This is a genomic window from Streptomyces sp. PL-29 (assembly GCF_058344425.1).
Genome location: NZ_CP136996.1, coordinates 7,132,028 through 7,189,259, shown reverse-complemented (window position 1 = coordinate 7,189,259; position 57,232 = coordinate 7,132,028). Strand labels below are relative to the sequence as shown.

Sequence of the window (57,232 nt, the reverse complement as noted above, 5' to 3'; positions counted from 1 at the left end):
AACCCTCAATCACCGCCGGGGCCCCTGGGCAGAGCGCTCCGCGTCGTGCGGAGATATCCGCGCCGTGCGCCGCTGACCCTCGCCTATGTCTGCCTGCTGCTGGCCGGCCACGCCTGGATCGGCCGGGTGTCCGACGAACGGGCGGCGGCCGTGCTGGGGTACCTCAGCACCAACCTGGACAACCTGCGCGACCATCCGCTGGCGGCGCTGGCCGGCAGCGCGCTGTTCTTCGACGGGACGCTCACCGATGTGGCCTCGACGGACTTCGTGGGCACCCTGATCACTCTGGGGCTGGGGGTGTGCTGCTTCCTGGCCTGGGCGGAGTCGCGGTGGGGGAAGCGGCGTGCGGTGGCGGTGTTCCTCGGCGGGCATGTCGTGGCGACCCTGCTCACCGCTGCCGTCATCACCGTCGCGCTGCGGTACGGCTGGTATCCGGCGGCGGTGCGACAGTCCTTGGACTACGGGGTCAGTTACGGTGCGCAGACGGTGCTGGCGGTCGGCACGCTCGCCCTGCCCCGCTGGGGGCGCCTGCCCTGGGCGGCTTTCGTCCTCGCGTGGCCGCTCGGCGGTGCCGAGTGGTCCGGGCCGCTGCCGGACTTCACCACCGTCGGCCATCTCACGGCGGCGGTGATCGGCTTCGGGCTGCTGGCCGTCCCGGCCTTCCGGCGGCCGCGGGCCGGTGCTGCGGGACCGCCCCGCACCGTGGCGGACGGCGGGCCGCGGCCGGGTGCTCTCGCGCGGCCGGCGTCGCCGGCGGGCGGATCCGGGCAGCGTTCCTGACCGGCCGCTCCCCCTTTGCGGGTTCTCCCGGGGCGGGCTATTGGGGTGTGTCGGCAGGGGCGAAGTGCACGTCGTAGCAGTCCTGTTCGGGCAGGAGCGCGGCGAAGGTGTCCAGGCCGTGCCGGATGCGGCCCAGGGTGCGGAAGTAATCGAAGCGGTCGACGGCCGGGGTCAGCAGGACGAGCAGGTCCGCCGTGGCTGCGGGAGAAGCGCCGAACGCGTGGACGTGGCCGGGCGGTATGCAGAGGAGTCCGCCGGCGGCCACGGTCGTGGTGCGGTCGTCGAGGGTGAAGCGGGCGCTTCCTTCGAGCACGTAGAACACCTCGGTCGACCGTGCGTGGTGGTGGGCGGGGGCGCCGGTGGCGCCGCGGGGGAGGGTGAGGCGGTTGGCTCCCACCGCCGCGCCGGTGTCGGATGCGTCCGCGAGGAGGCGGAACCCCCCGCCGTGGGGGAAGTCGATCCGCTCGGCCTGCTCGGCGTGCACGATCAGGGGCTGTCGGGGGGCGTTCATCGGCGGTCTCTCCTGTGGTCTGCGGCGTGTCGCGGATGCGGTTCCATTCGATCCCGGGAAGCGGTTGTGATCCACCGGCTGTTGGAGAAGACAGAGATCACCGGTCGTGACGAATCGCTGCGGGAGGCGGACGGGTGGAACTGCGGCAGTTGAGGTATTTCGTGGCTGTTGCCGAGGAGGGCGGCTTCGGGCGGGCGGCGCAGCGGCTGGGGATCGTCCCGTCGGCCGTCAGCCAGCAGATCGGCCGGCTCGAACGCGGTTGGGGGGTGGTCCTGTTCGAGCGTACGACCCGGCGGGTGCGGCTCTCCTCGGCGGGCGAGCGGTTGCTCCCCGAGGCCCGTGCGGTTCTGGCGGCTGCCGAGCGCACGGTGCGGGTGGCCGCCGATGTCACCGCGGGTGCCGACGGTGTGTTGCGGCTGGGCGGTGTCCACGGCCCCCGGGACCGGCTGGGGCGTGTTCTGGCGCTCCTGTCCGCTGCCGCTCCCCGGCTTCAGGTGCGGCTGCGGAGGATGCCGGTCGGCGATCGGCTGGCCGCGGTACGTTCCGGGGAGCTCGACGCCGCCCTGGTGCGGGCGGTTCCGTCGGCGGCCGGCCTGGAGTTGCTGCCGCTGTGGAGCGACCCGCTGCATGTGGCCCTGCCCCAGGGCCATCCGCTGGCGGCCGAACGGGCTGTGGGGCTGGACCGTTTGGCGGGGCTCGCGCTGCGTCTGGCTCCGCGCGCGGAGAACCCGTACTTCCACGATCTGGTCGTCGACGCGTGCCGCAGGGCGGGGGGCGTGCCGCCGGCCGGGCCGCCCTTCGCCGGTCTGCAGGCCACGCTCGCGGCGATCGGCACGGCGCGCGAGGCGTCGTGGACCGTCTTCTACGAGGTCCAGGGGATGCCGTCGGTCCCGCGGGTGGTGGTGCGCCCGCTCGCCGGCCTGAGCGTGACGACGTCCCTGGCGGTCCGTCCCGGTCCGCCCGATCCGGCCCTGCGCCATCTCCTGGCGGCGCTGCACCGGGTGGAGGGCGCCGTCGGGCCGGCCGCGGGGGGTGTGCGCGGGTAGGCGGGGTGCGGGCGCTCTCGGGCACGTGCGCCGCCTTCGGCGCTGGCAGCCTGTGGCCTGTTGCCGGGCCGCCGTGGGCCGGCCGTGTGCCGGGCGACCGTGCGACCGCGTCCTGTCCCCCGCAAGGAGTCCGGGCGCCCGGTCGGGCGGGATGTCCGGCCTGAGGAGGAGGAGTTCTGTGTGTTCAGCGTAGTTTCGGGCGGGCGGATGATGCGGCGTGTCGCCTGTCTCCTCGTGGCACTCGCCCTGTCGGCCGGTGTGCTGGGCGCGGCCGCGCCCGCCGCCCATGCCGATCCGGACCGGCCGCTGACGGTCGTCGACTGGGACATCAGCGGTCTCGAGCACGGCGGCCAGGGGCACCACGACCGGTACTGGAACATGATCGACCAGGTGCACCGGATCAGCGGCCACGACTTCTACCAGGTGCTGGACGAGACCACGACGACGCCCGACCGGCTGATCCAGATCCGGGTGAGTCATGCCGGGCAGTACGTGGTGTCCCTCTACTACTGGGCCAACACCCTGTACCTGGCCGGGATCTACCAGCCCGGGCAGCCCGACGGCACCGGCAACCGGCACTACGTGTTCCCCGACGGCTATCCCGACGCGTTCGAGCGGGTCCTGGGGGTGCGGGCCCACCGCCTGCCCTGGAACGGGAGTTACGCCACCCTGCCCGGCGGTGGCGCCCGCGCGGAGCGGCGGCTCACCCCCCAGAACCTCCAGAACGCGCTGCTGACCCTGCGCAACACCCAGCAGCTCCTCACCACCGGGGCCGGCCGGCAGACCGTCGGTTCGTACCTGGTGGACGTCATCGGCGCGACCGCCGAGGCGGCGCGCTTCGGGTACGTCTTCGACGTGATCCGGCAGAACATCGCCCACCACGCGTCGACGCCGATCGGCCCGTTCGGTGCCGACCTCGAAACCAGCTGGGGCCAGTTGTCCGCCTGGGTGTACGCGCGGCTGCGCAACCCGGCCGGGAACGGTTTCACCATCGGTGCCCAGGGCTACAGCAGGTACTACCCGACGGTCGCCGCGCTCATCGCGAACCTGGGGTACATCCAGCTCAACGGGCACAAGCGGGGCGGCTGACACCGGCCGCCGCCCTGTGCGGCGGCGGCTCCGGGACGGGGGTGAAGGAGGCGCTCCAGTCCCGCGGTGACATCCCGTACCGCTGCCGGAAGACCCGGCTGAAGTGGTTGGGGCTGACGAAGCCCCAGCGGTGCGCGATGCGGGAGACGGTCTTCCCGCGTCCCGGTCGGGCCAGTTCCCGGGCGGCCTCTTCCAGGCGGCGCTCGCGGATCCAGGTGCCGACCGTCGTGGCGTCCTGTGCGAAGAGCCGGTGCAGGTAGCGGACGGACATGTGGTGTGCGGCGGCGATCGAGCGTGGGGAGAGGTCCGGGTCCGCCAGGTGCAGGCCGATGTGGGCGCGGACGCGTGCCATCAGGTCCGCGGTCTCCGCGGTGACGGGGCCTTGGCCGGTGGCGGGCCGGGCTGCCGGTCGGGTGCCGGCGGCGGCCCGTTCCGTGATGAGGGTGGCCAGCATGCCCGCGATGTGGCCGGCCATGCGGCCGCCGGTTTCGGCGCCCAGGTCCGGGGCCGCTTCGGCGAAGGCGGCCAGGGAGCGGGAGACGGCGGTGTCCAGGCCCGGGGCGGGCCGGACGGTGCTCCCCAGGACGGCCGTGAGGTCTGCCTGCGGGACGGCGAGCACGGCGCGCGGCAGCCGGAGCAGGTGCGTGCGGGAGGGCTCGGGAAACTCCACGGCGAGTTCGCCGCCCGAGGGCAGCAGGGCCATGTCGCCCGGTGCCAGGCGTATCCGCCTGCCGCCGCGGGAGAGCAGTGCGGTGCCCGAGGCTTGGACGGCCACGACGACGAACGGCCCGCCGCTTTCGCCGTGGGCGCCGTCGTGGTCCGTGCGGTGGGGTGTGGCTTCGAGGGTGCGTATCCGGAGGTATCCGCAGTCGCCGGTCGCGGTCTCGGCGGCGAACAGGCCCGGCTCCGCCGCCCTGTCCGCTGCCCGGGCGGGAGGGGCTTGGGGGCGCGGGGGTGTGGGGTGGGTGCGGGCCGGTTCGGTGCGGTGCGCTTGCATGCCCGGAGCGTGCCCGGGGAGGGCGGTGGTTCGAATCCTGGAAACCTCCCAGTCTTCGCCGCCCGTCCCCCGGTCCGGCGCGGCCGGTCGGGGGGATGCCCGGAGCCGGTATGTTCAGTTCATGATCATGAGAGGCCGGGGTGCGGAGAGCGCTCTGGTGCACCGGCTGCTGGACGGCGCGCGCTCGGGTATGAGCGGTGTACTCGTCGTGCGCGGCGATGCCGGGATCGGCAAGACGGCCCTGCTGGACCATGCGGTCGGGTCGGCTTCGGGCCTGCAGGTCACGCGGGTCGCGGGCGTCGAGGCCGAGCAGGAGCTCGGTTTCGCGGCCGTGCACCGCGTCCTGCTGCCGTTCCTCGGTGCCCGGAACCGGCTGCCCGGGCCCCAGCGCGCCGCGCTCGAGACGGCGTTCGCGATGGTGGACGGGACCGCGCCCGACCGGTTCCTGGTGGGGCTCGCCGTTCTCACCCTCCTCGCGGAGTCCGCCCGCGAAGGGCCGCTGCTGCTCGTGTGCGACGACGCCCAGTGGCTGGACCGGGAGTCGCTCGACGTCCTGGCGTTCGTGGGACGCAGGCTCCACGCCGACGGCATCGTCGCCCTCTTCGCGCTGCGCGACGACACGACGGCGGCGCCGCCGGCGCTGGACGGCCTTCCCGAACTCCGGCTCGGCCGGCTGCCGCAGGCCGATGCGCTGGCGCTGCTCATGGACCACGCCGGCGGCGGGATCGACCAGGTCGTGGCCGAGCGGATCATCGCCGAGGCGGCGGGCAATCCGCTCGCCCTGCGGGAACTGGCCCAGGGGCCTCATGTCGTGGAGGCGGGGTTCGCCGGGCCGCCGGCTCTCGGGCGGCGCCTGGAGGCCCGGTTCCTGCGGCGGGTTGAGGGCCTGCCGGTGCTGACCCGGACGGTGCTGTTGGCGGCGGCCGCCGACGCGACCGGCGATCGGGACGTGCTGCGGCGGGCGGTCCGGCACCTTTCGGGGGCCGGCAACGACGACCTGGCCGAGGCCTTCGACCAGGCCGAGCGGGAGGAGTTGTTGACGGCCCGGCCCGCTCCCGGTGCGTCCTCGTTCCGTCATCCGCTGATCCGCTCGGCCGTGTACGGGGGCGCGTCGCGGGCCGCGCGTCGTTCCGTGCACGCCGCGCTCGCCGCCGTGACCGACGCGTGCGCCGAACCCGAACGGCACGCCTGGCATGCGGCGGCCGCCGCGGACGGCCCCGATGAGCAGGTCGCCTCCGCGTTGCACGGCTGTGCCGAGCGGGCCGGGAACACCGGCGGCTACCTGGCCCGGGCCGCGTTCTTGCAGCGGGCCGCGGATCTCACCGACGATCCGGTCCGGCGGGCCACGTGGCTGCTTGAGGCCTGTGCGGCGGCCCTCATGGCCGGTGCCCCGCGGCGGGCCGAGGAGCTCCTCTCCCGGCTGCCGGCACCGGGACCGGCGGTGCCCGTGCTGGGCGCCCATGCCGGCCGGCTGGGCGGGCTGGCCCGCCTGATGCTGGGCGGAAAGGGGGCTGTCGGGCTCCTCCTGGATGCCGCCCTGGTGCTCTTCGAGCACGACCCGGCGGCCGGCCGTGACACGCTGCTGGAGGCCTTCGACGCCTCGATGGTCGCTGCCGGCCCCGATGGTGGTGGCAGCCCCGATGGTGGTGGCGACCCCGATGGTGGTGGCGACCCCGATGGTGGTGGCGGTGCCGATGGTGGTGGCGGTGCCCTGCGGGTGGCCCGTGCCGCGCTCGGTGTCGCCGGCCGCGGGGACGCGGCGCCCGGTGCGGACGCGTGCGTCGCCGACCTGCTCCTGGACGGTCACGCCCGGCTGGTCGCCGTCGGCTACCGCGCGGGCGTGCCGTCGCTGCGGGCGGCCCTCGCGGCGATGACCCGGCCCGGCGCGGAAGAGGGCGGAGCGGTCCGCTGGAGCCTGCTGGGGATGGTCGCCGCCGTCGAGTTGTGGGACATCGACGCCCTGGGGGAATGCGGGCGGCGGTACGCCGATGCCGCGCGCGGCCACGGGGCGCTGCGCATGCTCCAGATCAGCGCACACGCCAACGCGACCTCGGAGGTGTTCCGCGGCAACCTGGTCGGTGCGCAGGCGCACTTCGCGGAGTTCAAGGACATCGCGGACGCGACCGGGGCCGATCCGCGGTTGTCCCACCCCACCGATGTGATGCTGCACGCCTGGCGCGGGGACGAGGCGGCGACTCTGTCGGCGGTCGCGGCGCAGCGGGAGCTGTGTCCCGAGGCGCCCGGCGGGATCCAGGCGCAACTGGCCCGTGCGGCACTGGTCGTGCTCGGGCTGGGCGGGCGCCGCTACCCGCAGGCCCAGGCCGCGGCCCAGGCGGTTCTCGACGATCCGCCGCCGCACTGCGCCGGGCTCGGCCTTCCCGGCCTGGTCGAGGCCGCCGTCCGCAACGGCGATCCGGGCGTGGCCTCGCGGGCGTTGGAGCTGCTGGCCGAGCGGGCCACGGCCAGCGGCACCCCGTGGGCGCTGGGGCTGCTGGCCCGAAGCCGCGCCCTGGTCGCGCCGGGACCGGCGGCGGAGGAGCTGTTCCGGGAGGCGTCCGCGCATCTGGAGCCGACGCCGCTGCTGACTGAGAAGGCGCACACGGACCTCCTGCACGGGGAGTGGCTGCGTCGGCAGCGCCGCAGGCACGACGCCCGGGTGCTGCTGCGGCGCGCCCACGAGCGGTTCGCCTCGATGGGGGCGGCCGCCTTCGCCGAGCGGGCCCGTCTGGAGCTGCGGGCCACGGGCGAGCAGGCGCGCCGGCGGGACGCGGGGGCGGGGCGGCAGCTGACCCCGCAGGAGTCCCGGGTCGCGCGGTTGGCGGCTCGCGGTGCTACCAATCAGGAGATCGCGACGGACTTGTTCCTCAGCGCGAGCACGGTGGAGTACCACCTCGGCAAGGTCTTCCGGAAGCTCGGCGTCTCCTCGCGCCGGCAGCTGGCGGGGTCGCTGCCCCGGGGGTAGCGGCGGGCCCGCGGGGGTGGCCGGTGCCGGGGGGTGGCCGGTGCCGGGGGGTGGCCGGTGCCGGGGGGTGGCCGGTGCCGGGGGGTGGCTGTGTCGCCGGCCGGTGGCACAAGGGCTGGTCGGGGCGGGTGAATCGTCATCTAAGATTCAAGCTGGCCGCGGGGCCGGGGCTCGTCGCTGTGTGCGGCGACCGCGGAAGGGCCAGGCCGGCCGGTCGATGAGAGCGGCCCGCGTCAGGGGTTCCGGTGCGGTCCGGACGGGGACCGTCTGACGCTGATCACGAAGCTCCCGGGGAATCGCGTGCCGTCGGCGTGCGTCTCAGTGGTGTGAGATGCCCAGCCCGCACGCCCACGCACATGAGACCGCCGGGGAGAAGTGAGGTATGGCAGTGATCTGCGTCGGAGGCATGATCGGGATCGGCAAGACGAGTGTGGCCGAACTCCTCGCCAAGGAACTGGGCAGCGACGTCTTCTACGAGAGCGTCGAGGACAATCCGATCCTTCCGCTCTTCTACACGGCGAGCCCTGAGGAGATCCAGGCGAGGCGCTACCCCTTCCTGCTCCAGCTCTACTTCCTGCAGACCCGGTTCGCCTCGATCAAGGAGGCGTACAAGCAGGGCGACAACGTCCTGGACCGGTCCATCTACGAGGACTGGTACTTCGCCAAGGTCAACCACGACCTGGGCCGGATCAGCTCCCTGGAGATGCGGGTGTACGAGGGCCTGCTGGGCGAGATGATGCGCGAGATCGACGGCCTGCCGTACCGCAAGGCGCCCGACCTGATGGTCTACCTGAAGGCGGACTTCGAGACGGTGCTGCACCGGATCGGCCTGCGGGGCCGTGACTTCGAACAGGACGAGGGCCTCGTCGAGTACTACCGCACCCTGTGGTCGGGCTACGACGACTGGGTGAACCTGCACTACTCGGCCAGCGAAGTCCTCGTCGTCGACATGAACCGCACGGACGTCGTGCACAACCCCGACGACGCCGCCCGCGTGGTCCGGGAGGTCAAGGACGCCCTGGCCGCGGTCCGGCAGAACGCCGCGGCCGGTCTCTGACCCGCGGGCCGGTGGTCTCCCCCGTGCGGGGGAGACGGCCGCGACCTGCGGACGATGCCCGGACACCCGGCGGGTGGCGACGATCAGGACTCGTCCCGTCAGATTCAGATTCCGGAACCGGAGCTCACCATGCCGAAGTGGACCCTGCGCGCCATCGCCGTCCTCGCCGTCGCCGCCGCGATCGCCGCCCCCGCGGCGGTGGCCGCGCCCGAGCCGGCGCCCGCCGCAGCGGCGGCCCCCGTGGCCGCACGGGAGGCATCCGCGGCCGCGCCGGTGGGCTCCGCCGCCGCGCCGGAGACCGGGCTCGCCTCCGCCGGGCGCGAGACGACGCCGTCGGACCACGCCGTCTCCCTCTGAGCGACGCCCGGGGGGGCGGCGCCGTACCGGGGGCGGGGGTCCTCGTCGTCGTACCCGTGCGGTGTGCCCGTGCGGTGTGCCCGTGCGGTGTGCCCGTGCGGTGTACCCGGTGCCGAGCCGGGAGGGGGCGGGTGCGCTGTCGGCCCCCGGTAGGCGGCGGGTTTGTGTGCCCGCGTTCACCCCGTCGGGGCAATGGCCGGTGGTTCACGCGGCGGAAGGTGGTCTACTGCGGCTCGACCAGCGCAAACCGGCGTGAGCAGGAGGCAGTATGAGCGGCGTGGACCTGGATTTCGAACCGGCCGCGGAAGCGGGTGGGAGCGGCACGTTCCCGATGCGGGCGGGGGCCCTGCGCAGGAACGGCCATGTGCTCGTCGACGGCGTTGTCTGCAGGCTCACCGACGTCTCGATCTCGAAGCCCGGCCAGCACGGTCCGGCCGAGGTGCATCTCGCGGGGGTCGACGTGTTCACCGGTGAGAAGCACGAGGACGTGCACCCCTCCTCCCGCGACGTGGAGGTGCCGGTGGTGGTCTGCACCGAGTACGTGCTGGCCGGTGTCGACGGCGGTCGCCTCCGCTTGGTGGACGTGTCCACGGGAGAGGCCGGGGAAGACGTCGCGCTGCCGGAGGGAGCCCTCGGCCGGGCCGTCGAGGGCGACTTCACCGCCGGCAAGGACGTCCGGGTCACCGTGACCCGTGCGCTGGGCCGGGCAGCGGTCACTGGCCACCGCGCGCGGTAGGCCCGGCGGCCGTGACCCGCGCACGGCGCCGTCCGCCCGGCCTGGGACCTCCCGGCCGGACACACGCAAGACGCCCGGCCGGGAGGTCCCGGCCGGGCGTCTTCGATGTGCGTGGGCTGCCCGCTGGCGGCTTAGTACCAGTGGTGGGTCTGCCAGAAGTTCCAGGCGCCGACGGGGCTGCCGTAGCGCTCGTTCATGTAGTTCAGGCCCCACTTGATCTGGGTGGCCGGGTTGGTCTTCCAGTCGGCGCCCGCGGAGGCCATTTTCGAGGCCGGCAGGGCCTGGACCAGGCCGTACGCGCCGGAGGAGGCGTTGGTGGCGGTGTGGTTCCAGCCGCTCTCGCGGGAAACGATGTTGTTGAAGGCCGCGAACTGCGCCGGGTCCTTGATCATCTGCTGGGCGATCGCCTTGGCGCTCGTCGGGGCCGCCTGGGCGGGAACCGCGGCGAGCATGGAACCGGCGACACCGAGGGCGACGACGGTGCCCGCGAGGGCCTTCTTGGAGGCGGCGATGCGGCGGATGACGGAGTGGGACACGGAGATACCTTCCACAGGGGACAAGGGCGGTCGCGGCATGCCTGGGGCATGCGTGAGCCACTCACGCGGTGGAGAGGGGTTCGTCGGCGGCGGGTGAGGACCCGTGCCGCCCGGCGACTCATCCAGTTCTACAGACGCCCCGACCCCCTGGCAACGACCGCCATTACTAGGGGGCTTCGCAGTCAGGGACCGGCGGACCGGTGCTGGGCGGGGCGGGGTGGGCGCAGGTGGGAGCCGGATGAGGGGGGTTACGGGAGGGGTGCGGGGTCTACTATCGCGGTTCGTGTGTGACGTGAGTCCTATGGGGCGGGTCACCCCCGGGACGCCCGGATCTCACCGTCTGTCACTGGATGTACCCCTTTGAGAAGCCGAGCGAATGTCCGTATTGCGCTGGATTCAAAGGAAATGAACAGCTTTGGGCTGTCCTTCTGTCCGGCGCGGTCCGGCACGTGGAGTCGGGAGCACGCCCACGGAGGGCCCGGGCCTGGACCCGCCGGGGGTCGAGGTCGCCGGGGCGAGCCGCCCGCGATCGCCCGGAAGACCACGCCGCGGACCGCGGCGGACCGAGGCGGACCGCGGGGGGCAGGCCGTGCGCGAGGTGCGGCGCGGGTTCGCGGCGGGCGGGGCGGCCGGCGGTAGGGTGCGGGCCGTGTCCGATCAGCAGCGTGAGCAGCAGCGGCGTGATCTCGCCGGCTACGGGGCCGAGCCGCCGCGCGCGGCGTGGCCCGGGGGCGCCCGTGTCGCCGTCAGCCTCGTACTGAACTACGAGGAGGGCGGGGAGCAGAACGTCCTGGAGGGCGACCGCACCTCGGAGGGGTACCTCCACGAAGTCGTAGGCGCGCCGCCCGTGACCGGCGGGCGCGACCTGAACGTGGAGTCGATGTTCGCCTACGGCTCGCGCGCCGGCTTCTGGCGCATCCACCGCACACTGGCGGCGCACCGTGCGCCACTGACCGTGTACGCCGTGGGACAGGCCCTGGAACGCAACCCCGACGCGGCGCGCGCGATGGGGGCGGCGGGCTGGGAGGTGGCGGGCCACGGCTGGCGCTGGATCGACTACCGGCACGTGCCCGAGAACGTCGAGCAAGACGACATCGCACGCACGGCCGAGGTGATCGGGCGGCTCGTCGGGCGCCGGCCGGTGGGCTGGTACACCGGCCGGACCAGCGCGAACACACGGCGCCTGGTCGCCGGGGAGGGCGGCTTCCTCTACGACAGCGACGACTACTCGGACGACCTGCCGTTCTATGTGGAGGCGGGCGGCCGGCGCCCGCACCTGGTGGTGCCGTACAGCCTCGACGCGAACGACTTCAAGTTCCTGATCGTCCACGGCTTCACCACCGCGGACGACATGCTCGCCTACCTGGTCGACACCTTCGAGACGCTCCGCGCCGAGGGCGCGGACCGGCCGCGGATGATGAGCGTCGGCATGCACTGCCGAATCATCGGGCGGCCCGGGCGAATCCGCGCGCTCGACGGGTTCTTGAAACACGTCGCGCAGCGGGGCGGGGCGTGGATGGCCACGCGGGAGGAGATCGCACGACACTGGCTGGCCACGCACCCGCCCGCCGACTGACTGCACACCGTGCACGCACGGCGTGCAGGACGCAGGACGCAGGACGCAGGACGCAGGACGCAGGACGCAGGACGCCTCTAGGATGCCGGGCGGGCGGGGTCGTAGCGCAGAGGTCGTCGCGCGCGGTCTCCAAAACCGTGAGGACGCCGGTTCGAATCCGGTCGGCCCCGTCCGCTCCGCCCCTCGGCCGCCTCGCGGCCGTCCCCACGTCACCCTTCGGCCGCCGGCAGGGGCCGGCGACCGAAGGGTGACGTGGGGCCCGGTTCGCGCCGAACATTCCCGGCCCTGCCGGTCGCCCCGCAGGGCCTGCGCCTGCGGGGCCTGCGCCTGCGGGTCTACGCGGGGGTCTGGACCTTGTCGGGGTTGTCCTTGCCCACGACTACCGGGTCCGGCTTGGGGGTCGGGGCGGGCTTGTCGGGCTGGTGCTCGCAGTAGACCTTGCCCTGGTAGAACTTGCAGCCCGGCATGTTCTCCACGTCGCGGACCTTGCCCTTCTTGCCGTGACGCTTCTGGTTCTTCTCGCCCTTGTCGTGCTTGTCGTGCTTGTCGTGGTTCTGACCCTTCTCCCACGCCTCCTTCTTGCCGCTGTTCTCGTGACCGCTCTTCGCGTGGGCAGCGGCCGAGGTCGCGCCGGTCGCGGCCGGGGCGGCGAAAGCGCTGGTGGGGACCAGTGCGCCCCCTCCGACGATCGCGGCCGAGACGGCGTACAGGGCGAAGCGCTGCTTTCGGGAGGTGGTGCGGAACATGAGGACGACTCCAGATGAGAGGTGGGGGGAGGGTCGGATCCAGAGAACTCGGTGCGAAATGTCTGGTTTGTTCTCTTATGGAAAAGGCTGGCTGTCTGACTTCATGGAGCTGTCCGCCGACTGTCACAGGCGCGTGACAGGCCGCGCGGCTCCTGGCGTCTGGCATCTGCGGCGCCCCTGCGGCTGCCCTGGTACGGGGGCCGGGACAGCAGGACCGGTGGGCGCGGGGCGTGGCACGGGGCCGAAGTCGGGCCGGGAGGCGTCGCTGCCTGCCCGGCTCCTCCCGCAGGAGTCGGTGGACGCGGGCCGGGAGCGCGGTGGATCGGCCCCGGCCCAGGGTCCGCGGCCGGAGGTCAGCCGGCCAGGGGGACGGCGATGTCGCAGGCGGGGTCGGCCGGGCCGATCCCGGACCAGTCCGCGAAGTAGACCTCGCGCGGCGCAGCCGCCGTGGTGCGGGCCTCGCGCTGCGCCCAGGCGTAGACCGCGTCGTAGGCGGAGAGGATCTGCGGGTAGGCCGTCTGCGCCTTGGTGAGGCGGGTGTAGGCCTGGGTGTGGGCCGGTTCGGTGCGGGAGGCCGCCGGGAGCAGGCCGGCGCGGGCCGGGTCCACCGGCACGCAGAGCTCGACGGGGCCGTCGCTGTCCTCATTGACCTCCCCGTGGTAGATGACGAACGGGTGGTCGAAGAAGCCCCCGTGCGCGTGTGCCACCTGAGCCAGTCGGCCCAGGGCGGCGGGAATCCAGTCGGGCAGCTCTTCCGGGGTGATGTGCCGCTGTTCCGTAAGGACCAGCTGCTGCGGCACCTCACGCTCCTTGATCTCGTACATGTCCGTACTCCCTTCGCCTCCGAGCAGGTGGATACGGAGGTGCGCCGCCAGCTCGCGCTGTGCCGCGTGGCGGCGCTCGACGCCGTCCCAGTACTCGGCCACCAGCCGGGCCGCCTCCGGGGCGGGGGCGGCCAGGACCGCGCCGACGTCGGCCAGCGGCATGTCCAGCCCGCGCAGCCGCACGATCAGCCGGGCGGCGGCGAGCCGGCTCTCCCGGTAGTACCGGTATCCGGTGACGGCGTCGACGTGGTCGGGCGGCAGCAGGCCGTGGCGGTCGTACAGCCGCAGGGCCTTGTGCGACAGCCGCGCCCGGCGGGCGAACGCGCCGATGCTGAGCAGTGCTTCTTCCTCCATGGCCGCTACGCTCCCCTCTCCCCCAGGGTCAGGGTCAACCGGGCGGGCTCAGCAGTCACCGGGGTCGCCCAGCAGGGGTGCGCCGACAGTAGCGGGCGGCGGCGTGCGCGACGGCGAGTAGGCCTCGGGCGGCGCGGGGCGGCGGCCCGGGACGAGTTGAGGCGGCCGGCGAGGGGGTTCCGGCGGGCTTCGCGGCCCATCGGGGGCAGTCCGCCGGAGGCCTCCAGTCCGAGGAGGGGAACCGCGCCCCCCCTTTCTCTCCCCTTTTTCCCCTCCTTCTCCCCCGTCCTGTCCCGCGTCTTCTCCTCCGTCAGGGTCCGGTCCGCGCCGCGGCTCCGGTGTTCCGCGACGGCACGGGCGCGTCCGTCCGCCGCGGCCGCGCCGAGGAACTCGGCCTGGACACCCGCCTCGCCGGGGCGGCGGTCTGCTGCGGGACATCGGCCAGCCCGTCGTCCGGCTTGCCGTCCTGCGCATCACCCTCGAGGTGGAGGTGCGTGTCACTCCACCCGAGGAGGAAGGGGACGAACGGCCCAACGGGAGCCACAAGGTCGGCGTGATCAAGCGGATCGGCTTCCGCCGGGCCGTCCTGCTCCCGAACTTGCGGGCTCCCGAACTTGCGGGCTTGCGGGCTTGCGGTGCCGCTCCTGCCGCGCTGGCCGCCCTCCGTGCGGCGGGGGCCGTCCCCGCCCTGGCCTCTGTCACCGACGACCGCCATCGGGGAACACCCGGCGCAGCCACGGGCGGTCGGGCGGTCAGGCGGTGCGGCGCGGGCGCATGGGACGGCGCGGGCGGCGGCGGACAGCAGGGGCCTCCGGGGCAGCCTGCGGTGAGGAGAACCCGCCTGCCACGGGCAGGGGGGACGCAGCCGGTGCGGTGGCCGGAGCGGGGACCGCGGCCGCGGGCGGGGCCTGGCGGGCCGGCGGTCGGGCACTGCCGAGGATGGCGGTGTGCGCGATGAGCGGCGCGCAGGACTGGCAGATCTCGGCGAGCGTCCAGACCTGTCCCACGGCCGGGTTGTGGACCAGGACCAGGAGGGCGGAGCCGGTGCACTGGGTGCGGGCCTCGTGGAAGGCGCACTGCGCGGCCCGGCAGGCGCACGCGGCGTTGGGCCGGACGGTCGCCAACCGGGCGTGGGCCCGGACGTGCTCGGCGGCGAACCGTTTCAGGGCCGCGGTGTCCTTCGAACGGGGCGGCATCCGGCAGGCTTCGGTGCTGCAGGTGACGGAGGCGCTGTGATCGGCGTGGCCGGTGAGCCGGACCGTCCAGGTCCGGCCGGGCACGCGGGATCCGGGCATGAGGGTCAAGTCGGGGTCCGATCGTCGTGTTTCAGGTGGGTCGGTCGCGGCCGGTCGCACCGACGTGGCGCCGATCGCGGCGGGGTGGACCCCGCGGACTGTCGTCCCGGGCGGCGTCTGCGGTGGCGGCGCCGGGCAGCGGAGAAACGGACATCGCGCGGCCTCGGACCTGGGGTCTTCGGCCTTTTTCGCACGTCCCGCAGGCCCTGTCAATGGCGCGTACCCGTCCGGCCGTCCGCCGGACAGGGGCAGGAAGGGGAGGGGACGGGGACCGGACGGGGCAGGACAAGTGGGCCCGGGTCCGCCCGGGACGCGCCCGGGAGGCCTGTCGGCCGTGGCGGGTGCGGGCGATTCGAGCGGCGGAGCGGGCGGGCGAAAACTCCCGGGAAGTCAGCACGCCCACGGAACGGGCCGGCGGGGCGCCGGCGCCGGCGCCGTGGCCGCCTGCGGGCAGCGCTCCGACTGCCTCGTCTGCCGTTCGTGGGCACCGTCTGCGGCGCACAATTCCCCCGGCGGGTGCGGACGATGGTCCTGTCCTGGACCGGGCCTGTGCCCCGCGCCCGTACGCGGAGGTGTACGGGCAACACGGCCGTCTGCGGGTTCGGCGAAGACGCTGGAGGCGACCCCGGCTATCACCGCGAGCGGACACCGGCGCGGGCCGCGAGGTCCGTCGTCCCGACCGGAGCGCGGCGCTGCGGGCGGCAGGCTCTACCCCGATCCGGTGCCGGCGACGACTGGGCCCCGCCCCCCTCTACGGGACGCCGCGGCCCCCGCCCGGGGCGCTGGAGATCGGCCGGCTGCCGGTCTTCGCCGCCGAGGCGCACTGATTGCGACCACAGCGCGTGGGGCAGCGCTCTCGCCTCCGGCCGCCTCGCGACTGCGGCGCTGCCCGCAGGGGCGTCGCCCGCACCGGACGAGCCCTCGGAACCGGTCGGCAGGCGCAGCACGGGTTCCGGGGCCGACGAGACACGCATTGTGGTCCCCTCAGTGATCTCCGCGTAGCACCCGGCACCGCGTCGAGTACCCGAACCGGACAGGCGGACTGGCGGTGTGGGCGGGAGGGGAAGCGGGCGAGGTACGGCCCCCGTCGCAGCCATGAGGGCCAGGACCGCACCCCGCACCAGGCACCTACCCGACACCGCCCGGCCGACACCCGCCGGCGCGGGCGGTGCCTGAGCCAGCGCCGCACATACGGCGACTCCTCGCAGAGGTTGCCTCTGCGAGGAGTCGCACTCGACCGCCGGCCGTTGGTCTGCTGGTCAGCCCTGGGTTCCGCCCTGGGTGTTGCCGTTACCGCCACCCTGCGTACCACCCTGGGTGTTGCCGGTGCCACCACCCTGCGTACCGCCCTGGGTGTTGCCGGTGCCGCCACCCTGGGTTCCACCCTGGGTGTTGCCGGTGCCACCACCCTGCGTACCGCCCTGAGTGTTGCCGGTGCCGCCACCCTGGGTTCCACCCTGGGTGTTGCCGGTGCCGCCACCCTGCGTACCGCCCTGAGTGTTGCCGGTGCCGCCACCCTGCGTACCGCCCTGGGTGTTGCCGGTGCCACCACCCTGGGTTCCACCCTGAGTGTTCCCGGTGCCACCACCCTGCGTACCACCCTGAGTGTTGCCATTGCCGCCACCCTGCGTACCGCCCTGAGTGTTGCCATTGCCGCCACCCTGCGTACCGCCCTGAGTGTTGCCATTGCCGCCACCCTGGGTTCCACCCTGAGTGTTGCCATTACCGGCGCCCTGCGTACCACCCTGGGTGTTGCCATTACCGATCTGGGTGCCACCAATGGTGTTGTTCGAACCGCCGATGATCGTGTTGTTGACGATGTTCGTTACGTTGTTGGTCACCTGGTTCACCACGGAGGGCGCCAGCCCGAGCTTCTTCGCTTCCGAAGCCGCTGCCTTTCGACCGATGGCGGCTGCCTGCTCCTTGGAGGCTCCGCCTCGCGCTGCCTGCTGGGCCGCGGCTGTGCCTCGTGCTGTTGCCACTGCGATGTCGGCCTTCGTGGAGGCGGATCCGGTCGGGGTGCATCGGACCGTGCCTACGGAGACCGGACCGCTGCCGGTGATTTCGACCCGGATGTCGCCCTTCGGTCCGGTGGCGGCGCGGGCGATGGTCTTCCCGTTGCGCTTGACGTCGTAGGTCTGCTTGAGGGCGAAGCCCTTGCCGCGGATCTCGCCGTTCTTCAGGCTGCACACCGCCGCCGCCGGGGCTGCGGTCGAAAGTGCGGAAGCCTGGGAAGCGAATGTCACTCCCGCCGTTCCGGCGAGTATCGCGGTGACACAGGACAGACCGGCAATGTTGGCGACGCGCTTCTTCCTCGACATTTAAATCTCCTTTGAATGGTCGACCCGGATTCCGAGTTTTTCTGCGAGCCGGGGATTCGGCTTGCCAGGTGCCTCAGTTCCGTTTACTGGCCGATCGGTTTATCTGTCTCCAGATTGCCGTTTTCGGGCGCGGGGAGAAAGCGACGGAGATTCGGGGCTTGACAATCTCGTATGAGGGTGGGTGGTCGTGTGGCGCCTGGCGGTGGGGGCTGGTAGCCCATGGTGTGCCTGGGGGCAGCTGCGGGGTGGACCGGGCCGCGCTCGGCGGTGCTTCCTCGCCCGTCGGGCTGGGTTTCGGGGCCTGGTACGGGTTCAGCCGTTGCCCGCCCCGACGTGGGTCGGGGCGGGCAACGGCTGAAGGGGACGGCACCACCTCGCAGAGAGAGCCTCTGCGAGGTGGTGCGTCTTTCGGCTGGCTTGGTCAGCCCTGCGTACCGCCCTGGGTGTTCCCATTGCCGCCACCCTGCGTACCGCCCTGGGTGTTCCCATTGCCGCCACCCTGCGTACCGCCCTGGGTGTTCCCGTTACCGCCACCCTGCGTACCGCCCTGGGTGTTCCCGTTACCGCCACCCTGCGTACCGCCCTGGGTGTTCCCGTTACCGCCACCCTGCGTACCGCCCTGGGTGTTCCCGTTACCGCCACCCTGCGTACCGCCCTGGGTGTTCCCGTTACCGCCACCCTGCGTACCGCCCTGGGTGTTCCCGTTACCGCCACCCTGCGTACCGCCCTGGGTGTTCCCGTTACCGCCACCCTGCGTACCGCCCTGGGTGTTCCCATTGCCGCCACCCTGCGTACCGCCCTGGGTGTTCCCATTGCCGCCACCCTGCGTACCGCCCTGGGTGTTCCCGTTACCGCCACCCTGCGTACCGCCCTGGGTGTTCCCGTTACCGCCACCCTGCGTACCGCCCTGGGTGTTCCCATTGCCGCCACCCTGCGTACCGCCCTGGGTGTTCCCATTGCCGCCACCCTGCGTACCGCCCTGGGTGTTCCCATTGCCGCCACCCTGCGTACCGCCCTGGGTGTTCCCGTTACCGCCACCCTGCGTACCGCCCTGGGTGTTCCCATTGCCGCCACCCTGCGTACCGCCCTGGGTGTTCCCATTGCCGCCACCCTGCGTACCGCCCTGGGTGTTCCCATTGCCGCCACCCTGCGTACCGCCCTGGGTGTTGCCGCCCTTGTTGCGCTTCTTCTTCTTGCCGTGGTGGTTGCCGTCGTGCTTCTTGTGGTCGTGCTTGCTGTGGCTGACGACGCTTTCCACCGATGTGGTGGGGGCCGCCATCGCGGAGGTCGAGGGGATGAGGATCCCGCCGGCGATGGCGGCGGCCGCCACGGCGGTCGCGAGGCGGAAACCTCGGCGCTTGCGGCGGGGCTGGGACGTCTCGAACTTACGGTTCATGGTTTTTCTCCTGATCGGAATTGGGCCCTGAAAGGGCCCGTCATTTCGCGGCCTCCGCGATGTGGGTTGTTTCCATCGCGTCCACGGCCTCTCCGGCTTTGCGACTTTCTGGCTTTCCGGTGGGGCCGCGTAACCAGTAAGCCCATTCACTGTGGCGGCGGTCATGTTCCGATAATTCGGGGCTTGACGTTTTCTCGTATGCGGGTTATTCGGAGAGCTTGGGGGATCCGGCCGACGGGTGTGGCCGTCCGGGGTGGCGCGAAAACGATCATCGGGGGCGTTGTCGGGGAGGGTGATCCCTATGCTGACGGGATGCTCGACATACCTCTTTCAGCGTTGGAAGTCGCGATGGTGCAGACGGGCACCCGCGCCGTGGACACCCTGCGGGACACCGCGGCTTTCGCTCAGGAGGTGGAGCGGCTGGGTTATCGCCGTCTGTGGTACGCGGAGCATCACCACTCCCCCGCGATCGGCGCGTTCCCGCCGGTCGTGCTGACGGCGCACGCGGCTGCCTCGACCTCGGTGATCCGTCTCGGTTCGGGCGGGGTGCTGGCCCCCAACCACGCGCCGATCATGCTGGCGGAACAGTTTGGGACGCTGGCCGCCTTGCATGAGGACCGTATCGATCTGGGTGTCGGGCGTGGTCCGGGCACGTTCGACGAGGGTGTCGCGCGGGCGCTTCGCCGTGGGGCGGGGCCGGCGTCGGACGCGGAGTACCGCGACGACGTGGCTGCGATCTTGTCGTTCCTGGTGGAGGAGGTCGCGCTCGGGCCGCTGCCGGAGCCGTGGCTGCTGGCTTCCAGTGTCGCGGGGGCCGCTCTCGCCGCGGCGCTCGGTCTGCCGGTGGCGATCGCGCATCACATTCGCCCGGACAACACCCTTGCGGCCGTGGAGGGTTACCGGGCGGCGTTCACCCCGTCGCGCTGGTGCGAGCGGCCCCGGGTGCTGCTGTGTGTGGAGACGGTGTGTGCGCCGACGCAGGAGGAGGCGGTGTGGCGGGCGGGTCCGATGAACGTCGTCAAGGCCGGGCTGTTGAAGGGGCTGAGCGAGGTGCCGTTCCCCACGCCGGCGCAGGCGGCGGTCCATCCGTTCACCGAGCAGGAGCGGCAGGCGCTGGACGGTTTCCGTGCGCAGCAGGCGGTCGGGGCGCCGGGGGTGGTGGTGGAGCGGCTCGCGCACCTGGCGGGTGAGACCGGGGCGGACGAGTTGATGCTGACCACGCCTGTCTACGACCTGCGTGACCGGGTCGGTTCGTATGAGTTGGTCAGGAAGTACTGGGGGGCGACGGCGCCGTAGGGCGTGTCGGCGGGGCGGGGGTGGCGGGGTGTTTTCTCGTACGCCGGGACCGTTTCCGTAGGCGTGTGCGAAGGAGTGGCGGGGGTGGCTGTTACAGGGCCGTGCACCCGTTCGGCGTAGGGGTGTGGGTCGTGGCGGGTGCCGGGGCTTGGGCGGTGGGGGGCTGCTGCGCAGGCGTGTCACGGCGGGTGGCGAACTGTCGTGTTCAGGGCGTCAATCGGGGCTTGACGGTTGCCCGATACAAGGGAGGGTTACGGACATATCCGGATTGGGAAACGGGGGTCGGGCGGGCGGTGTCCGGGGGGCGCCGGGGGCCAGAGTGTGACTCCTCGGCCAGCGCCGGGATTTGTTTCAGGCCAGACCAGGCAGCACCCGTATGCGTATTCGTGTCCGTGTGTGCTGGTGCCGGTCGGGGCCGTTCGTCGACGTCGAAGGGGTTCTTCCTCCATGTCCGCTTCCCCCGCCATCCGCCGTATCCTCGCCGTTGTCCTGGCGGCCGGCACCCTTGCCGGAGCCGCCGCCGTGCCCGCCGCGGCGGACGACCACCGCCGCGACCACCACGGCCGTCACTCCGCCCTCGTCATCGGCGACGTCAGCCACGACAGCCCGGTTCGGGGCGACCGTTCCAACCGCGCCCTGAACCGTGAATGGGTCGAGATCAGGAACACCGGCCGGAGCGGCGTCAACCTCCGCGGCTACACCCTCACCGACCAGCAGGGCAACCGCTACCGCTTCCCCGACTTCCGTCTGGAGGGCCGCTCCGCCGTCAAGGTCCACACCGGACGGGGCCGCGACAGCCGCCACGACCTCTATCAGGGCCGCACCCGCCAGATCTGGGACGACCGCGACACCGCCACTCTGCGCGACCACCGCGGCGGTGTCGTCGACACCGAGTCCTGGGGCCGTCGCGGGCACCAGCACCGCGGCTGATCCCGGTCGGTGGTCGCCCCGACGGGGACGGTGACCGCCGGCCGCCCGGGGGCGGGGTGTCACGGCCGGGCGGGCCGTGACACCCCGCAGTCGTGCGCAGGTGGGTGGGTGCGGGTGCATTCGGGTGGCGGCGTGCCGTGTCGGGCTGGTGGCGGGGGGCCGGTTGGCGATGCTGGGCCGGGCGCGGCCCGGCGGGCGGCGCGTTCTCCCCCTGTCCCACGATGTGTAGGAGTACGGCATGACGGCGGACGCGGTCGGGCGTTTTCTGGCGGCTTTGGAGCCGCTCCGGCGGGAGGCCGTGGCGGGCAGGCCGCGCGAGGAGCAGGAGCGGCTGGCGGCCGCGTGGGAGGAGGAGCTGGGTTCGGACGACGAGCTCGACACCCTCGACGAGTTGTCGCCGCCGGCGGCGGAGGCCGAGGCGGCCCGCCGGGTGATGGACCGCGAGGCCTGACCCGGCCACCGGGGCGGGTCTCGCGGCGAGGGGCGGGCCGGTCCCGGGCGGGCGGGCCTGCGGCCGGACCCGCTCGTGGTGCGTGGCTGCGGCAGGGGCAGGGGGCGCTGGCGGTGTCTTGGAGGGGCTGTGTGGGCCGGACGGTGGGAGGAGTCCGCGGTGGGGGTGGTCTGCCCTCCGGGCCCGGTCGGTGTGCGTCGAGCGGGCCGGGCGGGGGCTGGTGTGTGTGGTGGGGGGGTGGGGTCAGCGGCGGTGGATGCGGTCGATGCCGTACCAGCGGGAGACGCAGGCGGCGACCCAATCCCGGCTGTAGGTGGTGGTGAAGAAGGGTTCGGCGAGGCTGGCGATGGGCAGCGGGCGGTAGCCGATGTCCGTGGCGCCTTGTGCCGCGGCGGTGCGGATGCGGGCGTTCTGGGCATCCCAGGCGATGGAGCGGGCCACCGTGGTGGTGGTGAGTTGCTGGAGGGCGGGGACGAGGGAGGCCAGGGGGGCCAGGGTGAGGCAGAGCGCGGCGGTGACGGCGGCTGCCGGGGTGCCGGGGCTGGTGGGGTGGCGGCGGGCGGCCAGGCGGGGGCCGGCCCAGGCGCCGAGCAGGACTCCGTAGCCGCACAGGGCCAGTTCCATGGGTAGCAGGTAGCTCGTCCAGGTGCGGGCGTACGTCCAGCCGGTGGGCCCGTATCCGCTGCGCAGGCCGACCGCGACGGCGAACGATCCCAGGATGACCACGGGCAGGGGGAGCAGGAGCAGGGCGGCCCGTGTCGCCCGCCCGGGCGGCGGCGGGATCAGGGGCGGGGATGAGGGCGGGGATGAGGACGGGGGTGAGGGGCGGGGTCGGGGGGTGCGGAGGGTGGCGGCGGCCAGGCCCAGGAGGAGGCCGGCGGCCGCGGCGGCGAGGTAGGCCCACTGGCTGGTGACGGTGTCCCACATGCGCAGCCAGTCCTCGTAGGTGGCCCGTAGTCCGCTCGCGGAGAGCAGTGGTTCTTTCTCGGGCTGTTGGGCGCGGCGCCAGCGGGCGCCGGGGGAGGTGTAGAGGACGGTGAGGCCGCACAGGAGGCCGGTGCACCACAGCAGGCACCAGGTGACGGGGCGCCAGGTGGTGGTCAGGCGTAGGCGGGGCAGGCACAGCAGGGCGGTCAGGGTGGCGGTCAGGCCGCTGACGAGGGCGAAGGGTTCGCTGAGGGTGCCGAGGGCGAAGCCGATGAGGAGGGCGCCGGTGAGGCCGGCGGTGCGGACGGCGCGGCGGGGGTGGTTGATGGTGGCCAGGGCCAGCAGGAGGGCCCACAGGCCGATGACGCCGGGCAGGGTGTGGGAGATGGTGGCGGGTGCCCACAGCAGGACCTGGTAGCTGCGGGTGCCCGCGTAGTAGAGGAGGGCCTGGAGGGTCAGGGCGCAGGCGGTCAGGAGCAGCAGGGGTGGGGTGCGGCCGAGGGCGTGCAGGAGGCGGCGGCCGAGGAGGACCAGGGCGGCGGTGAGCAGGACGGTGATGAGGGTGGGGAGGATTTTGGTGCCGGCCGGTCCGCCGCTGTAGAGGAGGCCGCTGAGGAAGGCGTTGGTGATGCGGCCGTTCTGGGTGGTGTAGAAGTCGGCGGTGATACCGAGGATGCCCAGGTCGCGGGTTTTCCAGGCGGCGCACCAGTCGTCGGAGGCGGGGCGGGTGTAGAGGCCGAGGAAGCATCCGACAGCGACGAGGGCTCCGGCGGCGGCGAGGAGGGTCGCGGCGGCGGGCAGGGCGACGCGTCGGAGCGGGTGGGGGTGGGAGTGGGTTCTTGGGCCGGTGCGGGAGGAGGGGGGCAGGTGTTCTTCCTCGTCCTCGGCCGCCACGGTACTCATGGGTCTCCCCTTCGCAGTGGGGCCCCTCGGGAGGGGCGGCCGGTGCGCCCCGCCGGCTGTGGTGATCACACGGCCCGCGAACACCCATGATGTGCACGGTTTGCCGTGTGCGGCATCCGGGCGGGGCGGGTGGGGGTGCGGGCTACTCACCCGGGCGGCGGGGTTGTGGTGGCGGGGCGGGTGGTGGTCTTCGAGGATGGGCCGCAGGGGCGGGCTGGTGCGCCCGGTGTGCGGGGGCGTGGTGTGCGGGGCGTGGGTGTGGCGGAGGGAGTGGCGGTGCCCGGTGTCCTTGGCTGCTGGGCGGTGGTCGCGGCGGCGCTCGCGGGTACGGCTTTCCCGGTGTGTGGTGCGGGGGGTCATGCGCCGCTGTCGCGGTTCACGGCTCCCACCGTGGGTGTGCTGTCCAATGTGGCTGCCGCCGAGGGGGTTTCGGCCGCGCGGGCCGCCGGTGCCCGGTATGTGGAGGGCAGCAATGTGCTGCGGCTGGCGTCGGGGCGGTGGTTGTATCTGCCGGCGGGGCGGTCGGCGTCGGTGGTGGTCGCGGCCGGGGACGGGCGGGCGTTGCGGCAGATCGGGCAGAGCCGGGCCTGGCTGGCCTCCGGGCGGATTCCGGGCAGGTCCGCGGCCGAGCGGGCGGCGGCCGGGCGGGCGCTGTTGGCGATGCGGGCGCTGTTGCGGCCGAACGGGGCGATGGCGGCGGGGTGGAGTCCGGGCTGGATGTATGCGTGGCCGCGGGATTCGAGTTTCGCGTGTGCCGCGTTCGCGCACACCGGGCATGACGCGGAGGCCTTCCGGATCCTGCGGCACAGTGCCGCCACCCAGCGTGCGGACGGCAGCTGGGAGGCGCGTACGAAGCTGGACGGTTCGGGTCCGCCGGACGGCCGGCGGTGGCAGCTCGATGCCAACGGCTGGGTGCCGTGGGCGGCGTGGCAGTGGTATCGGGCGGCGCCGGCGCAGGGGCGTCGGGAGCGGCTGATGGCCCTGTATCCGATGATCGTCAGGGCGGCCGACCGTGCGGCGGGTTCGCTGGGGGCGGACGGGCTGCCTCCGGCGTCCGCGGACTACTGGGAGTTGATGACGGCCACGGCGAACATCGGTACGGCGGCTCCGTTGCTGGCCGGGCTGAACGCGTCGGCGGACCTGGCGCGGGAGGCGGGCCGGCCGCAGGATGCGGTGCGGTGGGCGCGGGCGGCGCGGCGACTGTCGGCGGGGATCGCGAAGCGGTTCCTGCCGCTGGGCTATCAGCGGACCGTCGACGGGCGGCACGGGCGTGACAGTGCGGTGGCGTTCATGGCGCCGCCGTTCAATACGGCGGCCGCGGGTGTGCCGGCGGCGCTGGATGCGACCTATCGGGCGCTGCTGCTGCCCAACGGGGGGCTGACCCCGGGTGATGACCCGGGGGCTCCGTGGGGGCCCGTGGCGTGGACGCCCAGTACGGCGTTCTTCGCACTGGCGTGGGCCGCGGAGGGCCGGCCGGCGAAGGCGGGGCCGGTGCTGGAGTGGGTGCTGTCGAAACGGAACGCGCTGGGAGAGCTGCCGGAAAAGGTGGACAAGGAGGGCCGGCCGGCGTCGGTGGCACCACTGGCGTGGACGGCATCGATCGTGCTGCTGTCGCTGGTGGCGCTCGAAGCCGGCGAGATGGCGGCCCCGCCGCTGCAGCGGTAGGAGGCCCTGTTCTCCCGAAGCTGCCGTGAAGTGACAAGTAACTCAGCATGTCGTTAGGGCCTTGGCTTCTGCGCGAGGTGCAGGAACCTCGCTGACAGTGAGGGCGGCGAAGTCGGCGTGGGCCAGTTCGACGGCTTCGGGGTACGCCGCCCGCTTCTCGTGCTCGGCGAGCGCCCGGTAGATGCTGGCGACGGAGGGGTTCCGTCCCTTGCGTTTGCCGGTGGGGATGATCAGGTCGGGCTGGATCTGCTCGACGGACTCGCCGCCCGCGCGGCGCCGCAGCACGGTGTGGAGCATGTCGTCGGTGATGACCGGGGGCCGGCCGCCGTGCTTGCCCTTGCGGGCGGCGGTGTCGAGCCCTTCGAGCGTGGACTCGCGGATGTTCTCCCGCTCGGTCTCCGCCATCGCCGCGAAGAATGCGAACAGCAGCTTGCCGGGGCCGGTGGGGTCGTAGATGCCGGGCAGGGGCCCGGCGAGCATCTCCAGGACCAGGCCGTGGGCGGTGAGGTGATCTGCGAGCGCGGTGAGTTCGGCGGCGTCGCGGCCAAGCCGCTTCATCTCGTACACGGTGAAGATGACCCGGCAGTGCGGGGCGTGTGCCTTGACCTCCCGGGCCGTTCGCAGCGCATCCTCGAACTTCGGGCGGACCCGCACCCGGGTGCTGATCTTCTCGGCGAAGATCTTCTCCCTCGGGATGCCGTGCTTGCTGAGCGCGTCGAGCTGGGAGTCGAGTTCCTGCCCGAGCGTCGAGCAGCGTGCGTATCCGATGCGGATGTCCGCGCTCGGCAGGTCGGGGTCGATCGGCGCCGGCGGCGGGGTGCCGGGCCGCCACGGCTGGCCCGGACCGCGGTCGGCCGGGGTGGGCACCCGCAGCGCCTTCTTCAACCGGGGCACCATGGTGAAGCGGCGGGTGTGGTAGGCAGAGGCGACCGCGCCGCCGCGGGAGCGGCAGGGCGAGCCGGGCTGGGCGTCACACTTCGGACATGCGTGCTGTTCGACGTCGTCGGCGTCCGGCCAGTCGGTTGGGGAGGGCTGCTGAGGGTCCGTCATGGGCCCGGATTTTCGCACAATGCAATTCTCAGAAAGGGGTCCGTCCCACTTTTGAGTGAGAACGCGTTCTGCGAACGAATCCGGGTCCGGCGGGGGTTCGTCGGCCCGTGATTGATCTTGCTCGCGCAAAGGACCGTTTATGAGAACCGTCTGGTCTCATTGGAGTTCGCTGAAGCGTTCGGTTGCTCGGGTGCGTCCGGCGACGATGATGGTGTCGTCGGCTTCGACGACGGTTTCGGGGGTGGCGTAGGTGAAGCCTTCGCCGGGGCGTTTGATGGCGACGACGGTGATTCCGTAGCGGGTGCGGACGGCGCTGTTGGCCAGGGGGAGGCCGATGATGTCGGCGGGCGGGTTGGTTTTGACCATGGCGAAGTCGTCTTCGAATTCGATGTAGTCGAGCATGCGGCCGCGTACGAGGTGGGCGACGCGCTGGCCCATGTCGTGTTCGGGGTAGACGACGTGGTGGACGCCGAGCTGGGTGAGGATGCGGCCGTGGGCTTCGCTGATGGCCTTGGCCCAGACGTTCTCGATGCCGAAGGAGATCAGCAGCGATGCGGTGAGGATGCTGGCTTCCAGGTCGGTGCCGATGGCGACGACGGCGCGGTCGAACTCGTGCACGCCGAGCTGGCGCAGGGCGTCCTCTTTGGTGGAGTCGGCCCGCACGACGTGGGTGAGAGAGCCGGAGAGGGCCTGGACGACTTCGGCCTTCTCGTCGATGCCGAGGACTTCGGTCTCTTCGTCGGCGAGTTCCATGGCCAGGGCGCGGCCGAAGCGGCCCAGGCCGATGACGACGACGGAGCCCTGGGGTCCGGTGCGGCGCTTCTTGGGGGCGGGTTTCCTAGCCAATGACGGGTCGCTCCTCGGGAAGGTCGTACAGGCGGACACGGGTGCGCAGGGCGAGCGCGGAGGCGACGGTGATGGGGCCGAGCCGGCCGATGAACATCAATCCGATCAGCAGCAGCTGCAGGCCGGCGTGCAGGTCGGCGGTGATGCCGGTGGACAGGCCAACGGTGGCGAAGGCGGAGGTCACCTCGAACAGCGACCGGTCCAGGGTGTGGTCGGTGAAGACCATGAAGGCCACGGTGGAGGTGGCAACGGCCGCGACGGACAGCAGCACCACGGTCAGGGCCTGGCGCTGGAGGTCACCGTGCAGGCGGCGGTGGAAGATGTTCACCGCGCCCTCGCCGCGGATCTCGGCGTATATGACGAAGAACAGCACGGCGAACGTGGTGACCTTGATGCCGCCGGCGGTGCCGGCGCTGGCGCCGCCGATGAACATCAGCACGTCCGTGCCCAGCCAGCTGGCGGGGTTCATCTGGGAGGTGTCGATGCTGTTGAACCCGGCGGTGCGCGGCATGACGCCCTGGAAGAACCCGGCCAGCAGCTTCCCCGGCGTGTCCAGCGGGCCCAGCGTCGCCGGGTTGGACCATTCGATCGCGGTGATGAAGGCGCTGCCACCGACCAGGAAGACCCCGGAGGCCCACAGCACGATCTTGGTGTGCAGGGACCAGGCCCACGGTCGGCGCCAGCGGCGGCGCAGCTCGAACAGCACGGGGAATCCCAGCCCGCCCGCGATGACCGCCAGCGCGATGGGCAGGCAGATCCACGGGTCGGTGACGAAGCCGATCAGGCTGTCGGAGTACAGGGCGAATCCGGCGTTGTTGAACGCCGAGACGGCATGGAAGACGCCCAGCCAAGCCGCGCGAGGCCAGGTCTCGTCGTAGGCGGTGGCGAATCGCAGGGTCAGTACCAGCGCGGTGACCGCTTCCAGCAGCAGGCTGACCTTGACCACACCGGTCACGACCGAGCGGACATCACCCAGTCCGAGGGTCTTGGTCTCCGCGGCGGCCGTCATGCGCGCTTTCAGGCCCATGCGGTTGGACACCAGCAGCACCAGCAGGGAGGCGAAGGTCATGATGCCGAAGCCGCCCACCTGGATGAGCGCCAGGATCACCGCCTGCCCGAATCCGGTCCAATATCCGGGAGTGTCCACCACTACCAGGCCGGTCACGCACACCGCGGAGGTAGAGGTGAACAGCGCCTCCATCGCACCGGCACCACCGGGCCCGGCCTTGGCCACCGGCAGCATCAGCAGACCGGTCCCGGCCGCGACCGCCGCGGCGAAGCCGGCCACGACCGCCTGCGCCGGATGCCGAAGACGCGGCCACCGACGCGTCACCACTCCAAGCCCTCCGCTTCGCGGACAGGCACCACGATTGTTCGCACTGGAAGACGATAGACAACCCCGCCGCCATTCCCGGCACCGGACTCTGCCGTGGTCCCTGCGCCGTGTCTAGGCTTGCGCCATGCGACCTCAGACCAGCACCAAACCCCTCCCTCACTGGTCCGTACCGGGCTCGCAGGCGACCGGGTGAAGCACTCCGGGCCCGGCCGCGACCTGCGGCGCATCGAGTACGCACTCCTGGTCGCCGCCGCGGTTCTGGTCACCGTCGGTGCTCTCACTGACTTGCTGTGGCTGCTGGGCATCGGGGCATGCGCTCTGATCGCCGCCGGTCTGATCGAAATGATCTACCGGCCGTGACTGACCCCGATGGCTGGCGCTCACGTCGCCCGCCCCTGGCAGCAGTCCGGGCACAGCAGCCCTGGGGAAGACGCCGGACTCGCCATGCCTTCAGGACGGCGTCTTGGCCGTGAGGCCCGCCGCCTGGGGCGCGATACGAGGACCGGGCAGCGTGGCCGCCGCCGCGGCGGCGAGGTCGAGGTGAGAGGTCATGTCCAGCTCGAACCGGCCGTAGGGGTTCACGTGCGTCCAGAACAGGGGGGACAGGGCCCGCCGGTCGGCGTCGGTCAGGCGCTCCCGCCACTTCTTCTCGCTCAGGATGTCCTGGAGGAGCAGGGTGTTGACGTGCACCAGCGCGGACTGGAGCAGGTGCAGGGCGAGCATGGAGACCTCCTGGGACTCCTTGTCGGAGCCGGTCAGGTCGCCATCCTTGCCGTAGAACAGGTCATGGTTGGCGGAGATCCAGTTCTCCACGACCTGGAGGCCGTCGTTGATCTCGCGGCGCAGGCCGCCATCCGCGAGGTAGTCGCAGATGAACGCCGTACGGGCCGCCCGCCCCAGTTCCTCGATCGCGCGGTAGGTGGGGTGCTTGGGCCCGCCGCGGGTGAAGCGGCGCAGGACCTGCTCGGCCTCGGCGGTGCCCAGGCGCAGGGCGGTGGTGTACTTCACGATCTGGTCGTACTGCTGGCGGATCAGGTCCCAGTCGATCGTCTTGGTCGACAGCACCGGCACCAGGTTCGGCCACTTCTGGTCCTCCCCGGCCGTCGGCCGGTACAGCCGCGCGGAACCGACGTTCTTCAGCCGGGGGAGCAGGTTGAAGCCGAGCATGTGGGCGAAGGCGAACGCGACGATGGAGGCACCGTGCGTGTCGGTGTACTGCCGGTCGATCTCCACGTCCGTGCAGTGCCGCAGCACGCCTTCGATCATCGCGGCGACCTCGGAGGCCGAGCAGGTTTTGAGCTGGCTGTAGACGCACAGCGACTTCTTCTCGACGTGCCAGTAGATCATCACTCCGGGGCCGCGGTAGCGCTGGTGCCACTCGGTCATGAAGTTGCTGGACCAGGAGCCGAACTTCTTGGAGTCGCTCGCGCAGGCGGTGCCCTCGCCCCACCACGCCTGATCGCGGGCGGCGAAGGTGGCGTTGACCAGCCGCACCAGCGCCGCGCGCAGGTTGGTCCGGTTGACGAACAGGTGCCGCACTCGGCGCAGGACGGCCTCGCTCTCGCCGTGCTTGCCGGTGACCGCGACCCGCTTGATGCCCATGTTCGTACCCAGCGCGAACAGCACCAGCAACAGCCGGCGCCGCAGCACCGCCTTCGGTACCGCCTCGCGTGTGGCGACCGAGGTGAACTCGGACGTGAAGCCGGTGGCGAACTCGGCCTCCTTGAGGATGTCGATCAGGTCGATGGTGCCCCAGCGGCGTTCGATCTCCGCCTTCAAAGCGACCAGGTTCTCCGGCTCCTCCTGCTTGCCAGCGGCGAGACCTTGATCCACGGCTCACCGTGCCGGCGGACGATGTCCACCCCGCCCGTGGTTCCCACCTCCAGCGCCGTGTCGAAACGGGACAGGGCCTCGCGCAACCACTGTTGAAGGGCCCCGATGAACTTCTCCGAGTCCTGCGGCTGGCGGATCGCGTCGTAGTGCACATCGCGGTTGTCCTCGAAGTCCGTTGGCAGATCGTCCTCCGGGTTCTGCCAACGGTTCGCGCCCGGCACCCAGATCTCCCGCCGCCGCAGCGCGTCCCGCAGCGCCACCAGCACGCACAGCTCGTACGGGATGCGCTCCCACCCGGCCGCGCTCGTCCACCACCGCCTTACGCCACTCATCGCGCACCACCCCCGCCAGCGGAATCTTCTCCGCCTCATCGAAGAACGCGCCCTCCCTGGCGATGGGCTGATCCAGATACCGCTTGAGCAGGTCGATCGCGTCCATCACCGGCCGGTAAGCGGTGTTGTTGCACTTCAGCTCCAACGCGTTCAGCAGCGGCGAGAGCATCCGCCGCCAGTGGCCCGAGTACGACGAGCGCAGCACCGTACGCACCCGGGCCCGGTAGCGGGCCTCGTTCGCCGCCGCCTCCGCCGCCAGGGCCTTCAGCGTCGACTCCCCGGCCACCGGATAGATCGTCTTGCGGACCGTGCCGCCCGGCTCGGCGACCGCCGCCTCCGCCAGCCGCAGCAGGATGCCCTCCTTGCCGCGGACCCGCTTCATCTCCTTGTTGAACTCGCCCTCGACCTTCTTCTCCGCCCGCGTGTTGATCTTCTGCACGAGCTGGATGAACAGCTCCACCAGCGAGTCGGTGATCTCCGTCTCCCGCACATGGCACAGCGCGGACAGCAGCGTGTAGCGCACCGGGCCGCCCGCCGCCCGCAGGTCCGAGGGGTACTCCTTCGACGCCCGTGCCCGCCAGGCGGCCACCAACTTCTCCGACACGTCCCCGAACAGCTCCGGCGGCAGCTCCAGCGCGGACCCGCTGGAGCTTGTTCACCTCCGCCAGGAGGCTGTCCAGCCCCAGCGCGCCCGGGTCGGCCTTCAGCTCGGTGAAGAACGTGCCCCCGCCGCCCGTGCTGTCCTCGCTCGCGTCAGCGTCCTCGGCGATCAGGTCATCCAGCCGGGACCGGGTCGCTGCAGACAGTCGGCCCACCGTGGTCGCGCAGAACCGTTCCTCGAAGGTGCTGACCGCCGACCCCACCAGGCGGGCGATACGCCCCGGCGTCGGCGGCTCCAGCCTGTCCTTGCGGCAGCGGGCCACCACGGCCTCCGCCAGCCGGTCCCTCGACCGCTCCACCCCGCATAGCTCCACCGCCAGCCACTCGGCGAGCTGGGCCTGGTCCTCCTCCGTGCACTCACGGAAGCCGAACGCGCCCCGGATCTCCACCCGGTGCCGCTTGATCGCCCGCCCCGCCCAGTCGTACGCGGCCCACTCCTCAGCGGGCACCTTCACCTGCTGGGCGACGTACGACACCGCCGGCGCCGGGATCTCCTCGGCGTTCTCCGGGAACCGGGCCTCCACCTCGAAGAACTTCAGCAACAGCGCGAACCCCAACCGGTTCGCCCCCGACTTGTTCCGCATCCGCTCCTGATCCTCCTCCAGCAGCGTCCAGACCTCGATCAGGTCCTCCGGCTCCCACTCCTGCCGCACCCCGGGCTCCTTCCGGTCGTCATGGCCGGACCAACGTCGCCGAGCACGGCCCCCGATGAACCCAGAAGATCGAAAACGCTGACAAGTCCACCCCAGATCCGCTACAGAGAGCTACTTATCACTTCGCGGCAGCTTCGGGAGAACAGGGCCTAGGAGGGCAGACACGCAGGCCCCCGGCAGTCGGGGGCGGTGTGGAGGTTTCCCGGGGCGGACGTCTGGCGGGGCGGGGGCGGACACGTCCCGGGGCGGGGCGGCAGCGCAGGCGCCTGTGCGGCGGCCACCACCCGCTGCGCCTGCGGCTCGGGCTGGGACTGGGGCTGGGACTGGGGCTGGGACTGGGGCTGGGACTGGGGCTGGGAGTTGTGGTCCTGGGGGCTGAGAGATGGGGCTGGACGGTGCTTGTGCTTGTTCCGGGGCGGGGTGGCGGAGGTGCTTCCGGCGGGACGGCGTCTGCGCCCGCGTCCTGGGCCGCGCCTGCGGCTGCTTCTGCGTCTGGGCGGGGCGGTGGCGGCCGGGCGCGGGGCTCTGGCCCGGTGTACCGCGTACCGCTCTCGGCCGCGAGGCAGGCCAGTGGGGACGGCAAGGGGAGGCGAAGGGCTTCGGTGCAGGCGCGCCGGGCCGGGGGGCGGCGAGGCGGTCGAGGCCCGGGGCGGGTCAGGTGAGGGGCGGGGGCGGGGCAGGTGGGGGGCGGGGGTGGGGGTGGTGCAGCCCTGGGCGGGGCGGCGGAGAGGTCGTTCAGGGGCCGGAGAGTCTCGGGTACTCCCGGGCCGGGGCGGTGTCCTCAGGGCAGGCGGCGGTGCGGGCCGCGGCGGTGGCGGGGAGGGTGGTGAGGGCGGGGCGGCGCAGGGGCACCGTCGTGCGTGGGGCGCAGGCGGGTGGTGCGGGAAGCGGTCACGGCGGCCCCGGTCGCCGGTGGCCAAGGCCGGGCAGGCCGGGCAGGCGGGGCGGGCGGTGGGGGGGCGAAGGCCGGCCGCCGCGATCTGACCCGAGGTGGTCGAGCGGGCCGCCTCGGACGGCAGCAATGGCGAGGACGGCCGGGGTGGTCATCGTCGCTCGCGCGGGGTGGCTATTCGTGGCGGACGGCCTGGGCGACAGCGGTGGGGGTGACGGCGCGGTGCCAGGGCACGGACGGTGCGGGTCCGCCGGGGACCGGAGTGGGGGCGGGGGTGGGGGTGGGGGGGGGTGGGCGGGGGCGTGGTGGTCAGGTGCAGGTCGGCGTCCAGGCCGAGGGCGGCGGCCAGACCGGTGCCGTCGGGTGCGGTCATGGCGGCCGGGGCGCCGGTGTAGAGCATCTGGGACTCGGGCCAGAGGGGCGCTTGGCCGGGGAGGGTGACGGCGGCGGTGCCGGTGGCGGCGCGGCCGGCGAGGAGGTGGCCAGCGGCGGCGACGGCGCCGTAGCCGCCTTCGGCGCCCGCTTCGGCGGGTGGGGAGAAGGAGGGGGCGGCACCGGCGGTGGTGGCCAGGGTGGTGGTGACGGTGCCGGTGGAGGGGCGGCGGAAGGTGAGGAGGATGCCGTCGTCGTGTGGTGTCGCAGACAGGACACCGGTGGTGGCGGGCAGGCCGGTGGGGAAGGGTCCGGCGAGCGGGGCGCCGGGGGCGGGTTGGGTCCAGGCCAGGACGGTGCGGTCGGTGGCCGCGTACACGTGGCGGCGTCCGGCGCTGTCGGTAGCGGTGACCGGGTCGCCTTGCAGACCGGTGCCGCCCAGGGACTGCCAGGGGCCGAAGGCGGTGTCGGGGGCGGGCTGGGTGCGGGTGTGCAGGGTGCGGCGGGAGTCGCGCATGTAGACGGTGATGCGGCCGGTGGCGTCCGCGGTGGCGGTCGGTGCGCCGGTGGCGATGATGTCGGGAGCGGCGGTGGTGTCGGGGGTGGCGAGGCTGTGCCAGGGGCCGAAGGCGGTGTCGGGGGTGTTTTGGAGGGCGTAGACGGCTTCGCGCCGGTAGTCCTGGGGGGTGCTGCCCAGGGTGGTGCGGGTGGCGAAGACGGCGATGCGGCCGTCGGGTAGGCGGGTGGTGGACGCGCCGGGGTCGATGGTGGTGCCGGGTGCGGTGGCGGGCAGGAAGCCGGGGCCCTGCCAGTCGGCGTCGGGGGTGGGGCGGGTCCAGTAGGCCATCTGGCCGTCCAGGGCGGCGAAGGCGTAGAGCCGGCCGGGGGTGCCTTCGGTCATCCAGGTGGTGCTCTCGCCGCGGCTGTAGCGGATGGTCTGGTTCCATCCGGCGCCGGTGGGACGGGTCGCGGTCTTGCGGTCGCCGCAGCCGGCGGGGCTGCCGCACCAGTCCTGGTGGTCGCTCCAGGCGTAGGTCTTGAGGTAGCCGAGTTTCTCCTCGGCGGCCTTCGCGTCGAGGGTGGGGGGCAGGGAGCTGTTGGGGTAGCTCACGTAGTTCTGGATGGAGAAGTGCGGGCGGTCGGTGGAGGCGGCGTAGCGTTCGGTGGCGGCCTGCACGAAGCGGGCCCCGTACATGTGGTCCTGGTGGTCGAGGAAGGCGCCGGCGGGCCGGGTGCGGCCGGGGGTGGGGTCCTGGGTGCGGATGGTGGTGGGCCGGTAGAGCGCGAAGACGTTCGCGATGGCCTGGACGGCCTGTTCCCTGGTGTAGGAGAAGGGGGTGGTGACGGGGGTGCCGGAGGCGAGTTGGGAGCCGAGGGCGGGGATCGTGCCGTCCCACAGGCCGCGCAGGCTGTCGGGGTTGTCACCGGAGATGCTGCGGGCTTCGCGCATCTGCATCCACACCAGGTTGACTTCGGGACGGTCCAGGAGGATGTCGATCTCGGCGCTGCCGCCGCCGGTGGTGGGTACCAGGGTGCGCTGCCAGGCGCTGGTGCGGCGGCCGGTGGCCATCTCGGCGTAGGCGGCGCGTATGCCGTTCTGGCGGGCTTCGGCGTAGGCGGCACGGTCAGCGGGGCGGGTGGGGTCCTGCAGGTGGGGGCTGTGGGCTTCGTTCCTGCCGTCGGACTCGCCGGCGGTCAGGTAGACGGTGGTGACCTTGACGCCGGTGGATATGGAGCGGCTGAGGTCGGGGTTCATGAAGAAGAGATCGTCGTCGGGGTGCGCGACGACCTGGAGGACCGTGCCCTGGGTCACACTGGGGCGCTGGAGGGTGTGGGGGGCCGCGGGCCGGGGAGTGCTGGTGTATCCGTAGGCCCAGGTGGTGATCCCGGCGGCGCCAGCGGTGAGCACGGCGAGCAGGGCCGCGGTGCGGGTGCGGCTGGCCAGGGACATCTGCGGGCGCCTTGGGGGTCGGTCCGGTGCGGGGGTGCGCCGAAGGGCGGAGGGGGTCGGGGCCCCGACGGCTCGAGCACTTCCGGAGACGACCGGGGCCGATTATGCCCGGCAGGTTTTCCACTGACACACCCTCATGCGGCATATGAAAACAAACCAGTTGAATGCGATATATAGGCTATATGTCCGCATTTGGGGGTGTTGGGTGGGGGTGCGGCGAGGGGTGGCATGGCGTGCGTCACCGCCGGGGGTCGCTCCGGGCCGGCCGGTGTGCCGCTGCCGGGCGTGTACGGGTTTCCGTGAGTTCCCGAGGGATTCTCAACAGTCGCCGCAGGCCCTGCGGGACTACAGCGCTACGGAACGGGCGGGAGCAGGCCGTACGGATTCCTTCACGGGTGCGCCGGCCAGCGGACGGCCGGAGAACGGGCAGGCATGCGGTCGCGCGGGGCGGCGGTGAGGTCGCTCACACCGGCCAGTACGGAGACCGCCAGTACGAGGGCAGCCGGTACAGGGGCAGCCGGCACGAGGGCCGCCGGCGGGCATCACAGCGCCGGTCCCGAACCAGAACCAGGGCCAGAACCAGGGTCAGAACCAGGGCCAGGGCCGGGACCAGGGCCAGGGCCGGGGCCGGGGCCGGGCGGGGCGATCACCCCGGCGCCGCGTGGCGTGGCGCGTCCCGGCTCGGCGCGGCGCGGCGCACGGGCGGGATCTGATGGACGGGCAGGAGGCTGGTAGACGGGCGGGATCTGATGGACGGGCGGGGGGGTTGGTGGCCGGTGCCGCCGGACCGGCGCGCTGCCGTGCAGCTCCCGACCGGCACACCCGCCGGTGCGGCCGCGGGCGACGCTGGGGAGCACCGCGAGCAGTCTCGGCGCACCGACGCCGCCCGCAGCAGATGCACCCCGCCCCCCGCCCCCCGCCCCCCGCCCGCCGCCCGCCGCCCGCCGCGGCAGCGCCCCGAGCGGTGTGGCGACGCACCGGCACAACGGAAACCCGATACGCAGGCAGGCCGACTCCGCCAGCGACCACCCTGACCCACCCGCCGAAACCGGCGGCCCCGACACCGAGACAGTACGGAGGTTGCTCCCGGGCAGGGCACGTCCCGACACCCCGTCCGGCCGGACAGGGCGCCGGCGGGCCGACGCCGGAGACCCGAGGACGGACGAGGGCTACGCCCGGGACGGGCAGAGCAGAGCGGCCCGGAACCGCCGCACCCGGGCCCCTGCCACACCGGGCGGCACACCACAAGGGCCCCAGCACCACAAACGGCATGCGGCCGGGCCAACACGAACACACAGCCAACAATCCCACCAACACCACGCGCCCACGGAACCCGGCGCCACTACGCCCAGGCTGGACGCAAGACGCCAATACCAGCACCGGACCCCACTCCCCCACCCCCCGGGCCGACAGCCGACGACACCACGCCTCAGGCCCAGCCGACGAACCGACCACGACAAGGGCACCTCACCAGCGCCGGCACCCCCCGGCCCCGAGACCGCGGGCACGGCCGAAGCCAGGCCGAGGCAGGGGCGCAGCCGAAAACGAGGCAGGGGTGAGGCAGAAGACGCGGCGGGGGCGGAGCGGCCTGCCCGACCGCCGCGATGCGGTGCCGTACGCCGGCTTGGCCGGCCCCACCTGCGGGCAGGGACCGCCGGCCGGCAGGAGCACCCGACACACCCACCCGGGCCAGGCCGGGCCGGGCCGGGTGCGCGGCGCGTGCCCGAACGGCGCCGGCGGGCCGGCGGGTTGGCGGGTTGGCGGGTTGGCGGGTTGGTCCTGCCAGCCGCACGAACACACGGGGAGTACGGGTGCGCGAAGCGTGCGGAGGCCCGGGGGGGTGCGGGGTGGGCGGTGGGGTGGGCGGTGGGGTGGGCGGTGGGGTGGGCGGTGGGGTTCTGACGCCTGTGTGCCTCGTGTGCCGCCGCCGGTTCCTCCGCCGGGGTGCGCCTGCCCATGTCCCTCCCGCGGGCGGGCGGGTGTTACCTCAGGCCGATCTCCTCGCAGGTGGCCTTGAGGGCGTCGGTGCAGATCTCGTCGATGGTGTAGACACCATCGAGGACCACGGTGGCGCGGATGTTGTCACGGGTCACCGATGTGCCGGGGATGAGGACGGCCGGGATGCGCTTGGCGGTCGGACTGCTGACCACCTGGTTGATAATCCCGTCGATCTTCTCGCCCCGAGCGAGGAGGACGGCGAGTTCAGCGGCGGCCTCGGCCTCGCGGGCATAGGGCTTGTAGACAGTCATGTACTGCTCGCCTGCCACGATGCGCCGCACGCCGGCGAGTTCGGCGTCCTGACCGGTGACCGGGGGCAGCGGGGACACGCCGGCGGCCTTGAGGGCGGTGATGATACCGCCAGCCATGCCGTCATTGGCGGAGTAAACACCGACGATCTTGTCCTTGCCGAGCACGGAGAGCGCGGCCGCCATGTTGGTACCTGCGTTCTCCGGCTTCCACTCGACAGTGTCGTACTCCTTACCGACGTTCACCTTGCCGTCCAAGACGGAGCGAGCACCGGCCTTGAAGCTGGCAGCGTTGGGGTCGGTGACCGCGCCGTTCATCATGACGATCCTGCCGGTCCTGGCCCGATCACCCAGGGCCGCGAGCAGGGCCTTGCCCTGGACGCGGCCGACGTCCTCGTTATCGAAGGACGTATACGCGTCAATGGGGCCCTCGGCCAGGCGGTCGTAAGCGACCACGGCGATGCCGGCCTCCTTGGCCTTCACCACCGCGCCCGCGATCGCCTTGGAGTCCACCGCGTCGATGACCAGAACGTCAACCTTGTCCTTGATCATCTCGTCGGCCTGGGCACTCTGCCTGGCCGCATCCCCCGCCGCGTTAGCGTAGAAGACCCTGCCCTTGCCGAGGGTCAGCAGGGCAACCTTCTTCTCCATCAGCGGCTTGTCAAACTTCTCGTACCGCGCAGTCTCGTTCTCGGGCAGCAGCAGACCGATCCTGACCGCATCACTACTCCCGGCATCACCGGCGCCATCCGTAGTACCACAGGCGGTAACCGTGACAGCAAGCGCCGCGACAGCCAAAGCAACGGGGGCACGCCCCAGATACACATTCACGAGGTGAGCCTCCCTAACAGGGCCGTGTCCTTACGGCCAAAGTGGAGGCAGTCAACGCGCCCCCACACACCGCCGTCAAGAAGTGAACCCTTAACAAGATGACAACGCTGTCACCACACTGCCCCACCACACCCGGTCAGCACACTCCCCCAACCGAAACCACCCAACCCCAACCATGACATCAACTCCTGAACAAACCCGAGCCAATCAACGGTCGACACCTAACACGAAAACGCCACAGACGACTCCAGCAAAACCCCAACACCTTCCCCAACCCCCAACCGTTCCGACGGACCACGACACGCGAGGATCTGTACGGTCAACGGTGGATCTTCGAACGGGAAGTGACACCTGATGACAGACGTGACGATCGCGGCTGAGGCCGTGGAGGGAATGAAGCCCGCCGGGGCGCCGGACGCTCTGGACGACCCGCTGATCAGCCAGCTGGTGGACCGGGCCAAAGCCGACGGGATCAGGCTGACCCGACAGGGTGGCCTGTCGCAGCAACTCACGAAGACGATCATCGAATCCGCTCGCGAGGGCGAGATCACCGATCACCTCGGGCACGAGAAGCACGAGAAGACCGGGGCGGGCAACACACGGAACGGCACTCGTTCGAAGACCGTGGTCACCGAGGCCGGTCCGGTCGAGATTGACGTCCCCAGGGACCGGGCGGGCAGCTTCGAGCCGCGGATCGTCAAGAAACGGCAGAGCCGGCTGACCGGCGTGGACGAGATGGCCCCTCCTTGTCCGCCCACGGCCTCACGCTCCGTGGCGGGACATGCCCGTCGCGTACGGGCCGAGGAGCCGGATCTACGACCTGTTCCGCCGGTGGCAGCGGAGCGGCACCTGGCACCGGATCATGACCCGGCTGCAGTCCCTGGCCGACGCGAAGGGGGAGATCACGTGGGACCTGAGCGTCGACTCCACGGCCTGCCGCGCCCACCAGCATGCGGCCGGGGCCCGCAAGCGGGGTGACCTGCAGTAGGAACCGTCGGGCGGTGTGTTCACCGAGCTGGATGATCATGGACTGGGTCGCTCACGCGGCGGGTTCACCACCAAGCTGCACCTGGCGGTTGAGCAGGGCCAGAAGCCCATGTCGATCGCGATCACGGCCGGGCAGCGCGGCGACTCGCCGCAGCTCGAACCCGTGCTGGAGCAGGTCCGCGTGCCCCACATCGGGCCGGGCCGGCCACGCGTCCGCCCCAATCGGGTGCGGGCCAGACAACGCTAACGCTCCCGCAAGAACCGCGCCTACCTGCGCCGCCACGGGATCCGCTGCACCATCCCGGACAAGGCCGACCAGGCGCGCAACCGTCGAAAGCTCGGCTCCCGCGGAGGCCGGCCGCCACGCTTCGACCCGGTCGACTACCGCGAACGCCATGCGGTCGAGTGCGGCATCAACCGCCTCAAAAGGCACCGGGCGGCCGCGACCCGCCTCGACAAGCTCGCCGTCCGCTTCGAAGCCACCGTCCTTGTCGCCGCGATCGGAGAATGGCTGTGACGGACGGAGCCGTCGATGCAGCCTGCCCGCGTCGAGCGCACCCTCGCCGACGATCACAGCCAGCTGGCCCAGCCGAAAGTCAGGATGTAAGCGCGCTTGACCGCGGTCCACCCGCGGCGACCGCCACCCACAGTTGCAGCAAGAGCGACGGTGAACCAGAACGCAACAGCTCCGCCAACGATCAGAGCCCATGCGGTGCCGCCAAAGGCAGCGAACAAGACCACGATAAAGACCACCACGACGAGCCCGGCATGGGCACCGCCGATGCTCACACGGAACATCTCGCGCATGACGCGGCGGTCCTCTGCGAGAACCTTCTCGTAAGCGTTCAGCTCTCGCTCTGGAGCGTCCTGCTTCCCCATCCCCCGCTCCACGAGCCCCCCCTCAACACCCCGGCCAAGCAGAGTCCGGCAATCCCATGGACGCACCAGTCCGCCACAGCGTTGCCTCTCATCCACTTTCGACGCACGCCCTAGTTGGCCCCGGTGAGCGTTGCTGTTGTCACGCAGGGTAGCGGTTGGTGCGCCGACCTGCTGTCCAGCTGGCCGGTGCACCCGCTAACGGCACACCCCCGGATGATCCGGTATCTTGAACACGTTCAAGATACCGAGTCCGGGGGTTTGGTCATGCAGGCTGCTGCGCGAGCGAGTATTCATCCATGGCAGTTCGGCCTCGTGCTGTGCGCCGTGGTCACCCCCCTACCGGTGCTGATCGTGTGGTTCGCGGGTTCCAGCATCCCGGCGCTCGCCCTCGCGACCGCCGCGGTGGTCTCCGTGCCGCTGTTCCTGTACGCCCGGCCGTCCGGCTTCGTCTACGTCGCGGGCACCATCGCGGCGCTGCTGGTGCTGTGGTCGTTCATCGGCGCGATGGCCGGGATGTTCCTGTTCTTCCCTTCGGCGCTGCAGCTCCTGCTGGCAACCGGGGCGGACCCGCGCGAACACCCCACCGCCGCCAGGGTGATGGCCGGTGCCGGACTCCTACTGTCGGCGGGGGTCGTGGTGCAGTCGTTGAGGCACTGAGGGCTCCCAGGGGTGCCCGGCTAGCGGGTGCGCGGCCGGTTGAAGCAGAGCATGTTGCCGGCGGGCTCCGCCTACTCTGATGTCGTACTCCGCTTCTATGCTCCTGCGATGACGTCTTACGAAGGCACGCATCCCACCGTTCTCGTCCGGGTGGACAACCTCCATGCCCAGATCGACGAGCAGCTCGCAGCAGCTATCCAGGCGATCTGGGAGGGTGGCATCGACACGTGCACGTGCTGCCAGGACTTGGCCGAGAGCAACTCGGATTGGCCAGGGAAGTTGCCGCACATGGCGGAGTGGGTGGAGTCCCGCCGCGGCTGGATGCTCATCGACTTTCCGGTCGACAGCGGACTCTCCTTCCTCTCGGCCGTAGCAAATGCCGGACCGCGGGATGCCTTCTACGTGCGGATGACGCACTGGGCTGCCCCCGATGCCTGGGACGTGAAGATCAAGCCGATGGACGCGGCAATGTTTCAGGGCGACCAGCCGTCGGACTTCGCCCTGCGCCTCCTGCAGGTCAGCTTTCCTGCCTTACGACCTGCCGGAACTGACCCGACGCCTCCGCGAACACATCGCAGGCCGTACGGTGCCGCCTGCCCCCGCTGACTGGAGCACGGTGGGGCGAGCTTCAGGGCTGTCAATCCAACGGCTCTGTCCCGTAATCGGCGGCAACGACGGGTGACGGGTCGCCGTTGATGTTGCATGCGAGATGTCAACGAGCTTGTGGGCGTGGTGTTTTCGGGACTGTCACCGCTGGTCGTCGAGGCTGTGACGGGCGAGGGCGAGTTCATCCGGGTGTCGGCCCGGACCCGGGAAGAGGCGGTGCCGTGCCCGGTGTGCGGGCAGCCGACGAGGCGGGTGCACGGCATCCACCGACGTACGATCGCGGACGTGCCGGCGGACGGCAGGCGGGTCGTGGTGTCGGTACAGGTCCGGCGCCTGGTCTGCCCGGTCCTGGGCTGCCCCCGGCAGACGTTCCGTGAACAGGTCCCAGGCCTGATCGAACGCTATCAGCGGCGCACACGTCGACTCGCCGACCAGCTCGGTCAGGTAGTGAAAGAGTTAGCGGGCCGGGCGTGCGCCCGCCTCTCCCGTGTCCTGGCCACAGCGATATCCCGCTCGACGGCCCTGCGGCTGCTGGCCCGTCTGCCCTTGCCCGTGGTGAGGGTGCCGCGCGTTCTCGGTGTCGACGGCTTCGCGCTCAAGCGCCGCCACCGCTACGCGACTGTCCTGACTGACGCCGAGACCGGCGAGCGGGTCGATGTGCTCCTGGGCCGCGGTGCCGACACCCTGGAACAGTGGCTGCGCGCGCATCCCGGCGTCGAGATCGCCTGCCGCGACGGATCCGGCGCCTACGGCGAGGCCGTGCGCCGGGCCCTCCCTGAAGCAGCGCAGGTCAGCGACCACTGGCACCTGTGGAAGAACCTGTGTGAGAAGCCCCTGGCCGAGGTCCGCTCCCACAGCGCCTGCTGGGCCACCGCCAACACGCCCCGTCCGGCCGGCGTGCACGAGCGAATGACACGCGAACGCTGGCATCAGATCCACGACCTCCTGAACAAGGGCGTCGGCCTGCTCGAATATGCGCCCGCCGCCTGAACCTGGCCCTGACCACTGTCAAGCGCTACGCGCGCACCCGCGAACCAGAGGCCCTGCGCCGGGCACCGCGATACCGGCCCACCCTGGTCGACCCCGACCGCGACCACCTGCGCGAACGCCGCGGGGCCGGCCCGGCCGTCCCCGTGAAGCAGTTGTTCCGGGAGATCCAGGAGAAGGGCTACACCGGCAGCTTCAACCTCCTCTACCGCTAGAACGCCCAGGGCCGGGCCGAGGGCGACCGGCCCGTCACCACCCCGCGATGGTTGGCCCGCCTCCTGCTCACCCACCCCGACCGCCTCCGGGACAAGGACACGGCCCTCCTCGCCGAGCTCACCGCCGCCTGCCCCGCGATGACCCAACTAGTGTCCTGCGCCGGGAGTTCGTTGAATTAGTAGGCTGTCTCCATGGTGAAGATGGGGCGGCCGATGGCCGAGCTGGTGTTGTCCGAGGATGAGCGGGCGACACTGGTGCGCTGGTCGCGGCGGGCGAAGTCCTCTCAGGCGCTGGCTCAGCGGTGCCGGATCGTGCTGGGGTGTGCGGACGGCAAGACGAACCGGCAGGTTGCCGACGAGCTCGGTATCTGGCCGCAGACCGTGGGCAAGTGGCGGCGGCGCTTCCTGGAGCGCCGGATGGAAGGACTTGTGGACGAGCCCCGGCCCGGCGCCCCGAGGAAGATCACCGATGACCGGGTCGAGGAGGTCGTCGTCGCCACGCTGGAGCGGTCACCGAAGGACGCCACGCACTGGTCGAGGGCTTCGATGGCAGCCGAGAGCGGACTGTCGAAGTCCTCGGTCGGCCGGATCTGGAAAGCGTTCGGTCTCAGAGGACGTTAAGTCCGTTCTTCCTCGGTTCGTGATCGCTCGATCGTGGTACTGATCGCCATGCCGGACACCTGCTAGACATGTCCATGCTGAGATGCGGGCCATGGAGAGAAAGCCGTACCCCAGCGACTTATCGGACGAGCAGTGGGCGTTGATCCAGCCGATGATCGCGGCCTGGAAGCAGGACCGGGTGGCACGGTCGGCGACCGGTGATCCCGGGTCCTGCGACCTGCGGGAAGTCGTGAACGCGATCTTCTACCAGAACCGGACGGGCTGCCAGTGGCGCTACCTGCCGCATGACCTGCCGGCCTGGTCGGCGGTGTTCTACTACTTCACGCTGTGGCGCCAGGACGGCCTCGACCAGCGCATCCAGGAACTCCTGCGCTGCCAGGTGAGGGAGAGAGCCCGCCGATTAGAGGACCCGTCCCTCGTGATCATCGACACCCAGTCCGTCCGCGCCGCGGCGGGTGTCCCGAAGACCACGACGGGGCTGGACGCGCACAAGAGGATGTCGGGCCGCAAGCGGGGACTGGCCCGTCGACGTCCTGGGGCTGGTCATCGGCGTTGTTGTGCTGGACGCCTCCGCCCATGACAACGCCGCCGGCACCGCCCTGCTCGACCAGGCCGCCGAGCGGTGCGGCAACCGCCTGGAGAAAGCCCTGGTGGACCAGGGCTTCAAGGACGAGGTCCTCATCCACGGCGCACTGCTGGACATCGACGTCGAGATCGTCCGCCGAAACCCCGCTGACCAGGGCAAAGGCTTCATTCCGCAGCCCAAGCGGTGGATCGTGGAGCAGGTCAACGGCACGTTGATGCTGCACCGCCGCCTCGCCCGTGAGTACGACCACCGGCCCGACAACTCCGCCTCACGCGTCTACTGGGCCTCGATCGCGAACATGGCCCGCCGCCTCACCACACCGTCTCCGGCCTGGCGCGACACCCTCGGGCTGGCCGCGTGAACGTCGCCGAGCTCCTGGCCGGCCTCCAGGCCCAGCACGACGAGACCACCGCCCGGGCCGCTGAACTACGCGACCAGATCCAGCACTTGACCGCCGCCCTGGCCGAGGCCGAAGCGCGACTCGCGGACCTGGCCACCACCGCCAAGGTCATCGCCGAACTTGCACCCGCTGGAGGTGACCCAGGCCCACCCGAGACGAACACCGCCTACCAGGCCATCGTGAACGCCTTCAACCAGCACCCCGACCAGGTCTTCCGAGCCCGTGAGCTGCACGAACTCCTCGACATGCCCACCGACGAGGCATCCGTCAACATCACCCGCAGCCGCCTCGGACGCCTCACCCGCCAAGGCTTCCTCACCCAGCCCGGACGAGGCTGCTACCAGAAACGGACTTAACGTCCTCTCAGGCGTCAGAGGCAGGCCAGGATTGGTGTGGAGTGGCCCTGTCGAGAGCCGCGCTGGTGCTTCCAGCACGACTTCCCACCCTGCGTCCAGGACGAGGGTCAGCCGAAAGTCGATGCTGATCCTGACGACACTCAGGCCTCGGAGGTTCAGGATCCAGCGGTCCTCGTGCTCGACCGGTTCCACTTCAGTGCTCATCACCACACCATGGTCCACTCCGTCGCAGGCACCAAGGGATTTCACTCCTCTTCGGCATCACCCTCTGCCGAGCCGTCGATGGTCACTGCCTTTGGATGTTCCGCAGAAGCCAGCTTCGCTGAGAGCGCGAGGAGAGGCGTTCGCGACCATCCCGGCAAACCGGCAGCTCAGAACAAGATCAACGGACACTGCAGTGCGACGGGACATGATCTCATTTTTCTGGTCCCGGGCAGCGAACGGAACACTTGGTCAGCCGCCCCTGCCACTGCTGCACCGGCCGACGCAGCCCCACCACTTCCGTGATCATCACCCTCTCGCCCGCCCACCTCCACCTCTGCCTGCGGCATCAACTCTGGACCCGCTCCACTCACGACATCCCGCTCCTCTCCTTGCCGGAAGTCATCGAAGCCCAGCGTCGACTCGACCAGCTCGCCCGCCGGCACGGTCAGATCAGACAAGGAGCGACTCTGTCGGGGATCTTGGAGTTCTCGGGACGAGGGCTGTTGGCGCTTGGAACACTTCGGACGGTCCTGCGTAGTTCCGTCCTCCTGAGTGCGTTGTGGCAAACCGGATCTCGTTCGAATCCTGCGGTGCGGGTGATCATTCGGGCAGAGATGTCAGTGCGGTCGTGGGCATGAAGAAACGGGCCCCTTGGTAGTGACGTGGTTGTTGAGGCCGGTCACGAGCAAGGAGACCCGTTGTGCGACGAGTTGACCATCCCTGCTGTACCCGCGTCCACCACGGTCATCCCTGAGTGTGACTGCTACGTGCACAGGTTCGGTTCGATCGCTCCGGGACGGCGGGCGCGGTGCTATCCGAGTGACATGACGGACGCGGAGTGGGCCGAGGTCCGTGCCGCGATGCCGGTACCGGCCTGGCTGCTCAAGCGGAGCGGGCGTCCGGAGGCGTACTGCCACCGCGAGATGCTCGACGCTGTGCGCTACCTGGTCGACAACGGCGTGAAGTGGATGGCCATGCCGGTCGACTTCCCGTACTGGCCCTCCCCGGCATCCACATCCGGCTCCGTGACCGCGGGCTGCTGCCCCGGCAACACCTTCTCGACGGCGGCTACCTCTCGGTCTCGCTGCTGCACCGCTCCCTCCGCGACCACCAGGTCGAACTCGTCGGCCCGGTCAAGGCCAGCGGTGCATGGCAGAGCAAGGAACAGACCGGCTTAACCCAGGACGACTTCACCATCGACTTCGACCAGCGCCAGGTCACCTGCCCCAATGGCGAGACCAGCCACATCTGGCTTAAGCCACCGGCCATGGCCCCCTACACCGTGGCCCGGTTTCGCCCATACCAGTGCAACCCGTGCCCCGACCGGCCCGCCTGCGCCCGCGGCACTGCTGCCCGCACCGTGAACTTCCTCCCACAGCATCTGCATGAACTCCAGGCCCAGAACCGCGCGAACCAGCAAGACTCCCAATGGAGACGGCTCTGCGCCACCCGGTCCGGAGTCGAAGGCACCATCTGCGAGTTCATCAACGGACACCGGGCCCGCCGCAGCCGCTACCACGGCCACCGCAAGACACACGTGCAGCACGTCCTGACCGGCATCGCCATCAACATTGAACGCCTCGCCTCACGCACAACTCGCCACCCCCACCGCCCCCGGCGCCCCACGACCTTCCAGCAGTACCTCGATGCCCGCGGCCTGACCTGGGAATGCTGGTGGCGGCAAGGCAAATGAGCCGCGCGCACAAGATCCCCGACAGAGTCGCACAGCGATCCGCCGCCCGGAGACAGAACGCGGAGCCGCCCCCGGCTGACGCGGGCCCGCGCCCTGCCCTGGCGGCCCTGCTGACGTTGCGCGAGGTGCGCGAACAGCTCGCCGGCTGGGAGAGCGGACTGATCGAAACCGCCCGCGGGCAGGGAGCCAGCTGGGCCGACCTTGCAGGCCCCCTTGGCGTCTCCAGCCGCCAGGCCGCCGAGCGCCGCTACCTGCGACTGCGCCCCGGCACGCCTGGCTCCACCGGTGAGGAGCGTGTCCAGGCCACCCGTAATTCACGTGCTGCGGACCGCACCGTCACCGCATGGGCCCGCGACAACGCAGCGGACCTGCGTCGCCTCGCCGGACAGATCACCGCCCTCACCGACCTGCCCGAGAATGCCCAGGACGCGGTCGGCGAGCTGAACCTGGCACTCGCCGATAACGACCCTGCCCGCCTCGTCCGCCCGCTGACCGCCACGCGCGCGTACCTACGGCCCGAAGACGCCGGCCTCGCCGAACGCATCGACACCCTCACGCGGCACACCGAACAGCTCCGCCAGGACACCCACGACCAACGCAGCACTTGAGCCTGGGACACCCGAGATCGCCGCTTCATGCGGCGAAGCTCTTTCGCCTGATGGAAGGGCACCCACGAACCGTTGCGGACGCCGATCTCGCCAGCGCATGACGACCCGATGTGCGCCCGCCCCGCCGTCCCATGATCCCGCCCAGAGCAGATGGCCTGGGCGGTTTCCTGAAGCGCGGGAACATGGTCCGCCTGGCAGCGGTCACGGTCGCGCCGTCTGCTCCAGCGCTCCGAGCGGAAAGCCGGAACAGACGGTTCCTCTGTGCGGGGCTGCTTCTGTGGTTACAGGGTGCGGGTCAGGTGGTCAGTGAGGAGCCGGGTGAAGCGGGCCGGGTCGGGCAGGTCGCCTCCTTCGGCGAGCAGAGCGCTGCCGTAGATCAGCTCGGCGATCTCCGTCAGAGCGGGGGCCTCGGCGTCTGCGTGGTGTGCGGTGCGAAGTGCGGTGATCAGGGGGTGTGTGGGGTTGAGTTCCAGGATCCTTTTGACGGTGGGCATCTGCTGGCCCATGGCCCGGTACATCTTTTCCAGGGTGGGTGTGACGTCGTGGGCGTCGCCGACGATGCAGGCTGCCGAGGTTGTCAGGCGTGATGACAGGCGTACCTGCTTGACGTGGTCGGACAGGGTGGTGGTCAGCCAGGGCAGCACGGCGGCGAAGTCCTGCTCGCGCTGGGCCTTGTCGGCTTCGGTTTCCGTTCCGCCGTCGGCGGTGTCGTCGAGGTCGACCTGGCCCTTGGCGATGGACTGCAGGCGATGGCCGTCGAATGCGGGGACCTGGTCGACCCATACCTCGTCGATGGGGTCGGTGAGGATGAGCACCTCGTAGCCCTTGGCGGCGAAGGCTTCCATGTGGGGGGACTTCTCGACCATGGCGCGGGTCTCGCCGGTCAGGTAGTAGATGGTGTCCTGACCTTCCTTCATGCGCTCGACGTACTCGCGCAGTGTGGTGGTCTTCTCCTGGTCGTGAGTGGAGGCGGCCGACACCAGCTCCAGCAGGGCCTCGGTGTTGTCGGTGTCCTCGAGCAGGCCCTCCTTCAGTGCTCGGCCGAACTGGGCCCAAACCTTCGCGTAGCGCTCGGCGCCCTTGGCCTGCATGTCCTTGAGTGCGCCGAGAACCTTCTTGACCAGGCGTCGGCGTACGCCTTGGATCTGGCGGTCATGCTGGAGGAGCTCGCGAGAGACGTTCAGCGACAGGTCGTGGGCGTCCACGACGCCCTTCACGAAGCGCAGGTAGTTGGGCATGAGCGCTTCGCAGTCGTCCATGATGAACACCCGCTTCACGTACAGCTGCACGCCGGACTTGGACTCGCGGGAGTACAGGTCGAAGGGGGCCTGTTCGGGGATGAAGAGCAGCGCCTCGTATTCGAAGGTGCCTTCGGCGCGCATGTGGATCGTATCGGCCGGGGGCAGCCAGTCGTGGCTGATCTGCTGGTAGAACTCGTTGTACTCGTCCTCGGTCACCTCGCTTCGAGGCCGGGCCCACAGCGCCTTCATCGAGTTGAGCGTGTCGAGGGCGGAGGTGGCTTCGCCGTCGGCATCGGTCCGGTCGGTGGCCATGCGGATCGGCCAGCGGATGAAGTCCGAGTAGCGCTTGACGGTCTGTCGGATCTTCGATTCGGAGAGGTAGTCGGCGAGTCCGTCCTCGCTGTCGACGGGCTTGAGGTGCAGGGTGACCGAGGTGCCGACGGGGAGGTCGTCGGCGGCCTGGATGGTGTAGGAGCCCTCGCCGTCGGACTCCCACTGGGTACCGGAGTCGGTGCCGGCCCGCCGGGTGTGCACGGTGACCTTGTCGGCGACCATGAACGCCGAGTAGAAGCCGACGCCGAACTGCCCGATCAGACTCTCCGTGGTCGCGGCGTCCTTGGACTCCTTGATCTTCTCCAGGAGGGCGGCGGTGCCGGACTTGGCGATCGTGCCAATCAGCTCCACGAGATCATCTCGGGTCATGCCGATGCCGTTGTCCCGGACGGTCAAGGTGCGGGCGTCCCTGTCGACCTCCAATGAGATGTGCAGGTCAGCGGTGCCGTTCTCGGTGAGGCTGGCATCGGTCAGTGATGCCAGCCGCAGTTTGTCCAGGGCGTCGGAGGCGTTCGAGATCAGCTCGCGCAGGAAGATGTCCTTGTTCGAGTAGATCGAGTGAATCACCAGCCGGAGCAACTGGCGGGTCTCGGCCTGGAATTCCAGCGTCTCGACGCTGCTGGGCATGCTGGGTCCTTTCAGCGGAAGGTCAGATACGGATGGGCCTGAGGCAGAGGCCTCGTCGGCGTGACGCGCAGGTGGTGCGCACCGCGGACGGAGGATTGCTCGGCGTGTGCGGGTCAGTCTTCGTCGGAGGCTGTCGTCGTGCGGTGGGCTTCGAGGACGTCCAGGGAGTCGACGAGAGCGGTGTGGCGGGCGTCGAGGTGGGGACGCATGCCGGCCAGGGGCGCGATGAGCTCGGCGGCGTCCGCGGCGCCGAGAGCGGTGTGCAGGGCGGCCTGCGCCGAGCGCGCTTCGGGCCTGAGGTGAGCGAGAGCGGTGATCTGTCCGGCGAGGCGACGCAGGTCGGCTGCGTTGGCTCGGGCCCAAGTGGCGGCGGTGCGGTCAGCGGCACGGCGTTCGCGGGTGGCCTGCACACGCTGCTCTCCGGTGGTACCGGCGGGGCCGGGCCGGCCGCGCAGGTAGCGGCGTTCAGCAGCTTGGCGGCTGGCGACACCGAGGGGATGGGCAAGCTCTGCCCAGCTGGCGCCTGCATCGCGGGCGGTTTCGATCAGACCGGTCTCCCAGCCGGCGAGCTGCTCACGCACCTGCCGCAGCAACATGAGTGAGGCCAGAGCCTGTTCGGGGCCGGGCCCGAGGGCGTCGGCAGTGTCGTTCTGGGCGTCGCGCAACGCGTCGTCCATGGCCACCAGGGCTGCCGCGGCAGCCATGAAGGACGCCGGACTGCGGGCCTCGCTACCGGGCGCGGACGGCTGATGGGCTGCGGTCACGGGCACCTCCTTCGAATGTCATCAGGTTGACGACGACATGATTGTCATCCACTGGATGACATGTTACAACAGGGTCTGTGCAGCGCATTGGCAGCAACCGTTCGAACCTGCTGGAGGTGTTTCACGATGTTGATGCGCACTGCCCCCTTCCGTGAGCTGGACCGGATGGCGCAGCAACTGGTGGGTCCGGGTACCTGGTCGAAGCCGTCGGTGATGCCGATGGACGCCTACCGCGAGGGTGACGAGTACGTGGTGGCCTTCGATGTCCCCGGCGTGACCGCAGACGCGATCGACATCGACATCGAGAGGAACATGCTGACCGTCAAGGCCGAGCGACGGCCGACGGCCAAGGCCGACAACGTCAAGATGGAGCTGTCCGAGCGGCCGCTGGGCGTCTTCTCCCGCCAGATCATGCTCGCCGACACTCTCGACACCGAGCGCATCCAAGCTGACTACGAGGCCGGCGTTCTCACCCTGCGCATCCCGATCGCCGAGCGCGCCAAGCCCCGCAAGATCTCCATCGGTGCCGGCTCCGACCGCAAGGAGATCTCCGGCTGACCAGTCCGGAACCGGTGCGGAGGACAGCCCATCCGATCTCCCCCTCCCTGGCCTCCGCACCCCCTGTGGAACCGACAACACCAAGGGGCGGCGGCTGATGACCTTGCGACGGAAAGTGTTCCTCGACCATGTGAAGGAACGCGGCGAATACGACATCGCGGACTAGGCCGAGCGTGCGGCGCGCGTCGTGCTTGCCCTGCTCGGCACCCACTAGATCGGCAGGGTCCGCGCCCAGCACGCGGCACGCCCTGCCGGAAGGCTTCAGCATGATCCTGCTCAACCCGCTGGAGAGCGCCGAGCCGCTTCCCCCGAGCGATTCGTCCGCGCGACCGCCGCCCGAATCGAGGGCGCCACCGAGCAGACCGCGACGAGAGACGTCAGCGCCGTGCCGGCCACCGTCGCCGACACGGCAGGCGAAGACCTGACAAGGCAGATCCTGCCTCAGCTCCCCGTCGGCTACGACCTTCTCTTCGGCCGCCCCCAACCCATCTGACGAAGACCGGGAGTGCCACGTGCCCGGCGCTCCCACGGCTCCTGAAAGGCATGCACCGCAGTGATCACCGACGCGCGCGTACCGCTCACGCACCAGCAGCCGTGCTCGACGGCCTACGAGCAGATGCTGGAGAAGGTCCGATACGAAGGCGCCTACCCCACCCGTGAACGGGCCGAAGAAGCTGTCCGCGTAGTGCTCACCGGACTCGGACGTCAACTGACCGGTGACGAACGCGTCGACCTGGCCCGCTGCCTGCCCCTTGAGGCGGCACGCGTGCTGACCGCGCAGATCCCCGACACCCGGCCACTGACCGGCTGGGACTTCATCAAGGACCTCGCCACACGCTCCGGCGCCTCTCTGGCCACCACCCGCTGGGACACCGGCGCCGTCTTCACCGCCGTCACAGCCCACGCCGGCCCCGACCTGACCAGCCGCATCCTCCACCAGCTCCCTACCGACTGGGCTCTGCTGTTCGGCCAAGCAGAAATCACCCCCGCCACATAGCCACCGAGACGCCCGCCCAGGAGACATCTCCGGGCTCGCCGAGGCTCCAGCCCCCGACTGCCGACTCCGGTCGTGCTGGTCGCGCAGATACTGCTGCTTCCAGGGTTCCTCTACTTGTTCGTAGGCTCGGAGCTGGCCGCCCGGCATGACTGTTGCCCCCTGTCGAAGGTATGACCTGGGGGTGGTGTCACCGGGTCCGGGGGTGTTCGTCGGAGACGCTGATCAGAGGTCCGGCCACCGTCCGGTCCGGCGCAATGCTGGACAGTTCGCGGGCGGCAGGTCTGCATAACGTGGATGCGCGAGCACAACACCCGAGCCGGGGCCGGCACCGTCAACACCCCCTGGGAAGGGGCGCGATGTTCGAGATCGAAGACGTGGGCGTGTTCCTCGGCCTGGACGTCGGCAAGAGCAGCCATCACGGTCATGGGCTCACCCCGGGCGGGAAGAAGGTCTTCGACAAGCAGCTGCCCAACAGCGAGCCCAAGCTGCGGGCCGTCTTCGACAAACTGACCGCGGAGTTCGGCACCGTGCTGGTGATCGTGGACCAGCCCGCCTCCATCGGCGCTCTGCCACTGACCGTCGCCCGCGACGCGGGCTGCCCGGTCGCCTACCTGCCCGGACTGGCGATGCGCCGTATCGCCGGCCTCTACCCGGGCGAGGCCAAGACCGACGCCAAGGACGCCGCCGTCATCGCGGACGCCGCCCGGACGATGCCGCACACCCTGCGCTCGCTGGAGCTGACCGACCAGATCATCGCCGAGCTGACCGTGCTCGTCGGCTTCGACCAGGACCTGGCCGCCGAGGCCACCCGCACCTCCAACCGGATACGCGGCCTGCTCACCCAGTTCCACCCCAGCCTGGAACGCGTCCTGGGCCCGCGCCTGGCCCACCAGGCCGTGACCTGGCTGCTGGAGCGCTACGGATCCCCAGCCGCCCTGCGCAAGGCCGGACGCCGCAGACTCGTCGAGCTGTCCGCCCGAAGGCCCCGCGCATGGCCACCAGGCTGATCGACGACGTCTTCAACGCGCTCGACGAGCAGACCGTCGTCGTTCCCGGGACCGGGACCCTCGACATCGTCATCCCCTCCCTGGCCGCCTCGCTGGCCGCTGTCCACACCCAGCGCCGGGCGATGGAAGCCCAGATCAACGCCCTGCTGGAGGCTCACCCTCATTCCCGGTCCTGACGTCGATGCCCGGCGTCGGCGTCAGGACCGCCGCCGTCCTCCTGGTCACCGTCGGCGACGGCACCAGCTTCCCCACCGCCGCCCACCTCGCCTCCTACGCCGGCCTCGCCCCAGCCACCAAGCAGTCCGGGACCTCGATCCATGGCGAACATGCACCCCGAGGCGGAAACCGGCAGCTCAAACGGGCGATGTTTCTCTCCGCCTTCGCCTGTATGAACGCCGACCCAGCCTCCCGCGCCTACTACGACAAGCAACGCGCCCGCGGCAAGACCCACACCCAGGCCCTCCTCCGCCTCGCCCGCCAACGCATCAGCGTCCTGTTCGCCATGCTCCGCGACGGCACCTTCTACGAATCCCGGACACCGACGGACGTCGAGCTCGCCGCCTAGCCTCAGCGAGCCCGAACCACCCGAAACCCGACACAGGCGCCTTGACGAAAGACATAGAGGCACCCCCCACTTCTCGCCCCAGGCACCTCATGTTCACTCGGGAGAGTGATGGGTGGGCCGCACGATCCAGCAGTTACACCTCGGCATCCCAGCACTGCTGCATTTACCAGAGGATCCGTAGGCACCGACGCCGATCTGAGTGGCCGTCAGTGCTAGGCGCACTCCAGAATGACCAATTATTTTCATAACGACATATTAAGAGATATGTCGGGGCAGGGAATTCTCTGCGGATGAGGCGGTGTGCGCCCGTCCTGCCGTCCCGGGGCCTCGCACCGCCGCCGGGGACCATTCCTCAGCAGAAAGGCCCTCGTGGTGACGTACAGTGACCCGGAAACCCGGCCGCGGGTCAGGCGCAGGTGGCCCAGCCCCCGCCGCCCGGAGACTCCGCCCGTACAGGTCGTCTCGGAACCCCTCGTGTGCTCACGGGCCACGCCCGCGCGGGAGAACCGCCGGAACGGCTGGCGTGTCGGGGTGACAGCAGCAGCGTGCGCTGTTCTCGTCGGAGCGGCGGCGCTGCCCGCCACCGCCTATTCCGCGGCCGCTCCACCCCCTTCCGGCAGGCAGGCGGTCACGTCCGGGACCTACACGTTCGACTACACCGGGACGCCTCAAACCCTGGCGGACGTCCCTGCCGGAGCCATCGTCACCGTCACCGCAGACGGAGCCGGCGGCGGCTCGTGCTTCGCCAGTACGGGCGGCACGGGGGCCCGGGTCACGACGACGCTACGGACCGCGTCAGTCACCACGTACACCGTCAGGGTCGGTGGAACCGGTCAGCGATGCAACTTCGGCCCCGAGGGCGGCTTCAACGGCGGTGGGAGCAGTGGAGGCGGGAGCGGTGGCCCGCGAGGCTCGAGCGGAGGCGGCGCCTCGAGTGTCACTGCCGGCACGGCCCTTCAGGTCGTTGCGGGCGGGGGCGGCGGGAGCGGCGGGGGGAGTGGCAACGGCCGTGCGGGCGGGAGCGGCGGACAGCCGGATGGCGGGGCCGGAGGCGCCGGAACCGGCGAGGCCCCCGGCTCGGGCGGTGGCGGCGGTCTGACCAGCACCGGTGCCCCCGGCTCGGGGGGAGCCGGGGCGGGTGCTCAGGAGAACTGCACTAGCTTTTCCGGGGACGGTGGGACCGGTTTCGACGCGGCAACCGGCGTGGTCGGCACGGGCGGGCACGGCGGTGACCTCGCGGGCGGATGTGCCGGAGGTGGCGGCGGAGGCGGTGGCGGGGGCGGCTACTTCGGCGGTGGCGGCGGCGGAGGAGGAGGGGACGACGCGGGCGGCGGCGGTGGCGGGGGCAGCAGCTACGCCAGCGGGACGGACACCAGCTACGGCCTGTCGACCGTCGGCACCCCGAACAGCAACGGTCAGGTGACCGTCACCGTCACGGCCTTCCCCAGCCTGACGATCGCCAATGAGCACACCGGCCACTTCACCCATGGCAGGAACGGCGCCTACACCCTCACCGTCACGAACATCGGCAGCGGGCCGTCCGGCGGCGCCGTCACCGTTGCCGACAGGCTCCCCGCCGAACTGGCCCCCGTCTCCATCCGCGGTGACGGGTGGGAATGCGTCTTCGTCAGCCTCACCTGCACCCGCAACGACAGCCTCGCCCCGGGCGACAGCTACCCTGCCGTCACCCTCACCGTGAGGGCCGACTGCAGGACCTTCGACAAGTTCGGCTTCGGACCTGGCGACAGCACCATCAGAGCGGCCAACGCAGCGACCGTCACGGGCGGCGGCAGCGCCCCCGACACCGCCGCCGACCCCACCACGATCAGGTGTGGGCGGGGCGGACTGCACCACGGCGTCTCTCGCATGCACCAGTGGCCGCCAAGGCACTGAACCCGAGTTCCATAGCAGGCCGTCAGATGTCGCGCGCGAGCCGCCGGCCCGACCGGCTGTTCCGCCCCTGAGCCTGCCGTGCCGGCCTCGTCGACCTCCACTGCGCATCTCCGAGATGACATGGCGGACGCCCCGTCTTCGTAGATATGCACGGATGGTGCGGGGAAGTGTCCAGTGAACGGTGGTTCTGGAGTTGTCGGAGGCTCAGCGGCGGGCGGCTGAGAGTCGTCCGTCGAAGGTGATGTCGAAGGCACGGCATCGTCGACGCCCTTGCCAAGGTCGGCGTCACCTGCTGGGCGGACCAGGCCTATCGGAGTGCCGGTAGAACGGTCCCCACCCCCTACTGCGGCCGCTGGGGAACCCTTACCACCGGTCAGAAGGCCGTCAACCACTCGCACGCGAAGATCCGCGCACTCGTAGAGCGGGCCAGGGCCACCCCCAAAGCCTGGCGACTCCTCCGCAAGATCCGATGCTCGACCACCCGCGTCACCGCACTCGTCCAGGCCGTCCTCGCCCTGCACCTGGCCAGCTCAGAGCGATGATGGAAAAGGCTCGGTGTCAGTCGCTGATACCCGGCCGCCCACCCCGCTGGTGGACGGCCCTGGCCGACGACAGCGGCCGATACCCCCTTCACGCGGTACCAGGCCCGGCGTACCGAGTGCTGCTACAGGACGGCCGCGATGAAACGGGCGTCCTGAGCAGTACCGACGTTGTGATCGGCGTGGCCGACGCAGTCCCCGGAGCGGCCACCACTGAGGTTGATCCCGGGGAGTGGACACCGGGTTTCATGCGGTGAGTGACAGCGTACGTGATGTGATCAGTTGCTGTTCGAACTCGGCTGGTGTGAGATAGCCGAGGGCGGAGTGCCGACGCCGCCGGTTGTAGTACGAGAGCCAGCGGAACACCTCAAACCGTGTCTGCGCCTTCGAGGTCCAGCGTCGCCCGTGAAGCAGTTCTCGTTTGAGGCCTTGGAAGAACGACTCGACGAGGGCGTTGTCGTAACTCGAGCCGATCCGGCCCATGCTGCGGCGGATTCCGTGCTGGCGGCAGACGTCGGCGAAGGCAGCCGCGTTGTACTGGGCGCCCCTGTCGGTGTGGAAGACGACGCCGTTCACCTGGCCGCCGCGGGACAGATCTCCTGACGGAAGGCATGTCATGAAGTTCGCGGTCATGGGCGGTACCGGGCTGATCGGGTCGCAGGTCGTCACGAATCTGAACGCCGCCGGGCACGAGGCGGTGCCACGGGGGTACGCCTTCACGAACCACCGCCCGCCTGCGCGGTCCTCGGCCAGGTAGTTGCGGGTCGCCGTTCCCGCCGGTCCTGTGCTGACCGCAGCCGGTGAGATCCGGTACAGCAGCGCCAGGATCCCGGCCGCGACCCTCGCCTCGGCCTCGCCGCTCATCGCGCTGCCCTCGGCGTCGGGGCGGCCCCGCGGACGGGCGCCGGGCCGGACGCCCGGCCCAGGCCCGCGGCTGGTCGGCGTACGCACGTCCTTCACCAGCCCATCTGCGCATAGGCACGGCCCTCGGCGATGCTGCTGATGGCTGTCCGGGTGTAGGAGACGAGACGGTCCGGAAGCTCGTGGGTCGGCTTCCAGGTCAGGCACTTGTCCGGCTCGCGGACCTCGGGGGTGCCCTCCCAGCGGCGTGCCCGGAAGACGAGTTGCATCAAGGGCAGGCTGCCCGGGGCGTCGACGACATGGACGACGTGCGCGAGCTCGACGTCAGCGGGGTCGATGACCAGCCCCGCCTCCTCCCACGCCTCGCGGACCAGGCACGCGAGGGCGGACTCCTGCTCGCACCGCCCGGCGAGGTAGTGCCAGGTGTCGCCCGCGTACTTCACATCGGGGTGACGCAGGCCGAGCAGCACCCGGCCTTCGGCGTCTTCGATGTGGAGGTGGACCCCGACGCCGTTCAGCACCACCCGCTCACCCCCGTCCCACACCGCAGGAGCCACGGCCCGGCCGTCGCCCGGAGGGTTCGCGGCGGCGTGCCGGTGAATCAGAGCACGGGTGGCGGGGCTCAGCCGCAGCCGGTCCAGATCATCGGGCGCGAACCAGCGCAGCAGCACACCCTCGTGCAGCGTGAGATGGTCGGGATTGCCGCGCCACCGGCCGGCGAAGACCCGGACGGGGACGCTGAGGCCGTCGATGCTGGTGGCGTCCTCCACGGCGTAGGGCGTGAGGTCCTCAAGGTGAAGGTCGGGCACCTCCTCGGACAGCTCCCGCAGCAGCGTGCCCTCAAGGCTCCGGTCCCCGTGCGTACGCCCGCCACCGAGGAGCGCGAACGCCCCCGACTCCCAGATGACGCCGGGCTTGTGGTCGCGCAAATGGAGCAGGTAACGGCCGGCCCCGTCGTGGATGAGCGCGGAGGCGTTCACCGGCTCCGGCCGGCCGTCCAGGCGTGCCTGGAGGAGCTTCGCGCGCAGGGTCGGCGAGGTGACCTCCGGCTGTGGGAGCCACTGGGCGCCGGACGCCCCCACGTCCTGCAACGCGATCGCCGGCGGCTCCTCGCCGGCGAGGTAGAAGACATAGCGGACGTCGTGGTGGCGGTGGGCCGGTTCGCCCGTGGCGGGGTTGGCGTCGACATCGTGGACGCCGATGTCGATCGGAGAGCCGAGCAGCTGCCGGGTCAGGCACAGGGCGCCCGGCGCGATCCCGGCCTGCTCCGACACCTCGCGCAGCGCCGCGG

44 protein-coding genes, 1 tRNA gene and 11 pseudogenes (1 of these 56 only partly in view) are annotated in these 57,232 nt (G+C 71.1%); 32 read left to right on the top strand and 24 right to left on the bottom strand.

The features are described 5' to 3' along the window. Positions 1–45: 45 nt before the first annotated feature. Positions 46–780, top strand: a complete 735-nt coding sequence (locus R4Z63_RS32500) for a rhomboid-like protein (protein WP_384451503.1) — start codon at positions 46–48, stop codon at positions 778–780. Between the two features lie 37 nt (positions 781–817). On the opposite strand, the gene R4Z63_RS32495 is transcribed toward R4Z63_RS32500, so the two are convergent. Next, a complete protein-coding gene (locus tag R4Z63_RS32495) occupies positions 818–1,291 on the bottom strand; it encodes a cupin domain-containing protein (protein WP_384451506.1) in 474 nt (157 codons plus the stop codon). Between the two features lie 134 nt (positions 1,292–1,425). Here R4Z63_RS32495 and R4Z63_RS32490 point away from each other — a divergent pair, with 134 nt between their 5' ends. Together R4Z63_RS32490 and R4Z63_RS32485 are read left to right on the top strand one after the other, a co-directional pair. Beyond that, positions 1,426–2,337, top strand: a complete 912-nt coding sequence (locus tag R4Z63_RS32490; protein WP_037930399.1) for a LysR family transcriptional regulator — start codon at positions 1,426–1,428, stop codon at positions 2,335–2,337. Between the two features lie 180 nt (positions 2,338–2,517). After that, positions 2,518–3,426, top strand: coding sequence for a ribosome-inactivating family protein (locus R4Z63_RS32485; RefSeq protein WP_384451509.1), 909 nt, complete (start codon positions 2,518–2,520; stop codon positions 3,424–3,426). Here R4Z63_RS32485 and R4Z63_RS32480 read toward each other — a convergent pair. Next, entirely contained in the window at positions 3,401–4,423 is a 1,023-nt protein-coding gene (locus R4Z63_RS32480; protein WP_384451512.1) for a helix-turn-helix domain-containing protein, read from the bottom strand. The genes R4Z63_RS32485 and R4Z63_RS32480 overlap by 26 nt on opposite strands. Positions 4,424–4,544: 121 nt before the next feature. Here R4Z63_RS32480 and R4Z63_RS32475 point away from each other — a divergent pair, with 121 nt between their 5' ends. The 4 genes from R4Z63_RS32475 to eif5A all read left to right on the top strand — a co-directional run bounded on the left by R4Z63_RS32475 (position 4,545) and on the right by eif5A (position 9,535). Further along, positions 4,545–7,385, top strand: coding sequence for a helix-turn-helix transcriptional regulator (locus tag R4Z63_RS32475; protein ID WP_384451515.1), 2,841 nt, complete (start codon positions 4,545–4,547; stop codon positions 7,383–7,385). Between the two features lie 382 nt (positions 7,386–7,767). After that, positions 7,768–8,442 carry a deoxynucleoside kinase gene (locus tag R4Z63_RS32470; protein ID WP_037930406.1) on the top strand — a complete coding sequence of 225 codons (675 nt, stop codon included), beginning with the start codon at positions 7,768–7,770 and terminating at the stop codon, positions 8,440–8,442. 129 nt (positions 8,443–8,571) lie between these two features. Then, positions 8,572–8,799, top strand: a complete 228-nt coding sequence (locus R4Z63_RS32465) for a hypothetical protein (RefSeq protein WP_384451519.1) — start codon at positions 8,572–8,574, stop codon at positions 8,797–8,799. Between the two features lie 268 nt (positions 8,800–9,067). Beyond that, entirely contained in the window at positions 9,068–9,535 is a 468-nt protein-coding gene (eif5A, locus tag R4Z63_RS32460; protein WP_384451522.1) for a translation initiation factor IF-5A, read from the top strand. Positions 9,536–9,666: 131 nt separating this feature from the next. Here eif5A and R4Z63_RS32455 read toward each other — a convergent pair whose 3' ends face one another. Then, positions 9,667–10,071, bottom strand: coding sequence for an aggregation-promoting factor C-terminal-like domain-containing protein (locus tag R4Z63_RS32455; RefSeq protein WP_037930416.1), 405 nt, complete (start codon positions 10,069–10,071; stop codon positions 9,667–9,669). A gap of 649 nt (positions 10,072–10,720) precedes the next feature. Here R4Z63_RS32455 and puuE point away from each other — a divergent pair. Both puuE and R4Z63_RS32445 read left to right on the top strand, forming a co-directional pair. After that, a complete protein-coding gene (gene puuE / locus R4Z63_RS32450; RefSeq protein WP_384451525.1) occupies positions 10,721–11,647 on the top strand; it encodes an allantoinase PuuE in 927 nt (308 codons plus the stop codon). Between the two features lie 95 nt (positions 11,648–11,742). After that, positions 11,743–11,817 (top strand) — tRNA-Trp (locus tag R4Z63_RS32445). A 165-nt stretch (positions 11,818–11,982) separates the two neighbouring features. On the opposite strand, the gene R4Z63_RS32440 is transcribed toward R4Z63_RS32445, so the two are convergent. The 5 genes from R4Z63_RS32440 to R4Z63_RS32420 form a co-directional block, all read right to left on the bottom strand. Beyond that, positions 11,983–12,393: a hypothetical protein gene (locus tag R4Z63_RS32440; RefSeq protein ID WP_384454644.1), complete on the bottom strand. Its 411-nt coding sequence runs from the start codon at positions 12,391–12,393 to the stop codon at positions 11,983–11,985. Positions 12,394–12,746: 353 nt separating this feature from the next. Next, entirely contained in the window at positions 12,747–13,571 is an 825-nt protein-coding gene (locus R4Z63_RS32435) for a MerR family transcriptional regulator (RefSeq protein ID WP_384454641.1), read from the bottom strand. A 752-nt stretch (positions 13,572–14,323) separates the two neighbouring features. Beyond that, the gene (locus R4Z63_RS32430; protein ID WP_384454638.1) at positions 14,324–14,866 is read right to left on the bottom strand and encodes a hypothetical protein; all 543 of its coding nucleotides are present in this window, start codon (positions 14,864–14,866) and stop codon (positions 14,324–14,326) included. Positions 14,867–16,125: 1,259 nt separating this feature from the next. Continuing rightward, complete coding sequence (locus R4Z63_RS32425) at positions 16,126–17,187, bottom strand: hypothetical protein (RefSeq protein WP_384454635.1); 1,062 nt, start codon at positions 17,185–17,187, stop codon at positions 16,126–16,128. A 421-nt stretch (positions 17,188–17,608) separates the two neighbouring features. Beyond that, a complete protein-coding gene (locus R4Z63_RS32420) occupies positions 17,609–18,583 on the bottom strand; it encodes a hypothetical protein (protein ID WP_491522497.1) in 975 nt (324 codons plus the stop codon). Positions 18,584–18,895: 312 nt separating this feature from the next. On the opposite strand from R4Z63_RS32420, the gene R4Z63_RS32415 reads away from it, so the two are divergent. From R4Z63_RS32415 to R4Z63_RS32405, 3 genes are all read left to right on the top strand, one after another. Next, positions 18,896–19,879, top strand: a complete 984-nt coding sequence (locus R4Z63_RS32415; RefSeq protein ID WP_384454629.1) for an MsnO8 family LLM class oxidoreductase — start codon at positions 18,896–18,898, stop codon at positions 19,877–19,879. 447 nt (positions 19,880–20,326) lie between these two features. Beyond that, complete coding sequence (locus R4Z63_RS32410) at positions 20,327–20,809, top strand: lamin tail domain-containing protein (protein ID WP_384454626.1); 483 nt, start codon at positions 20,327–20,329, stop codon at positions 20,807–20,809. 238 nt (positions 20,810–21,047) lie between these two features. After that, a complete protein-coding gene (locus tag R4Z63_RS32405) occupies positions 21,048–21,260 on the top strand; it encodes a hypothetical protein (RefSeq protein WP_037930439.1) in 213 nt (70 codons plus the stop codon). Between the two features lie 243 nt (positions 21,261–21,503). Here R4Z63_RS32405 and R4Z63_RS32400 read toward each other — a convergent pair whose 3' ends face one another. Further along, positions 21,504–23,090, bottom strand: a complete 1,587-nt coding sequence (locus R4Z63_RS32400) for a DUF6056 family protein (RefSeq protein WP_384454623.1) — start codon at positions 23,088–23,090, stop codon at positions 21,504–21,506. Positions 23,091–23,270: 180 nt separating this feature from the next. Here R4Z63_RS32400 and R4Z63_RS32395 point away from each other — a divergent pair, with 180 nt between their 5' ends. Beyond that, positions 23,271–24,755, top strand: a complete 1,485-nt coding sequence (locus R4Z63_RS32395) for a glycoside hydrolase family 15 protein (protein ID WP_491522499.1) — start codon at positions 23,271–23,273, stop codon at positions 24,753–24,755. Between the two features lie 42 nt (positions 24,756–24,797). On the opposite strand, the gene R4Z63_RS32390 is transcribed toward R4Z63_RS32395, so the two are convergent. From R4Z63_RS32390 to R4Z63_RS32380, 3 genes are all read right to left on the bottom strand, one after another. Beyond that, positions 24,798–25,805 carry a recombinase family protein gene (locus R4Z63_RS32390; RefSeq protein WP_384454617.1) on the bottom strand — a complete coding sequence of 336 codons (1,008 nt, stop codon included), beginning with the start codon at positions 25,803–25,805 and terminating at the stop codon, positions 24,798–24,800. A 156-nt stretch (positions 25,806–25,961) separates the two neighbouring features. Then, a complete protein-coding gene (locus R4Z63_RS32385) occupies positions 25,962–26,651 on the bottom strand; it encodes a potassium channel family protein (RefSeq protein WP_384454614.1) in 690 nt (229 codons plus the stop codon). Then, positions 26,644–27,939 carry a TrkH family potassium uptake protein gene (locus R4Z63_RS32380; protein ID WP_384454611.1) on the bottom strand — a complete coding sequence of 432 codons (1,296 nt, stop codon included), beginning with the start codon at positions 27,937–27,939 and terminating at the stop codon, positions 26,644–26,646. Before R4Z63_RS32380 ends, R4Z63_RS32385 begins: the two co-directional genes overlap by 8 nt. Before the next feature lie 237 nt (positions 27,940–28,176). On the opposite strand from R4Z63_RS32380, the gene R4Z63_RS32375 reads away from it, so the two are divergent. Further along, positions 28,177–28,347, top strand: coding sequence for a hypothetical protein (locus R4Z63_RS32375; RefSeq protein WP_384454608.1), 171 nt, complete (start codon positions 28,177–28,179; stop codon positions 28,345–28,347). A 90-nt stretch (positions 28,348–28,437) separates the two neighbouring features. Here R4Z63_RS32375 and R4Z63_RS32370 read toward each other — a convergent pair whose 3' ends face one another. From R4Z63_RS32370 to R4Z63_RS32350, 5 genes and pseudogenes are all read right to left on the bottom strand, one after another. Beyond that, positions 28,438–29,820 carry a Tn3 family transposase gene (locus tag R4Z63_RS32370; protein ID WP_384454605.1) on the bottom strand — a complete coding sequence of 461 codons (1,383 nt, stop codon included), beginning with the start codon at positions 29,818–29,820 and terminating at the stop codon, positions 28,438–28,440. A 3-nt stretch (positions 29,821–29,823) separates the two neighbouring features. Further along, complete coding sequence (locus tag R4Z63_RS32365; protein WP_384454647.1) at positions 29,824–30,756, bottom strand: hypothetical protein; 933 nt, start codon at positions 30,754–30,756, stop codon at positions 29,824–29,826. 307 nt (positions 30,757–31,063) lie between these two features. After that, positions 31,064–31,465: pseudogene (locus tag R4Z63_RS32360) on the bottom strand (DUF4158 domain-containing protein); the annotation flags it as partial. A gap of 1,043 nt (positions 31,466–32,508) precedes the next feature. Further along, the gene (locus tag R4Z63_RS32355) at positions 32,509–34,680 is read right to left on the bottom strand and encodes a PIG-L family deacetylase (protein WP_491522625.1); all 2,172 of its coding nucleotides are present in this window, start codon (positions 34,678–34,680) and stop codon (positions 32,509–32,511) included. 1,982 nt (positions 34,681–36,662) lie between these two features. Next, positions 36,663–37,757: a sugar ABC transporter substrate-binding protein gene (locus R4Z63_RS32350; RefSeq protein ID WP_384454599.1), complete on the bottom strand. Its 1,095-nt coding sequence runs from the start codon at positions 37,755–37,757 to the stop codon at positions 36,663–36,665. 354 nt (positions 37,758–38,111) lie between these two features. On the opposite strand from R4Z63_RS32350, the pseudogene R4Z63_RS32345 reads away from it, so the two are divergent. Both R4Z63_RS32345 and R4Z63_RS32340 read left to right on the top strand, forming a co-directional pair. Next, a pseudogene (locus R4Z63_RS32345) lies at positions 38,112–38,524 on the top strand (transposase); the annotation flags it as partial. A 14-nt stretch (positions 38,525–38,538) separates the two neighbouring features. Continuing rightward, positions 38,539–38,745 carry a hypothetical protein gene (locus R4Z63_RS32340; RefSeq protein ID WP_384454596.1) on the top strand — a complete coding sequence of 69 codons (207 nt, stop codon included), beginning with the start codon at positions 38,539–38,541 and terminating at the stop codon, positions 38,743–38,745. Between the two features lie 51 nt (positions 38,746–38,796). On the opposite strand, the gene R4Z63_RS32335 is transcribed toward R4Z63_RS32340, so the two are convergent. Both R4Z63_RS32335 and R4Z63_RS32330 read right to left on the bottom strand, forming a co-directional pair. Next, positions 38,797–39,318, bottom strand: coding sequence for a hypothetical protein (locus R4Z63_RS32335; RefSeq protein ID WP_384454594.1), 522 nt, complete (start codon positions 39,316–39,318; stop codon positions 38,797–38,799). Further along, positions 39,315–39,623, bottom strand: a complete 309-nt coding sequence (locus R4Z63_RS32330; RefSeq protein ID WP_384454591.1) for a hypothetical protein — start codon at positions 39,621–39,623, stop codon at positions 39,315–39,317. The genes R4Z63_RS32335 and R4Z63_RS32330 overlap by 4 nt, the downstream gene beginning before the upstream one ends. 324 nt (positions 39,624–39,947) lie before the next feature. Here R4Z63_RS32330 and R4Z63_RS32325 point away from each other — a divergent pair, with 324 nt between their 5' ends. From R4Z63_RS32325 to R4Z63_RS32300, 6 genes and pseudogenes are all read left to right on the top strand, one after another. Further along, positions 39,948–40,280, top strand: a complete 333-nt coding sequence (locus R4Z63_RS32325) for a hypothetical protein (protein WP_384454588.1) — start codon at positions 39,948–39,950, stop codon at positions 40,278–40,280. Positions 40,281–40,388: 108 nt separating this feature from the next. Further along, positions 40,389–40,886 (top strand): hypothetical protein, encoded by a 498-nt coding sequence (locus R4Z63_RS32320; protein WP_384454585.1) that lies wholly within the window; start codon positions 40,389–40,391, stop codon positions 40,884–40,886. 96 nt (positions 40,887–40,982) lie between these two features. Continuing rightward, positions 40,983–42,256: pseudogene (locus R4Z63_RS32315) on the top strand (ISL3 family transposase); the annotation flags it as partial. A gap of 24 nt (positions 42,257–42,280) precedes the next feature. Next, the gene (locus R4Z63_RS32310; RefSeq protein ID WP_384454582.1) at positions 42,281–42,709 is read left to right on the top strand and encodes a helix-turn-helix domain-containing protein; all 429 of its coding nucleotides are present in this window, start codon (positions 42,281–42,283) and stop codon (positions 42,707–42,709) included. Between the two features lie 91 nt (positions 42,710–42,800). Further along, positions 42,801–43,656, top strand: a pseudogene (locus R4Z63_RS32305) (IS5 family transposase). Continuing rightward, entirely contained in the window at positions 43,653–44,051 is a 399-nt protein-coding gene (locus tag R4Z63_RS32300) for a hypothetical protein (RefSeq protein WP_384456663.1), read from the top strand. Before R4Z63_RS32305 ends, R4Z63_RS32300 begins: the two are co-directional and overlap by 4 nt. 9 nt (positions 44,052–44,060) lie before the next feature. Here the strand turns inward: R4Z63_RS32300 and R4Z63_RS32295 are convergent. Then, a pseudogene (locus R4Z63_RS32295) lies at positions 44,061–44,255 on the bottom strand (DUF6188 family protein); the annotation flags it as partial. Positions 44,256–45,079: 824 nt separating this feature from the next. Here R4Z63_RS32295 and R4Z63_RS32290 point away from each other — a divergent pair. The 3 genes and pseudogenes from R4Z63_RS32290 to R4Z63_RS32280 all read left to right on the top strand — a co-directional run. Next, positions 45,080–45,196: pseudogene (locus tag R4Z63_RS32290) on the top strand (IS5 family transposase); the annotation flags it as partial. 23 nt (positions 45,197–45,219) lie between these two features. Next, the gene (locus tag R4Z63_RS32285; RefSeq protein WP_384455203.1) at positions 45,220–45,948 is read left to right on the top strand and encodes a transposase; all 729 of its coding nucleotides are present in this window, start codon (positions 45,220–45,222) and stop codon (positions 45,946–45,948) included. Next, positions 45,924–46,556, top strand: a complete 633-nt coding sequence (locus tag R4Z63_RS32280; RefSeq protein WP_384455207.1) for an HSP18 transcriptional regulator — start codon at positions 45,924–45,926, stop codon at positions 46,554–46,556. Before R4Z63_RS32285 ends, R4Z63_RS32280 begins: the two co-directional genes overlap by 25 nt. Before the next feature lie 281 nt (positions 46,557–46,837). Here R4Z63_RS32280 and htpG read toward each other — a convergent pair whose 3' ends face one another. Beyond that, the gene (gene htpG, locus R4Z63_RS32275) at positions 46,838–48,757 is read right to left on the bottom strand and encodes a molecular chaperone HtpG (RefSeq protein WP_384455210.1); all 1,920 of its coding nucleotides are present in this window, start codon (positions 48,755–48,757) and stop codon (positions 46,838–46,840) included. A 113-nt stretch (positions 48,758–48,870) separates the two neighbouring features. Further along, on the bottom strand, positions 48,871–49,521 hold the full coding sequence (locus R4Z63_RS32270; RefSeq protein WP_384455213.1) for a type III effector protein: 651 nt from the start codon (positions 49,519–49,521) through the stop codon (positions 48,871–48,873). A 126-nt stretch (positions 49,522–49,647) separates the two neighbouring features. Between R4Z63_RS32270 and R4Z63_RS32265 the strand changes: the two genes are divergently transcribed. The 6 genes and pseudogenes from R4Z63_RS32265 to R4Z63_RS32240 form a co-directional block, all read left to right on the top strand. Continuing rightward, the gene (locus tag R4Z63_RS32265; protein WP_384455215.1) at positions 49,648–50,079 is read left to right on the top strand and encodes an Hsp20/alpha crystallin family protein; all 432 of its coding nucleotides are present in this window, start codon (positions 49,648–49,650) and stop codon (positions 50,077–50,079) included. A gap of 97 nt (positions 50,080–50,176) precedes the next feature. Continuing rightward, positions 50,177–50,572 (top strand): annotated as a pseudogene (locus R4Z63_RS32260) (DUF2267 domain-containing protein). A gap of 60 nt (positions 50,573–50,632) precedes the next feature. After that, positions 50,633–51,076: a DUF2267 domain-containing protein gene (locus tag R4Z63_RS32255; protein WP_384455218.1), complete on the top strand. Its 444-nt coding sequence runs from the start codon at positions 50,633–50,635 to the stop codon at positions 51,074–51,076. 356 nt (positions 51,077–51,432) lie between these two features. After that, positions 51,433–52,648, top strand: a pseudogene (locus R4Z63_RS32250) (IS110 family RNA-guided transposase). Positions 52,649–53,851: 1,203 nt separating this feature from the next. Further along, on the top strand, positions 53,852–54,541 hold the full coding sequence (locus R4Z63_RS32245) for a hypothetical protein (RefSeq protein WP_384455221.1): 690 nt from the start codon (positions 53,852–53,854) through the stop codon (positions 54,539–54,541). Between the two features lie 245 nt (positions 54,542–54,786). Further along, positions 54,787–55,083 (top strand): annotated as a pseudogene (locus R4Z63_RS32240) (transposase family protein); the annotation flags it as partial. A 243-nt stretch (positions 55,084–55,326) separates the two neighbouring features. Here the strand turns inward: R4Z63_RS32240 and R4Z63_RS32235 are convergent. Beyond that, positions 55,327–55,671, bottom strand: a pseudogene (locus R4Z63_RS32235) (transposase); the annotation flags it as partial. A gap of 25 nt (positions 55,672–55,696) precedes the next feature. Between R4Z63_RS32235 and R4Z63_RS32230 the strand changes: the two are divergent. Then, positions 55,697–55,783: pseudogene (locus R4Z63_RS32230) on the top strand (LysR family transcriptional regulator); the annotation flags it as partial. 253 nt (positions 55,784–56,036) lie between these two features. Here R4Z63_RS32230 and R4Z63_RS32225 read toward each other — a convergent pair. After that, positions 56,037–57,232, bottom strand: partial view of an NUDIX domain-containing protein gene (locus R4Z63_RS32225; protein WP_384455224.1) — the 3' portion only. Its footprint extends 268 nt past the window's final position; 1,196 of the gene's 1,464 nt are visible here — the last part of the coding sequence; its start codon lies beyond the right edge, outside the window — the gene reads right to left on this strand; its stop codon occupies positions 56,037–56,039.

What these genes read in the sequence shown, in the direction of transcription:
- R4Z63_RS32495 (WP_384451506.1), bottom strand. Translation starts at nt 1,291, where the DNA reads ATGAACGCCCCCCGACAGCCCCTGATCGTGCACGCCGAGCAGGCCGAG.
- R4Z63_RS32480 (WP_384451512.1), bottom strand. Translation starts at nt 4,423, where the DNA reads ATGCAAGCGCACCGCACCGAACCGGCCCGCACCCACCCCACACCCCCG.
- R4Z63_RS32475 (WP_384451515.1), top strand. Translation starts at nt 4,545, where the DNA reads ATGATCATGAGAGGCCGGGGTGCGGAGAGCGCTCTGGTGCACCGGCTG.
- R4Z63_RS32470 (WP_037930406.1), top strand. Translation starts at nt 7,768, where the DNA reads ATGGCAGTGATCTGCGTCGGAGGCATGATCGGGATCGGCAAGACGAGT.
- R4Z63_RS32465 (WP_384451519.1), top strand. Translation starts at nt 8,572, where the DNA reads ATGCCGAAGTGGACCCTGCGCGCCATCGCCGTCCTCGCCGTCGCCGCC.
- eif5A (WP_384451522.1), top strand. Translation starts at nt 9,068, where the DNA reads ATGAGCGGCGTGGACCTGGATTTCGAACCGGCCGCGGAAGCGGGTGGG.
- R4Z63_RS32440 (WP_384454644.1), bottom strand. Translation starts at nt 12,393, where the DNA reads ATGTTCCGCACCACCTCCCGAAAGCAGCGCTTCGCCCTGTACGCCGTC.
- R4Z63_RS32435 (WP_384454641.1), bottom strand. Translation starts at nt 13,571, where the DNA reads ATGGAGGAAGAAGCACTGCTCAGCATCGGCGCGTTCGCCCGCCGGGCG.
- R4Z63_RS32430 (WP_384454638.1), bottom strand. Translation starts at nt 14,866, where the DNA reads ATGCCCGGATCCCGCGTGCCCGGCCGGACCTGGACGGTCCGGCTCACC.
- R4Z63_RS32425 (WP_384454635.1), bottom strand. Translation starts at nt 17,187, where the DNA reads ATGTCGAGGAAGAAGCGCGTCGCCAACATTGCCGGTCTGTCCTGTGTC.
- R4Z63_RS32420 (WP_491522497.1), bottom strand. Translation starts at nt 18,583, where the DNA reads ATGAACCGTAAGTTCGAGACGTCCCAGCCCCGCCGCAAGCGCCGAGGT.
- R4Z63_RS32415 (WP_384454629.1), top strand. Translation starts at nt 18,896, where the DNA reads ATGCTCGACATACCTCTTTCAGCGTTGGAAGTCGCGATGGTGCAGACG.
- R4Z63_RS32410 (WP_384454626.1), top strand. Translation starts at nt 20,327, where the DNA reads ATGTCCGCTTCCCCCGCCATCCGCCGTATCCTCGCCGTTGTCCTGGCG.
- R4Z63_RS32405 (WP_037930439.1), top strand. Translation starts at nt 21,048, where the DNA reads ATGACGGCGGACGCGGTCGGGCGTTTTCTGGCGGCTTTGGAGCCGCTC.
- R4Z63_RS32400 (WP_384454623.1), bottom strand. Translation starts at nt 23,090, where the DNA reads ATGAGTACCGTGGCGGCCGAGGACGAGGAAGAACACCTGCCCCCCTCC.
- R4Z63_RS32390 (WP_384454617.1), bottom strand. Translation starts at nt 25,805, where the DNA reads ATGACGGACCCTCAGCAGCCCTCCCCAACCGACTGGCCGGACGCCGAC.
- R4Z63_RS32355 (WP_491522625.1), bottom strand. Translation starts at nt 34,680, where the DNA reads ATGTCCCTGGCCAGCCGCACCCGCACCGCGGCCCTGCTCGCCGTGCTC.
- R4Z63_RS32340 (WP_384454596.1), top strand. Translation starts at nt 38,539, where the DNA reads ATGCCCGTCGCGTACGGGCCGAGGAGCCGGATCTACGACCTGTTCCGC.
- R4Z63_RS32330 (WP_384454591.1), bottom strand. Translation starts at nt 39,623, where the DNA reads ATGGGGAAGCAGGACGCTCCAGAGCGAGAGCTGAACGCTTACGAGAAG.
- R4Z63_RS32320 (WP_384454585.1), top strand. Translation starts at nt 40,389, where the DNA reads ATGACGTCTTACGAAGGCACGCATCCCACCGTTCTCGTCCGGGTGGAC.
- R4Z63_RS32310 (WP_384454582.1), top strand. Translation starts at nt 42,281, where the DNA reads ATGGTGAAGATGGGGCGGCCGATGGCCGAGCTGGTGTTGTCCGAGGAT.
- R4Z63_RS32280 (WP_384455207.1), top strand. Translation starts at nt 45,924, where the DNA reads ATGCTGGTGGCGGCAAGGCAAATGAGCCGCGCGCACAAGATCCCCGAC.
- htpG (WP_384455210.1), bottom strand. Translation starts at nt 48,757, where the DNA reads ATGCCCAGCAGCGTCGAGACGCTGGAATTCCAGGCCGAGACCCGCCAG.
- R4Z63_RS32265 (WP_384455215.1), top strand. Translation starts at nt 49,648, where the DNA reads ATGTTGATGCGCACTGCCCCCTTCCGTGAGCTGGACCGGATGGCGCAG.